The sequence below is a fragment of the Streptomyces sp. AC512_CC834 genome (genome assembly GCF_019049325.1).
Taxonomy (GTDB): Bacteria; Actinomycetota; Actinomycetes; order Streptomycetales; family Streptomycetaceae; genus Streptomyces.
Window position 1 is genome coordinate 562,329 of the sequence record NZ_JAGMUO010000097.1, and the last position, 56,846, is coordinate 619,174.

Genomic DNA, 56,846 nt, shown 5'->3' on the forward strand with positions numbered 1-56,846 from the left:
CTCCAGAGCGGCACGGCGCAGGCACCCGGGTCACCGCCGTCGTCTCCGCCGCCGTCGCCACCACCGTCGTCGCCGCCGCCGCCGATGTTGACGTCGACGCAGGAGTAGAAGGCGTTGGCGGTGTCCGCCACGTTCCAGACCGCCAGCACCTTCTGGCGTCCGGTGAAGCCGCCGAAGTCCACCTGGTGGCTGACGTCCGCGGGCGGCTGAGCGCCGTGGCCGTCGAACTCGGCGATCTTCTGGTTGCCGATGAAGTACTGCCAGTTGGCGGTGGCGTGCCGGGCCGTGTGGTGCCAGGTGAAGGTGTGCGTCGTGCCGACCGGTGTGACCCGCCAGCCCTTGCTGTCGTCGTCGAGTTCGGCGAACTGACTGTTGCCGCCGCTACAGCTCTTCAGGCCCTTCGGGCCCTCGACGCTCTGCGGCTCGTACTTGATCTGGCCGCAGTCGACGATCCCCGCGGCGCACTGGTCCTGCCGGCTGCCGGGCGAGGTCACCCAGCCGTGGGCGTTGGCCGTGCTCGCCGGAAGGCTGACGGCGAGCAGCGGAGCGAGCAGCGCCCCGACCGCGCAGGCCACCCGTCTCTTGGTGCGCATGTCTTACCCCTTCCCATGCAGGTCTAGACCTGACGACTTCAGGTCTAGACCATAGCGGCGAAACGGATGCGGTCAAGAGTCCGCGCAACACCAACCGGCGGCCCGCGGTGCGCACTTGGCGCAATGGGCCTCGGATGCAAACCCGTCGCGCTATTGGTCTAGACAAGGACTGCCGTGGTGGTTAAAAGTCGAATGGGTCGCCCGGCCCCCGCGGTCGCTGCGCAACGCAAGGAAGGAGCACCACCGTTGGAAGCGCTGGAAAAACGCAGGGAACACGTGATCGCGCTCTTCCGCATCGTCGTAGGCCTGCTGTTCGCCTGCCACGGAGCGGCCACTCTGTTCGGTGTCCTGGGCGGTCCGCACGGAGCCGCACCCGGCTTCGCCGCGTGGCCCGGCTGGTGGGCCGCCGTGGTGCAACTCGCCGGCGGCACACTGGTGCTGTGCGGCCTCGCCACCCGCGCCGCGGCGGTCCTGTGCTCCGGGTCCATGGCGTACGCCTACTTCGTCGAGCATCAGCCCGACGGACTCTTCCCCATCGAGAACGGAGGCGAGTCGGCGGTCATGTTCTGCTGGTCCTTCCTCCTCGTCGCCGCCCTCGGCCCCGGCCGCTGGAGCCTGGCCGCCCGCCTCCGCCCCCGGCGCAGGGACGGCAGCCGGCCGGTCGCCAGGACTCTGTAGCCGGTCCGCGTGCCGGTCACCGGGGTCACTCGGAGGCTGTGAACATGTCGATCAGGCCGTGGGGCGCGTCGTCACCGAACATCAGCTCGTGGAGCTGTACGGCGTCGGCGGCCTCCCCGGCGCTGCGGGGGAACAGGTCCCGCTCGTACGCGGCGAGCGCGCCCTCCGGGTCACCGGGGTGCGCGGCGAGGGCCGTGCCGAGTTCGGCGCCGTCGTACATGGCGAGGTTGGCACCCTCGCCGGACGGGGGCATGAGGTGGGCGGCGTCGCCGAGCAGGGTCACGCCCGGCACGCGCTCCCACCGGTGCGCGGCGGGGAGGGTGTGGAGAGGGCGCACTACAGGCGCGGTGTCGGCGTCGGTGATCAGTGCGGTCAGCTCCGGCGCCCATCCGGCGAACTCCCCCGCGGTGCGCGCGGTGGCCGCCGGATCGGCGAGACCGATGCCGGCGAACCAATCCTGCGGCTTGCGCAGCGCCACGTAGGTGTGGAGCGTCCCGCCGTTCTCCCGGTGGGCCTGGATCGCCTTGCCCGGCACGAGCGCGAACATCGCACCGGCGCCGACCGCCTTCGCGGTGGCCGGGTGCCGGGTGTCGGCGTCGAACAGGTAGGTCTCGACGAACGACATGCCCACGTACTCGGGTGTGGCGTCGGAGAGCAGCGGCCGGACCCGCGACCACGCGCCGTCCGCGCCGACCAGCAGGCTGGTGACGACGGAGGTGCCGTCGGCGAAGGCCACCTCGTGGCGGCCCTCGCCGAGGGCGCGGACGGTACGGACCTTGTGGCCCCAGCGGACGGTGCCGGCCGGGAGTGAGTCGAGCAGCGTCCGCCGCAGTTCGCCGCGCATCACCTCGGGGCGCCCGCCCGTGCCGTCGTCGCCCTCCTCGAACAGGACCGTCCCGTCCGGGGCGAGGGCCCGCGACGCCTGACGGCCCTCCAGGACGAGGCCGCGGAACTCCTCGGTCAGACCCGCGGCCCGCAGCGCGGGCTGGCCGTTGTGGTCGTGGATGTCGAGCATCCCGCCCTGCGCGCGTGCCGCCGGGGAGGATTCGGCCTCGTAGACGGTGGCCGGGATTCCGTGGACGTGCAGGACGCGGGCGAGCGTGAGGCCGCCGAGTCCGGCGCCGACGATCGTGACGTGCGTGGTCATGGCACTGCCTTCCTGGTCGCGGACCGCCGAGGAAGTCCGGCGGAACAGGACTGGAACACCGTTCCAGTACACATCCAGAGTGGAACGCCGTTCCACTACCTGTCAAGCTGGAACGGCATTCCAGACGGTCTACGCTGAAGCCATGACACCCAGGTCGCGCCGTCCGGAACGGCGGCAGGAACCCCTCTCACGGGAGCGCATCGTCGGCGCCGCCGTCGAACTCCTCGACACGGTGGGAGAGCGCGGTCTCACCTTCCGCGCGCTGGCCGAGCGTCTCGCGACCGGCCCCGGGGCGATCTACTGGCACATCACGGGGAAGGCCGAACTCCTCACCGCTGCCACGGACGCCGTCGTCGCCACCGCCGTGACCGTCGAGCCCACCGGCTCCACGGACTCACCGCAGGACGCGATCCGTGCCGTCGCGCTCGGCCTGTTCGACGCGACCGAGACACACCCGTGGCTGGCCACACAGCTCGCGACGCAGCTTTCCCGCACCCCCTGGGGGTCGGTGACGCCGCGGATCTTCGAGAGCCTCGGCCGGCAGGTCCGCGCGCTGGGCGTGCCCGAGGACAGTTGGTTCACGGCGTCCTCGGCACTGATGCACTACATCCTCGGCGCCTCCGGTCAGAACGCCGCGAACACGGCGGGCGCCGACGCCCTGGGGCCGGACGTGGACCGCGCCGAGTTCCTGGACACCGTGTCGACGGCATGGGAAGGCCTCGACCCCGACGACTACCCGTTCACCCGGGCCGTCGCAGACCAGGCACGCGACCATGACGACCGCGAGCAGTTCCTGGCCGGCATCGCTCTCGTCCTCGCCGGCATCACCGCACTCCACCCACCGGGGCGGTAGAACGGGCGGGGCGGGGAGAACGGCCCGAAGAGCGGAACAGGCCCGGCGGGCAGAACAGGCTCGGCGAGGGACCGACCCGGCGAGGGGGAACAGGCCCGGTGAGGGGGAACCGGCCCGGCGGGGGGACCGACTCTGTGGGGCGAACCGGCCCGGTGGGGGGGACCGGCCCGTTGGAGGGAACTGGTCCGTTGGGGCGAACGGTGCCGGTTCGTTGGGGGTTGGCGCTCGCCGAGCCTCGTCGTGACGGGCGCGGGCGGTTACGGTGACCGGATGACCACGGTCAACGCCAACGGGGTCGCCCTGGGCATCGAGTCCTTCGGCGACGACGACGCACCCCTCGTCCTGCTCGCGGGCGGGACGACCATGCTGTCCTGGCCCGACGCGCTCTGCGAGCGCCTCGCCGCCGAGGGGCGGCGGGTGGTGCGCTACGACCTGCGCGACAGCGGCGAGTCGACCACGGCGGACCCGCAGGCACAGGCGCAGGCGCCCGCCTACACCCTGCGCGACCTCGCCGCCGACGCGGCGGCCCTGGCCGGCGCGCTCGGCGGCGCTCCCGCACACCTCGCGGGGATCGGCGTCGGCGGGATGGTCGCCCAGGTGGCCGCGCTCGACCATCCGGACGCGTTCTCCGCGCTCACCCTGGCCGGCACCCGCGCGGTCGCCCCCGGCCCGCCGGACGAGGACCTCCCCGATCACGACCGGGCGACGATGGACCGGCTGTTCGCGCATCCGATGCCCGACTGGAGCGACCGCGAGGCGGTGGCCGGGTTCGCCGCCGCGGGCGCGGAGATCCTCGGCGACGACCCCGTCACCGCGCGCTCGGTCGCCGCCCGCGTCTGGGACCGCACGCCCGGCACCGCGCCCGAGGTCCAGGTGGCCAACCAGCTAGGCATGGTGTTCTCCCGGCTCGACTGCGCGCCCCGCTGGCGCGAGCGACTGCCCGGGATCGGACTGCCCACGCTCGTCGTCCACGGCCGCCGCGACATGTTCTTCCCCGTCGGCAACGGCGAGGCGATCGCGCGCGAGATCCCCGGGGCACGACTGCTCATCCTCGACGCGGCCGCCGGCGCGATCCCGGACACGGCGGCCGGTGAGGTCGCCGAGGCGATGCTCGCGCTCGGTTAGTTCTCCGGCGGTGTGCGCCGTCTCACGCATCCCGAGGCTGCCCAAGTTGCCTGGGTCACAGCGGAAATGCCCCTTTCGCGTCCATGCTCGAAACGAGAGCCGCCGCCCGAAGTAGCGCGTGCCGGCATCGATTTGGTCGCGAAGTGCTGAAGTGAGCCATGCCACAGCACTGGTGACGTCTCCCCCGCCCGCCTTGGAAAGGTGCCGATTGTGGCCGCATACCTGTGCCCGCCTGCCGTGATACACGGTGAGCACTCCGTGAAGACCCAAGAGATCGTGGCGGAAGTGCAGGGCCGGCATCCACACGCGGCCTGGGCACCCCGGGTCGACGGCATCGCGGCCAGTACGGGCATCGAGACCCGCGGATGGATGCTGCCCCTGGAGACCGCCGTCGCGCCCGGCACCGGGGGCGGCCTGCCGGCCGCCGGCACCGGGCCCGCCCGGGAAGCGCTGGCCCGCGACGGGTTCACCGAGCAGGACGTGGACCGCGCGGTCGCCGCCCTCGAGGCGATACCCGCGCCGCAGACCGTCCAGGAGCGCACCGCCCCGGCCTGGGAGGCCGTGCAGTCCTACGGGGAGCGTGCGGCACGCGGAGCACTGCAGATCGCCGGGCTGGACGCCTCGGACGTCGACTGCTTGATCACCAGTAACTCCACCACCCCGGCGCTGCCGGGACTGGACGTCGCCCTGGCCAACAGGCTTCCGCTGCGCGGCGACACGATGCTGCTGCCTGCCGCGCAGTGGGCCTGCGTGGCCGGGACCCGCTCCCTGGCGCTGGCGGCGGACCTCGTGGCGGCGGACCCCGACCGGGTGGTCCTGGTCGTGATCTCCGAGGCGCTGAGTACGACCTACCAGCCCGGGGACGACACCCTGGAGTCCCTGATCGTGCGGCTGCTGTTCGCGGACACCGCGGTCGCCGCGGTGGTCACGGGCCGGCCGCGACCCGAGTCGGTGCTGCGGCTGGACTCCGCCTGGCACCACACCCTGCCCGGCACCCAGGACCTGCACCGCCTGGAGACGCGGGCGGACGGCACCCACTTCGTGATGGACCGGCGCGGGCCGCGCGCCGTGCAGGAGACGGTCACGGCGATGTGGGAGTGGCTCCGCGTCCGCTTCGAGGACGACCCCGACGCGTGGCACCCCGACGTACTGCTCGCGCACCCCGGCGGGACCCGGGTGCTGGAGTACATGGAGCAGACGATGCCCCAGGAGTGGCCGTCGGGGCTGCTCGAGTTCAGCCGGGACAGCTATACGAGCGGCAACCGCGGCGGCGCCGCCGTGTTCGACATCCTGCGCAGGGCGCACGACGCCGGGCAGCCGGCGGGCAGCCGGGCCGTCCTGTACGCGGCGGCGCCGGGCCTCACGGCCACCGCCCTGGAAGGGGAGTGGCTGTAGCGCGGGCTCCCGCCGCACCCGCCACACCCGTCGCGTCCGCCGCGCCGTCCGCGTGAGACGGCCGGCGGCCGCGTGAGACGGCCGGCGGCCGCGTCACGTCGCGACCGTGAGGTGGGCCGCCGGGCGGGGTGACAGCGGAGCTGTTCCTTTTCCCAGCGGCCTCCTCCCGAACCCGCCGTGCGACGTTAACCGCAGCGGGCTCTCCAGTGATCTTCGCCGTGTGAGGCAGTGGGTTGCCCGGTGTGGAGGTCCTCATGGCAACTTGCGCAGACCACGAGTGTCTTGCGGCGTCGCTTGATCATGAGGGCGGCCCAGCCGGGCTGTTGTTCTCCGGGTTTCCCGAGGTCGGCGAGCCTGCGGATCTGGTGGACCTGGACGTTGCCGGGTCGTCCGCACAGCTCGCACCACCGGGCGAGGAACCGTCCGATCAGTTCCTTGCGCCGGTGGGAGGCCCAGGAGGGTTCGCGGTCGAGGAGGACCGCTGTTTTCTGCCGTTGCAGTGGAATGCCGCCGAACCGTGCGACCAGTGGTTTCCTGCCGGGTCCTCGCTCTGTGCTGACCTGGAGGCATGTGCGCCGCCCGGCTGGTGTGTCGATGGTGGCCTTGTACTTGCGGGCCGTCTTCGACACGGTCGAGCGGTGCTTGTTCGCCAGGGTGTGCAGCAGGGAGGTCTGCATGACCCAGTGCAACCGGTTCAGTCGAAAGACGTCGCCGGCCAGCAGGTAGTACTGGACGATGCCGCGGTATCGGGCCCCGTAGAGGTTGACGATGGTGTGGTCGTCGGCGTGTGTCAGGTGGGGCTGGCGGGCGGGTTTGCCGCCCTTGAGATACGGCGTGCTGTGAGCCTTGATCACGTCTTTCGGCACGTGCAGGGCGATGGCTCCGTTCACTGTGCGGCGGTTGCGCCGGTCGGTGGCGGAGCGCTTCACTCTGCGGTTTTCGTGCTGCACCGTGATGTCGTAGCCGAGAAATCGCGCTTTGCCGGTTCGGGCGTGCGTGATCAGCGTCTTTTCTTGCGAGAGTTCGAGTTTGAGGTCGTCACGCAGGAACCCTGCAATACGCTGTTTGATCTGCTCGGCTTCGGCTCGTGGTCCTGCGAACCCGAGGAGGGTGTCGTCGGCGTAACGCACATACCGCAACCGCCTGTAGTCAGGGTCGTTCATGTCCTGACTGGGCAGGCGGTGCAGTTGCTGCCGCAGTTTCCGCGCTTGAGCGTGGTCCTTGCGGTTGCGTGCGCTTGTGAGCGCCCACAGCACCCGGTTGTACTCCAGGTTGCGTGCCCGGAGTTTTCCTCGGGTGTATTCCGGAATGAGAACTGTTTCGATGAACGTGTCCAGCCGGTGCAGGTAGATGTTGGGCAGGAGCGGAGAAAGAACCCCGCCCTGCGGTGCGCCGCTGAGCGTGGTGTTCCATTGCCAGTCCTCCAGGTATCCGGCGTTGAGCATGTTGCGCACCAGCCTCAAGAACCGGTTGTCGCGGATTTTCTCGCCCAGGGTGTCGAGCATGACCTGATGGTCGAGGCGGTCGAAACACTGGGCGATGTCTCCTTCGACGAACCAGGCTGTCCCGGTCCAGGTGCGGACCACTTCGCTGAGGGCGGTGTGGCAGCCCCGGCGGGAACGGAAACCGTGGGACCGGTCGGAGAAGGTCGGCTCGTAGTACGCCTCCAGCAGGAGCCGCATCACCTCGCCGACCAGCTTGTCCGGCCAGGAGGGCAGGCCCAGCGGGCGGGTCTTCCCGTTCTTCTTCGGGATGTGGACCCGTCGCACCGGATCGAACCGGTAGCGCTCGTGGCGCAGCGCATCAATGATGCGGCCGATCTTCTCCATGGACATTCTGTCGGCGGTTTCCCCTGTTGCCCCGGCCGTCATCGCTCCCTGGTTGGAGTAGATACGACCGTAGGCCATGAGATACAGCTGCGGGTTGAACAGTTGTCGATACAGTTTATTGCACGGCAGATTCCGTCTGCCTCGTTCACGGAGGACAGCAAGCACCGTTTCAGCGTTCTGCATTACGCATACCTCCCGGTCTCATCTCCATCCGGTCACCTGTGTCCGCAGGGTAGGCCGCCGGCGAGGTGTCCGTTGATGCAGACCCTTTTCCGACGGCCCCCCACCGAACCGGGCATGCGACTTATCACCGCACCCGGCTCTCCAGCGTCGATTCCATCGAGTCCTGCCGAACTGAGAGTCCGCTGTGGATTCCGTTGTGGCAGTCGCGGCAGACGATCAGGGTTTTGCGGCGGCGTGATGCCATCTGCTTTGCCCAGTCAGGCTGTTCGGCCTGACTCCCGGAACGGAGGTCACTCAGGCGCCGAATGTGGTGCACTTCGACTTCTGTTCGCGCCTTGCAGAGTTCGCAACGGCCGGACATGAGCCGGTCGATGAGTTCTGCGGGACGCTTCCTCCAAACCGCAGGAAGGTCGTCTTTGAGAGTCACCCTCGTGGTCCTTCGGGCCAGCGAGACCCCGCCCCAACGGGCGACCAGCGGCTTCTTTCCTTTGCCGCGTTCGACCTTGATCTGTAGACCCCTCCGGGGTCCAGCAGGTGTCTGCCAGGTGGCACGGTAGCGATTCCAGACCTTGTTGACGCTGATCTTGTTCTTATGTCCCAGCGTCTTGGCCAGGGATCGTTCCGTGATCCACCTCAGCAGGCCGAGGCGGTGCCGGTTGTAGGCCAACTGGTAATACTCCGCGAGGCCCCGGAACTCTGACTGAAACCGCGTGACGATCCGGAAATCCGAGTCGTGCACGCGCTCCAGCAGGGCGGCCGGTTTACCGCGGCGCATGTAGGGCTTGCATTTTCCGCGCACGACGTTCATTGGCACTTTCAGGCCGATCTGCCCGTTGATAGAGCGATGACCGTTCCGATCGCGCTTGGCGTCGTCGTGTAGGACCACGATTTCGTAGCCGAGGAAGCGAGCGGCCTGTGTCCGCCCGTGGGTAATCAAGGTCTTCGGTTCGGAGAGTTCCAGCTTCAACCGGTTCCGCAGGAACTTCCCGATCTTCTCCTTGACGTACTCGGCCTCCCGTCGCGTCCCGGAGAACCCCAGCAGCCAATCGTCCGCGTAGCGGACGTAGTGCAGTCGTCGAAAGCCAGGATCGTTTGGATCATGCGAGGGGAGCTGTTGCAGTTGACGGCGCAACTGTCGTGCTTCCTCGCGCTGTCCGCGCTTTTCCAGTTTCCAAGCCGCCTTGTGTATCCGCATGTACGGCAGATACGGCTTACGGCGAGCTCCCTGGTTGAAGACGGGTAAGAGCGTTGTCTCGACGTACTTGTCCAACCGGTCCAGGTAGATATTGGAGAGCAAGGGGCTCAGAACACCCCCTTGTGGCGCACCACTCAGTGTTTCGTGGTAGCGCCATTCCTCCAAGTATCCAGCCTGAAGTAGCCCATCGATCAGCCGCAGGAAGCGACTGTCGTGAATGTCTTCAGCCAGGATGGAGTGCAAGACTCCATGATCCAGCCGATCGAAGCACTGGGAGATGTCTCCCTCGATGAACCAGGTGACACTGCGCCACGTCTCAGAGACTTCCGTGAGCGCGGTGTGGCACCCCTTCCCCGGCCTGAAACCGTGGGAGCGGTCGGAGAGCTGCGGCTCATAATACGCTTCCAGTAGGGAGCGAATCACTTCTTGCAGCAGCTTGTCCGACCACGAAGGTAGACCTAGAGGCCGACGTTTCTGGGGTGATCCCTTCTTCTCGATATACACACGTCGAGCCGGGGTCCACCGATAGCGCTCATACCGCAGCGCATCGATGATCGCCTGAATCTTCTTCAGACTCATACCGTCTACGGTCTCCTGCGTGGAGCCGGGTGTCATAGAGCCGTCATTGCGGTAGATCTTCCCGTAGGCCCGCAAGTACAGCTCTGGGTTGAACAGGTGCCGATACAGCCTCTCCAGTGGCAATCCTCTCTTGCCGCGTTCATGGATGATCTCCATCAGGGCTTCGGCTCTCTGCATTACGCGTACCTTGCCTCTCCGGATATCGTGGACACCTGTGCCACTTGGCCCTGTAAGCGGCTCTCCCGCTCTCCCCGGTGGGGCGTTACTCCCACGACTACTACTGGCACTCCGTCACCGTAGGGCTCGCACCCCTTAGGTGATCCCGAATTCCTCTTGCATTGGACGTATCGAGCGTGACGTAGGCGGCCTGTCCGTTCCCTTGAGTGAGCTCGTTGCCCACCGTCCGCCAGCCGGAAGGGTTGGGGCGAAGCAAAGGGGATTCGCCTGATGCTGATGGCTCCGCTCCGGGCGTTGTATGTCGGAGGATGCACATTTCCATCCCTGGGAACTTGGCTTCAAACAGTCTGGTCTTCGCCATATCACGCGGACTTTGCGCGGCAGCGCTATAAACGCCTTCACAACGCTCCACGCTTTCCCGCCATGCTATTGTCCCCTCGCACTTTCGCGTCCAGGTAAGGCGGGTAGTCCAGAGGCTTCTCCTTCCGAACCTCTACTCTCTGAGAGAGTGATCCAACGCCGAGTTAGACGGCGCAACTTCGCCCTGTGGACGGCTTTCCCGTCCTCCTTGGCAGGCCGTTACCCCTGCGACTACTACGGGCACTCCGTCACCATGGGACTCGCGTCCTTTAGGTGATCCCTTGTTCGTCCTGGTCGTACGTGATAGCGCAACGTAGGCGTCCCACTCATCTCCTTGAATACCCTCATTGGGTATCGCTTCGCCGCCCGGAGGTGTGCCGATGGGCAGAAGACAGCGGCACAGGCGACGACACCGGTATCAATGCCATTCCGGTGGACTCGTCTTTTAGTCGACTGGAGATTGGGATTCAGGCAATCCAGCTTTCGCCATATTGCGCGGGTCCCGCTGGGCACCGTCTCAGGCACTTGAACCCGGCCCCGGCTTTCCTGACATGCTGTGGTCCCCTTCGCCTTTCGGCTCCAGGTAAGTCATCGGACCCAGGAATATCCTCCAAATCCCTCCCGGCTTTACCGGGGATACAAACAGGCGCTTACAAGGCGCACTCCGCCCAGACCACCTTGCCGGTGTCCGTCCAGCGCACCCCCCACCGGGCGGTGAGCCGGTGTACGACGTGCAGGCCTCGGCCACCGTCGTCCAGGAGCCCTCGCCGGCCCAGCCGCGGCCTGCCGTTGCCGGTGTCGCCCACCTCGCAGAGCAGGCCGTGACCGCTCCTGATCAGCCGTACCGTGATGGGTCCGCCCGCGAAGCGGACCGCGTTGGTGACCAGCTCGCTGACCAGGAGCAGCACGCGGTCCCGGGTGGCGTCCCTGATGCGCCACTGCCGCAGCAGCGCGGAGACCAGCGCGCGGGCGCGGGCCGCCGCGTCGTCGCGGGCGGGCAGCCGCCAGGTCGCGGTGTCCCCCTTGCGGTAGCCGATCATGCGCGCGAGCAGCAGCGTCACGTCGTCGCGCTGGCTGGCCGGCACCAGCGCGGAGACCACCCGCCGTGCGGCCTGCTGCAGCGTGTCCCAGGGGTGCACCGTGGACACGACGTCCGCCAGCCTGCCGATGCCCTCGTCGATCGACACGGCCGGATCCTCGACCAGGCCGTCGGTGTAGAGGGCGAGCAGGGAGCCCGGGGGTGCGGCGAACGTGTGCACGTCGAACGGTTCCCGCAGCGCGAACTCGGCACCCAGGCCGGGGTGCGGGCGGACCGCGAGGGGCCCGGCACGTCCGTCCGGGAACATCAGGATCGGCGGGAGGTGGCCCGCGCTGGACAGGGCCACGCGATGGCTGACCGGGTCGTAGACGGCGACGCAGCAGGTCGACCCGAGGGCGCTGTAGCCGGCCGCCAGCCCGGACTCCGCGTCGTCCAGCAGCGACACGGTCTCGTCCAGGTGCTCCAGCACCTCGTCGGGCGCCAGCCCCGCGGACAGCAGCGCGCGGGCCTCCATGCTCAGTTGTCCCATGGTCGCCGCGGCTCCCAGGCCGTGTCCCACGACATCACCGACCACGAGCGCGGTGCGGCCGTCCGGCAGCGGGAAGCTGTTCACCCAGTCACCGCCGACGCCCGCGCTGTCGGGGGTGGCGGGCTGGTAGACGCTGGCGGTCTGGATGGTGCCACCGCCGGACCGGGGAAGCAGCCGGCGCTGCAACGCCAGCACCTGTGTGTGCTCGCGCTGGTGCTGGCGGGCCAGGTCCACGTGATGAGAGGTCCTGGCCACCAGTTCCTGGAGGTCGAGCAGCTCGCTGTCGGCGAAGGGGCGGTCCGCGCGCCGCCAGACCTCCGCGACCCCCAGTACGACGGGCGGATCGCCCTCCAGGACGAGCGGTATGCACGCCACACCCGCCGACCGGTCCCCGGGCACCAGGGCGCGTACCAGCCGCGGACTTCCGAGGACCCGCTCGATCGCCTCGCGGTCGGGGATGACGATGGACTGCGGGGCGTCGGCACGCCGTATCGCCTGGGCCAGCAGGCGGCTCGCGTCGCCGGGCAGGTCGTCGCCCAGGGTCACGTAGCCCTCGGGCCACGCCCGCTCCGGCACCAGGGCGGCCCGCCGCAGCCGGATGCGGCCCTGCGCCCGCTCGGTGACCCCCTCGCCCGTCCACACGGCGAAGTCGAGGTCGATGGCGGCCACGTCTCCCCAGGCCAGCAGGGACTCCGCCAGCGACTGCGCGGTCTCGCCGATGTCCAGCGAGGTGCCGATCGCGGTCTCGGCGGCGTACAGGTGCAGCCTCCTGGCCATGGCGATCACGGAGACGACCAGGCCCTCCTGGGGCGCCGCGGCGGGCAGGATGCTCATCGAGACCACCAGCTCCGACCCGTCGCCGCGCCGCAGGCGCTGGACCCGGGCGACGTGTGCCTCACCGGTCTCCAGGACCTGCCGCAACCGCCGCATGACCGTCGGCACGTCCCCCTGCGGCAGAAGATCGACGAACGGACTCCCGGGCACGACGTCCAGCCCCACGAAGGCCGGGGCGTCGAGGTTGGAGCGGGTGATGTTCAGCTCCCGGTCCAGGTTGACCGCCCCGAGGATCTGCTCCTGACGGCCGTCCGTCGGGTCGTCGGCTGCCGGGTCGCCGGCTGCCGCCGTCTCCCCGCCACGCGGGATGTACTGCCCCAAGGCGCTGCTGACCAGGTCGAACGGCGACGAGGACGACGGGGAGGGTGTGGAGTCCATGCGGCTCCCTCAGCTCGCTCGCCAACCCCGGCACGGCGCCGGGGCCGTACCCGAACCCGTGCGGCAGAGCCCCGAGATTCCCGGCCGCACTCACTTCATTCAATAACACCCGGAGACGCTTCGCCCACATCAGCGGATCGCGCCCGCGGAAGAACCGGGTGATGTCGTCGGCCGGCGGGCCGGACTCCTCGCCGGTGAGTCGCTCAGACGGTGAGAAGATCGCCAATTGTGCAACAATATAAGAGGCAGCGAGAATCAGGAGTCACGAAAACGGAGGCCGCCGAGGGCTGCGAACCGTGCTCCGTTCGACCGACTGTCCCACACGGTAAGCACCGGCTTGTTCTACAATACGGGCGGCGCTCTCGACTGAGCAGAGAAGCGATACCGCGTCCGAGCTACGTTGGAGGTACTACACCATGGCGCTGGTTGCGGGCACGGGCCCGGGCAACGAGGGAGGTCCGGATTCAGGCGCCAGCCGGACCCTGCAGGCATACCAGGATCTTCGTGCGTTGATCCTCTCCGGTCACTACGAACCGGATTCACGCCTCACCGAGTCGGAGCTGACCACACAGCTCGGGATCTCCCGGGGGACGGTGCGTTCGGTGCTCGCGCGCCTCGCGCAGGAGGGGTATGTCACGGCCGCGGCGAACCGCAGCGCCCGCACCCGTTCGTTCTCCGTGAACGAGGCCGTGGAGATTCTGGAGACCCGCGAAGTCCTCGAATCGGCCCTCGCGGCGAACGCCGCCACCCGGGCCACCGAGGCGGACATCGCCGCGATGACCGGGACCTGCGAGCGCATGTGGGACGTCCAGACGCCGGGAGGGCGGGAGGAGTACTGGAAACTCAACCGCCGGTTTCACGAGCAGGTCCGTCAGGCGGCGCGGCAGGCCACCCTCTCCAGGTTCGTCGACAGCCTGCTCTACCCGCTCGTCATGCAGCAGTACCGCGACGCGGACCGGTCGCACCCCCGTACCGACTCCGTCAGGGAGCACGAGGCCATCCTCGCCGCGATCGTCACCCACAACCCGGAGGCCGCCGCGGCGGCGATGCGCCACCACCTGTCGGCGGCCCGGCGGGCTCTCCAGCTCAAGTTCACCACGCCGGCCGGCTCCTGAGGGGGCTACGCGTGGCCGGGTGCCCGGGGGAGAACAGGGCTTCTCCGGCTGCCCTCCCCCGGCTGCGGCTGCCGCTGCCGTGCCGTGTCATACGTCGGTCGGTCTGCTCGAAGACGTGCGCCTACGACACGGACGCTGACGGTGCGTCAGGACCACAGTGCGACCGTCCACGCCGGGTCCAGGACGACGGTCACCTCGTCGCCCGGACGAGCGTCGAGGTGGGCGTCGCCGTGCGCGCGCAGCGGGACGTCGCCCGCCATGACGACCACTTCCTGGCGGTCGCCGAGATACTCGGTGGCCGTGATGCGCGCCGCGAATCGATTGGGGGCCTCCGTCTTCGGGGTCCCGGTGACCACGCGAATGTTCTCGGGCCGGATGCACACGGACAACTCCTGGCCGGCGGTGGGCGGTGCGGGCGGGCTGGTGAACCGCTCGCACCGAATCACACCGAGGGAGGTCTTGGCGTCGACCACACGGTCACCCGAGCGCGTCGACGCGTCGACCACGCCGGGGATGAGGTTCGCGCTGCCGACGAAGTCGGCCACGAACCGTGACGCCGGCGAGTCGTAGATCTCGCCCGGCGAACCGATCTGCTCGATCCGGCCGCGGTTCATGACGACGATCGTGTCGGACATCGCGAGAGCCTCGCCCTGGTCGTGCGTCACGTAGATGGTGGTGACGCCGAACTTCTTCTGGAACGAGCGCAGTTCGGTGCGAAGCTGCGAGCGCAGCTTGGCGTCCAGGTTGGACAGGGGCTCGTCCAGCAGCAGGACTTCCGGTTCGCACAGCAGGGCCCGGGCCAGCGCCAGGCGCTGCTGCTGGCCGCCACTGAGTTGGGTCGCCCACCGGTCGGCGTAGTCCGACAGCCCCACCTGTTCGAGCATCGCGAGGACACGTGGCCGCGCCTCGGCGGCGGAGCAGGTCTTGCGGCCGTGCCGGAGCGGGAACGCGGCGTTGTCGAACACCTTCATGTGCGGCCAGATGCCGTAGGACTGCGGCACCATCGCGATCGGCCGGGCGTCGGGGGACACATCGCGGCGCGCCGACGCGGAGAACACCGACTCGCCGTTCATCGAGATCTCGCCGCGGTCGGCCGTCTCCAGTCCGGCGAGACAGCGCAAGGTGGTTGTCTTGCCGCAGCCGCTGGGCCCCAGCAGGGTGAAGAAGCTGCCTTGTGGCACGGTGAAGCTGACGTCGTCGATGGCACGGCTCGCCTCGGCGCCGTGCGGACGGTGGAATCCCTTCTCAAGGCCGGTGATCTCTACGGAAGGTTCGGAAGCAACAACGTTGTTCATGGTCACGACACCTCACATGTGTTGTTGGAAGCCACGCCGGTTGACCCACCAGACGGAGACGGCCGAGAGGGCGAGCAGGAGCACCGCGAGAGCGCTGGCCTCGGGGTAGTTCGCGCTCTCGCCGATCATGTCCCACAGCAGCACCACCAGCGTGCGGTTGTCGGAGCTGGACAGCAGCAGCGCGATGGGGAGCTCCCCCAGAGCGTTGGCGAACACGTACAGCCAGGTCCGCGACACCGAGGGAGCCAGGAGCGGGAAGACCACCCTGCGCAGGACGGTGCCGCTCGACGCCCCGGAGACGCGGGCCACCTCCTCCAGCCCGTGATCGAGCTGCAGCAACGCCGTCTCGATCATGCGTGAACTGCGCGGAATGTAGCGGGTGGTGAGCGCGATGATGATGATCCAGACCGTCCCGTAGACCGGGATGGGCAGGTACAGGTACAGGAACAGCACCGCCACACCCAGTACGACGCTGGGGATGGCGAAGACCAGGAAGGACAGGTCGAACAGTGCCCGGCCGATGCGGCCGCCGCGCGCCGAGGCCAGTGCCAGCCACAGGGCGAAGCCGGCGGTCAGGGTCGCCGTGAGCAGGCTGATCACCAGGGTGTTGACAAGTGCGTGGCTCAGACTCGGGTCGGTGAAGATCTCGCCGTAGTTGGCGAGGCTGAGCCCGCCCAGGCTGTCGAGGCTGATCGGTTGGAGGAAGGGGGTCAGGCTCGTCCAGATCAGGGTCAGGACGGGCACGACGATCGCGACGAACACATAGAGCGTCACGAGGGCGGCGACGGGGATACGCCATCGTCCCAGTTTCACCGGGGTGGCCCGGTAGCCTTTGCCGCTCACCACCCGGAACCGGTGCGACTCGCGGGTCTGGCGTCGGTAGACGGCGATCATGACGAGGGACAGCAGGACCAGCAGCACTCCGTAGGCGCTGGCCTGGCCGTAGTTGGGCAGTCCCGACGGCGGCTGCAGTGCGGCCTGGACGTAGCTGCTGAACACGAAGATCTGGTCCGGCATCCCGAGCATGGCCGGGATGGCGAACTCCTCGAGCGCGATGACCACCAGCAACATGCTGGCCGCGGTGATCCCCGGCAGCGTGAGCGGCAGTACCACCTTGCGCGTCCGCGTCAGCCAGTTGGCGCCCGCGGTGGCCGCCGCCTCCTCGAACTCGAGGTTGAGCCGGGCGAACATTGGCGCGAGCATCATGTACATGCCCGGCACACCGAAGATGCCGGCCACCAGGATCATGCCGGGCAGCGAGTAGATGTCGATCGAGTAGCCGAGGGTGCGCTCGATCGCGAGGGCGATCGGGCCGTTGGCGGGGTTGGCCGCCAGCACCCAGGCCACCGCCATGACCGTGGCCGGCACGGCCATGGGGGCCAGCGTGCTCGGCGCGAGGAAACGGCGTCCGGGGATGTCGGTCCGCTCGAACAGGTAGGCCAGACTGACGCTGACGACCAGGGCCACGGCCACCGTGCCGACCACGAAGATCAGCGAGTTGAGAGCGACCTCGAGCAGGCGCTCCGAGCTGAAGATCTCGACGAAGTTGTCGAGCGTGTACCCGGCTACCTGGAAGGGCAGTTTCAACTCGCTGTCCTTGAGGCTGCTGTAGACCAGCATCCCCAGGGGAAAGAGCACGAGATAGGCGAGGATGGCGCCGATGGCGATGTTGACGCCCGCCAGAACACGGTCTCGGCGCTGAGGGCGTACGCCGGCGGAGAGCTGAGTGCCAGACTGCATCGCTGAAGTCTCCAAGGGTGAGCGAAGAGTCCACTGCCCGCGGTGGCCCGACCGGGCGGCCGCGGGCAGTGGTGCGTCGGTGACGGCCGTCAGTTGACGTCGGTGCCCAAGGCCTCCTCGACCTTGGGGAAGAAGGCCGAGAACTTTTTGTACTGCTCGATGTCGGACTCGCTGAACCACTCGACACCGGCGTCGCACAAGGCGCCGATGACCGGGTTGGTGTCGGCGTTCGTACAGTCCGTCTTGGTGGGGATGACCGAGTTGTAGGTGTCGACCAGGGCGGCCTGGCCTTCTTCGGAAGCGAGGAAGGCGGTGAGCAGGCGGCCACCCGCCGGGTGCGGGGCGCCTTCGGGCACGAACAGGTAGCCCTTGTTGGCGTTGGTGGGACCCACCGGCGCGACGGCGACCGGCGCGCCCTTGGCCCGGGCCTCCAGTACCAGGTTGATCAGGTCGGTGCCGACCGGTGTCTGGCCGGAGACGATGTTGGTGTGGGACTGCGTCGTGTTCTCGGTGTAGTGGGGCCGCGCCTTCGACAGCCTGGAGGCGTAGTCGAGACCGGCGTCGGTGCCGCGGGAGGGGTCCTGGGCCCATACGGTCATGAAGGAGCCGCGCGACTCGACGCTGAGCTTGCCCCCGTCCCACCGCGGTCCCAGGAGGTCCTGCCAGCTCGCGGGTGCCTCCGACTCGGGCACGGCTTCGGTGTTGTACGCCCAGACCTTCGGTACGGCCCAGACGTAGACGAAGTCGTCGGCGAAGATCTGCTCGGACGGCACCTCGTAGTCCGCCCAGTTCACCTTCGCCGCCATGTCCTGCGAGGGCAGCACCGTGAGCCCGCCGGCGTTGGACACGTCGAAGCTGACGCGGTCCGCGGCCTGCTCCACATTGAGCTGTGTGACGAGGTCCGGAGCCTTCTTGTTGGTGTACTTGACCTCGATGCCGGGGTACTTCTTCTCGAAGGCGTCGATGGCCGGCCGCATCTGTGCCTCCGGTTTCGGTGCGAACCAGATCACCTCCCCCTCGCCCTTGGCCTCCTGGTACAGCGCGTCCAGGTCTTCGGCCTTCGGGGCGGGCGGCGGGCCGCCGCCGCACGCGGCCATGAAGAAGGTGATCACCAGGGCCAAGGCGGTCAGCAGGGCGGTACGGCTCCGACGCCCGGGGCGGGGCCGAACGCGGTTCACGGCGCTCACCGCCCCTCGGCGGCGGAACCGGCGGCCGAACTGCGGGAGAGTCCGTACAGTCGTCCGGCGGTGCCGCCGGCGATCAGTTCCCGTTGGGTGGCATCGAGGGACGGCAACTGTCCCCGGACGAGTTCGGCCAGCTCGGACAGCGACCCGGCCGAGGCGGGGAAGTTCGACCCCCACATCACGTGCCCCGCGCCGAACTGCTCGATCAGCGCACGGACCAGCGGTGCCGCCGATCCGGCCTCGCGCTGCGCACGCAGCACGGCCGGCGGCGTGAGCTTGACGAAGACCCGGCCCGTCTCGCTCAGCGCGGGCACCCCGGCCGCGCCCGGGGGGTACGGCTCCGCGTCGCCCAGTCGCGGCCGGCCGGCGTGGTCGAGGATCACGGTGAGTCCCGGGTACCGCTGGAGGAGCCCGGCGAGGACGGGCGCGTGCTGGGCATGCATCTGGATGCAGACCGGCACCCGGCGCTCGGACAGGAACCGCCAGACCGGGGCCATGCGCTCGTCGTCGAGCCCGCGGCCGGGTGTCGGAACGGCGGTCGTGCCGTCGGCGGCGCGGATACGCACACCCGAGAAGCCCCGCTCGTCGATCCAGTGGTGCAGTGCGTCGACCGCCTTCTCGGAGAGGAAGTCCACCGAGCAGACCCCGCTGATGCGGTCCGCGTGCCGGGCGAGCTGATCGGCCACGTAGGTGTTGTCGAAGCCGTAGACCGTGGAGGCCTGGACGACGACGAGGTGGTCGACTCCGGCGGCGTCGGCCTGGCGCAGCAGGCCGTCGATGTCGGTGGGCCGCTCCTGTGACCAGGTGGAGCGGTGGCCGCCGAGCGGAGCAGCGGGATAGGAATCGGTGTCGGGCGAGATGATGTGGGTGTGCGTGTCGACGCTGAACATGGGCACCTCATAACTGGTGGACGGCTCGGCGGGCGGGTGGGATCAGGCGACGCCGCCGATGTGCCGGGTGAAGTCGGCCAGGAGTTCGTCCACGGTGACCGGCGTACGGATGACGTTCTGCTGGAGGGCGTAGTCGATCGCGGTCTGCAGGCCGGCGACCAGCTCGTCGCTCACCCCGGCCCGCAGGGCGCGGACGCGGGTTCCGGGCGTGGCCTCGGCGGCCTTGCGGGCCTCGATCCGGGTGCCGAACGCCTGGTAGAGCGCCGAAACCGTCCCCGGCTCGGCCTCCAGGAAGTCCCGCCGGACCGTGAGCACGTGGTTGATCGGCACCGTCCCGTGCCGGGCGCCCCACGCCTCCTCGACCTCGCGCCAGTTCGGGATGATCGGCACCAGCGGCCCCTGGGCCCCGTCCAGTGCCGGCGGGCCCAGAACTGCGGCCACGGCGTCACCGCGCTCCAGCACGTCGAGGACCCGGCCCGTCGTGCGTTCGACGTTGTCCGGCTCCACGTAGCTCGCGACGTGCGGCTCCTCGGTGGTGACCCAGGTGACGTCCTTGGCGTCGACGCCGAACTCCTCGTGCAGGATGCCGCGGACCCACAGGCCGGTTGTCTGGCTGTAGGCCCGGACACCGACGCGTCGGCCTGTCAGGTCGGAAGGGCCGATCTCCGCCGAACCGGGCCAGCGGGTGAGTGAGTGGTGGTGGAAGTCGCCGCTCAGCGCCACCGGCAGCAGTGCGATCGGGGCTCCGGCCTCCCGGGCCTGGAGGAAGGTCGCGACCGCCAGCTCGCTGACGTCGTAGCGCAGCTCACGCACCATCGGGGCGAACGCCTTGTAGATCGGGTCGGCCGCCGCGAGTTCGACGTCGTGTCCCTCGACGCCGAAACCGGGGTCGGCGAGGAAGGCCGTGTGCGGGTAGGACTTCACAGCGACGGACAAGGTTCTGGGCATAAGACGACTCCTCTGTTGTGTCCGAACCCGGGGAGTGCTCTGGTGCCAGTCTCTGATGGCGCGACTCGACCAACGGGTTAACGCGAAGTGTCTGACAGTTTCGGCCACCGTACGCCCACGATTGGGCGCCTTCAAGGTTTCCTCGGTCAGATCGTCAAACAATCCGTTTCAAGGTAGAGACGAGTGCACGCATCGGCCGCCACCTTCCGGCCACGCTTGCACCTGGCGGCCCTCACAGTGACCCGGGTTGGCTGATTGTTATACAGAATCCTCGCGCTGGAAAGAGTCACACCCAAGAAGATGCTGTTCTCATGGATGTTCTTGCCGACCCCGCGAGTCGCTGCTAGCTTGACGAGGAAAGTTGTCTAACAATCTCGGCCCACTGACCGAGTCTCGCGAGTCCCCCGCTCTACGACGCGTGCGGAGCCATTTCAAGATCATCTAGCGAGGAACGAAGCTGTGATAGAGATCAACGAAGAGATCGCCGTACCGGCACCCCCGGGACGGGTGTGGGAGGTCATCTCCGACCCTGCCGAAGTGGTGTCGTGCATCTACGGCGCCGAGCTCGGCGCGTCGCACGACGACGGCTCCTTCGACGGCACACTGGTCGTGAAGTTCGGCGCGGTGCGGGTGCGGTTCGGTGCCCGTGTCTCCCTCGACCTGGACGAAGACGCCCGGGAGGGGCGGCTCTCCGCGCGCGGCCGGGACGGTCAGGGGGCGACCCGCTTCAACGCCCAGGCGACCTTCCGGGTCGTCGAGGACCGGCCCGGCACGACACGCGTGCACGTGGCGGGGGAAGTGAAACTCGCGGGCAGGCTGGCATCGGTGATCGAAGCGGGCGCCGGCGCCGTGGTCGGCCGGATGACCAAGGACTTCACGGACGAGCTGGTGCGGCGCTGTGCCGGGGACACGGCGGTCGCGGCGGCGCCCGGCAAGCCGTCCCCGTGGGCACGCGTGCGTGCCTGGTGGCGACGGATCCTTCGCAGGCCGCAGCCGGGCGGGACTCCTGGTGCCCGCGCCGAATAGCGGCCGTCTCCCGGCCCGGCCACGGACCGCACTCCCGGCGCTCATGTGGTCCGACCCGGTCACCGCGCTGGAGTACGCGACGACCGACTACGACGGGCTGGTGTTCGAGGCCGAGCACAAACCGTGGCACACCACGACGCCACGGGAGTCGCCCCTCCCCCTCACTCTCGTCCGCCTCACACCCGTCCGTCTCACGCCCGTCCGCCACGCCACGGAGGCGGAGCCCACCACGTTGTCCGGCAGGCCGTCCCTGTGGACACGTGTGCGCGGCCGGTGGCGGACCACCCACCTGCGAACAGAGCGGAGCCCCCAGTGGCACGACTGAACAGCATCATCAACGCGTTGGACGCGGGGCAGCACGCCTTCGCGGCATTCGCGTCGCCCGACCCGGCCACCGCACTCGAGTTCGCCAGGACCGACTACGACGGGCTGGTGTTCGAGGCCGAGCACAAACCGTGGGACGCCACGACGCTGCGGGACAGCCTGCAGTACCTGCTCGACCGACGACGGATCTTCGAGGCCGGCACGCTCGCCCCGTCGCCCACCCCCCTCGTCCGCGTCCCCGTCAACGGCGCGGAGCAGGGCCAGTGGCACGCGAAGCAGGCCCTCGACCTCGGCGCGTACGGGATCGTGTGGCCGCACATCAGCCGAGTCGAGGAAGCGCGCAACGCCGTCGCGGCATGCCGCTATCCACGGCTGCCCGGCAGTGACCGGTTCGAGCCGGCGGGCCTGCGCGGCGACGCGCCGACGGCGGCGGCCCGTTACTGGGGCGTCTCGAACCAGGAGTACTACACCAGGGCCGACGTGTGGCCACTCGCCCCCCACGGCGAGATCCTCGTCGTGATCCAGATCGAGGACCAGCTCGGGATCGAGAACCTTCCGGCGGTCCTCGACGAGGTGCCAGGCATCGGTCTGGTGCTCATCGGCGAAGGCGACCTCAGCCAGGAGCTCGGCGTGCCGCGTCAGCTCGACCACCCGCTGATGGTCGAGGCCAGGCGCCGCATCGTACGGATCTGCCACGAACACGGTGTCGTGGTCGGCCATCCGCACGTCACCCCGGACAACGTCCACCAGGTGCTGGACGAGGGCTATCGCTTCCTCATGTCGGCACCCGTGCGCACCTACCCCGGTCTGGAAGCGGGCCGCAAGCTCACCCGCCGCCCCTGACCCGGAACATGTGGAGGACATTTCATGATCATTGACTGCCACGGTCACTTCACGACCGCGCCGCCGGCCCTGGGACAGTGGCGCGCGCGCCAGATCCAGGCGTTCGAGGACTCTGGCGCGCGCGTCCGGCCCGAGGAGTTGGACATCGGTGACGACGAGATCAGGGCCGCCATCGAGCAGGGCCAACTGAAGCTGCAGCGGGAACGGGGCACCGATCTCACCCTCTTCTCCCCCGGCGCGGGAAAGATGGCCCACCACTACGGTGACGAACGGACCAGCCTGGACTGGTCGCGCGTCAGCAACGACCTCGTCTCCCGGGTGTGCGGCCTGTTCCCGGACCGCTTCGCCGGCGTGTGCCAGCTCCCGCAGTCGCCCGGTGACGCGCTGGCCCCGTCCGTCCGCAGGTCGGCCGAGGAACTCGAGCGCTGCGTCACCGACCTCGGGTTCGTCGGCTGCCTGCTCAACCCGGACCCGTCCGACGGGTACTGGCACGCGCCGCCGCTGACCGACCGGATCTACTACCCGCTCTACGAGAAGTTGGTGGAGCTGGACGTGCCCGCGATGGTCCACGTCGCGATGTCACGCAACCCGGCCGTCCAGGGCACCTGCGCCCACTATCTCAACGGCGACACCGCCGTCTTCATGCAACTGTGCGAGTCGGACCTGTTCAAGGACTTCCCGACGCTGCGGCTGATCCTCCCGCACGGCGGCGGCGCGGTGCCCTACCACTGGGGCCGCTACCGCGGAGTGATGCAGGACCGGGGCCGGCCACCGCTCGAAGAGGCCCTGCTGGGCAACGTCTTCTTCGACACCTGCGTGTACCACAGGCGCGGCCTCGAACTGCTGACGGACATCATTCCCGCCAAGAACGTGCTGTTCGCCTCGGAGATGATCGGCGCGGTTCGCGGCATAGACCCGGAGACCGGACACCGGTTCGACGACGTCAAGGCACTGCTGGACTCCGTCGACTCCATCGGCGACGACGACCGGCAGGCCATCTACGGAGGCAACGCCCTGCGGGTCTTCCCGCGCCTGACGAACCGTGTCCCGGGGCTCCTCGACCAGCACAAGGAGGCCACACAGTGAAGGTCTACGAAGCACTCGCGGCGGCGTTCGCGGCCGAAGGCACCACAGACGTGTTCGGCATGATGGGCGACGCCAACATGCACTGGATGAACGCGCTGGCCGGTCGCGGAACGCGGCTGTACGAGGTGCGCCACGAGGGGGCGGGACTGAGCATGGCGCACGGGTTCGCCCGCGCCTCCGGCCGTCCCGGCGTCGTGACGACCACCAGCGGCCCCGGCACCGCGCAGCTCGCCACCTCCATGATCGTGGCGAGCCGGGCGCGCACTCCGCTGGTCGCCTTCTGCGGCGAAACGGCACTGGGCGACGAGAGCGCCGTGCAGTACCTCGACCAGCGCCGGTTCGCCGCCGCGCTCGAATGCGAGTTCCTCCAGGTGACCAGGGCGGACGCGGCCCAGGAGGTGGTGCGGCGCGCCTTCTACCTGGCCCGCTCCGAGTCCCGGCCGGTGATGATCAGTGCTCCGTTCGACGTGCAGTTGCAGGAGTTCGAGGACGACCTGCCCTATGTGCCGTCCACCGAGCTGCTGAAGACTCCGAGGCTGCTGCCGCACCCGGCGCAGATCGAGCAGGCGTGCGAGATCATCGAGTCGAGCAAGCGTGTCGTGATCGTCGCCGGCCGGGGTGCGCGCAAGGCGGAGGCGGGCGAGCAGATCCTCGCGCTCCAGCACCGGACGGGCGCCATGCTCGCCACCACACTGCAGGCCAAGAACTGGCTGTGCGACAAGAGCGACTACCACGTGGGCATCGCGGGCCTGTTCGGCAGCAAGCTGGCGATGGAGCTGCTGCAGGAGGCGGACTGTGTGGTGGCGGTGGGCGCGAGCCTCAACCACTACACCATCGAGAGCGGATACCTCTTCCCCGAAGCCAGGTACGTCCAGATCGACACCGCGGCGCACGTGGTGATGGGCAACGGCAAGGTGGCCGACACCTACGTCCAGGCCGACGCCGTCACCGGCCTCGCCGCCCTCACCGACGCGCTCACGGAACGCGGCGTCGCGCTGGAGGGCTTCCACACCGCCGAGGTGCGCCGCCGGCTCGAGGCCCCGCTGATCGACCCCGCCGAGTACCACCGGGAGCCGGGTCTACTCGACCCCCGTGAGGCGATCGCGGTCCTCGACGCCGAACTGCCCGGCGACATGGGGCTCGTGCTGGGCAGCGGGCACCAGACGGACTTCGGCACGATGCTCTTCCAGCGCTCGCGCGAGGTCACCTCGAACTACGGCATGTTCGGCGCCATCGGCCAGGCCCCCCTGCTGACCATCGGCGCCGTCGTCGCGGACGGCGGCAAGCCGACGTTCGTGGTCGAGGGCGACGCCAGCTTCCTGATGCACCTGTCCGAATTCGAGACCGCCTGCCGCTACGAGCTGCCGGTCCTGGTCGTGGTCATGAACGACGAGGGTCTCGGCGCGGAGTTCCACAAGGCGAAGGCCAAGGGCCTCAACGCGGAGCTGGCCGTGATCCCCACACCTGAACTGGGCACGGTGGCGCGGTCCCTGGGCGGCGGCGGCGCGACGGTCCGCAGCACCGGCGAACTGCGCGCCGCGCTGGCCGAGTACGTCCGCGACCCGCGGCCCACCGTGATCGACGTCCGGATCACCCGCGACGTGCTCAGCGTGCCCTACCGGCGCATCCAGTACGGCGAGGACGTGTGAGGGAGCCGGGCATGAGGATCGTGCTGGGAAGGGACGACTACGCGGCCTCGGCCGTGAAGGCGGCCTCGGCCGTCGGCGCCGAACCCGAGCGAGTCGATGTGCGCCCCGTGCACAAGGCGTCGCGCGGTTTCGTGAACAACGCCTCGACGGACATCTGCGAACTGGCCGTCGTGACCCTGCTGCAGGCGGCCGCCTACGACAGGCCGGTGCTGCTGCTGCCGGTGACCGTGCTGGGCCGCCACCAGCATCAGACCCTGGTGACTCTGGGCGAGCAGGGCGTCGACGGTGTGCGGGGCCGCAGCGTCGGGGTGCGCTCGTGGAGCCAGACCACCGGAGTGTGGCTGCGCGGGTTCCTGACCGAGCAGTACGGAATCGACCTGTCGGAGGTGGACTGGCGCACGTACGAGGACGGGCACGTCGACTCCTGCACCGACCCGGCGTGGGTCGGGCGGGCGCCCGAGGGCGCCAAGCTGCCCACGGACTTCCTCGACGGGAAACTCGACTACGGGATCATGGGCAACGAGCTGCCGTCCGACGACCGGATCCGCACGGCCATCCCCAACGCGCCGCAGGTGGCGGCCGAATGGGCCCGGCGCAAGGGCTTCGCTCCCATCAACCACGTGGTCGCGGCCGGCGAGTTCGCGGCGCACGCGAACCCCAAGGCCGTACTCGCGGTCTACGACGCGCTGGCCGACGCCGCCGCCTCCTCCGCCTCCGCCGCCGCCTCCGCCGCCGACCGACAGACGGCGGGGCCGGTGTCCCTGAGCCCCGTCGGGTTCGCGGCCCTTCGCGGTCCCGTAACGGCGGCTTCCCGCTACGCGTACGAGCAGGAAGTGCTGCCGCGCCGGGTCGAGTTCGACGAACTGGTCGACCGCACGTGCTCCGCGCTCGGAGTGAACCCGGCGCGGCTCGGCGGCTGACCCACGTATCCCTCCCCGAACGAAGAACAGGACAGAACGGAACAGACATGAACAAGCTCACGGTGGTCCTGGGGGACTATCCGCACGTGCGGGGTCTGCTGAGCGGCGACGTGCCGGTGGACGGATACGAGGTGGAGCCGGTCGAGGTCAAGCCGGTCATCGGCGCGTACCGACGGATGATCCGCGACCTCGAGTTCGACGTGTGTGAACTCGCTCCGACCACCTACCTGATGGCGCTGCGCAGCGGCATCCCGCTCACCGGGATCCCCGTTTTCCTCAACCGCCGTTTTCACCACGCCGACGTGCAGTGCGGCGCGGACTCGGGCATACGCTTCCCCGCCGATCTCGCGGGCAGGCGGATCGGCGTCCGCGCCTACACCGTCACCACCGGGGTGTGGGTGCGCGGCATCCTGCGCGGCGAGTACGGCCTCGACACCGACTCGGTGACATGGGTCGTGGACGACGAGGACCACATCGAGGGGCACGCACCGGCGAACATCGAGCGCGTCACGGACGGCAGTTCCCTCTCCGAGCTACTGCGGGCCAAGGACATCGACGCGGCACTGAGCGGAAACGCCGGTACCGGACGTGCGGGCGCGCCGCGGGCGGGCTGGGCCGCGCCGGCCGACCGGCCCAGGGGCGACGAAGGACCGTACCCGCTCTTTCCCGACCACGAGGTACTCGCCACCGACTGGTACCTGCGGACCGGCGTCTACCCCCTCCACTCGGTGATCGCCGTCCGCAAGTCGCTCGTCGACGCCGACGCCTCGTTGCCCACCAGGCTGTACGCCGCCTTCGCCGCCAGTAAGCGGCGCCAGGTGGAGGGCGACCCGGAGTGGACGGCACTGCCACGGCTCGGCAAGCAGGCCGAGCAGCTCGGCAGCGACCCGGTTCCCTACGGCCTGGACGTCAACGACGCGAGCATCCGCGCGCTGGTGGAGTTCTCGCGGGACCAGGGACTGCTCGACGCGGACTTCCCCGGCGAGCCCCGGAAGCTGTTCGCCGAGGGCGACTACCCGGACGCCTGACCCGACCCGCGGCACAAGGACACGACACACAAGAGACGACACACGACACACGACATGACGTAAGAGAGGAGCAGATCATGGACATCGTCGACACCCACTGTCACATCATCTCCGACGACGTGACCCGCTATCCCCGGGCCCCGATCGGCGGGAAGCAGTCGGGCTGGGCCACCACCCGGCCCGTCGGTGCGGACGGCATGGCCGAGCGCATGGACAAGGCCGGGATCGCGCAGGCCGTGCTGGTACAGGCCACCACCGCCTACGGTTACGACAACTCCTACGTACTCGACAGCCGGGCGCGCCGGCCGGACCGGTTCATCGCGGTGGGCACCGTGGACCCGTTGCGCCCCGACGCCGCCGGCAATCTGGAGGCGGTGACGGGCAAGGGCGGCCTGTCGGGGGTGCGGCTGTTCACCAGCGGCAGCACCGTCCCCACCCAGGGCGAATGGTTCGCCGCACCGGAGACCCACCCCTTCTGGGAGAAGGCCGCCGAACTCGGCGTCACAGTGTGCCTGCAGATGCGGCTCGGCCCGGCGACCGAGCAGTTGCACGCCTTGCTGCGGCGCTTCCCCTCGGTCCCGGTCCTGCTCGACCACATGGGTTATCCCGACATCGCGGCCTCGCCCGCCGACGCCGGAGCCGAGGTGGCGCGGCTGGCCGTCCATCCGGGCCTGAATCTGAAGCTGACTCACCGCAACCTCGAACGCCTTCACGACGTGGGCGCGAAGGCGGGCCAGTTCCTCGAGCCGGTGCTCGCGGCCTTCGGTGCAAACCGGATCGCATGGGGTTCCAATCTCCCCGCCGCCGAGCAGTCGCTGCCCGAGCTCGTGACCCTCGCCCAGGAGGTGCTGGCGGACGTTTCCGAGCCGGCCCGCCGGGAGATCTTCGCCGGCACGGCGAGGCGGCTGTACCCGGGCCTCGTCTAGCGCTCGGGAACGCCGGGAGCGGCGCCCTGGTCCGGCACCGTCGGGTGTGCCTGACCAGGGCGTCCTCGTTGTACACAGGTAGATAATAGGATTCAAGAGGACAAACCACCGCGTTCTCTCTTCCAGGGCGGACAGGAGGGACGAACAGCGTGAGATCCCTCGCGAGCGCGCGCAGTGTGGTCGGCCGGATGTTCCTGTTGCAGGTGGCGATCGTGCTGGCACTGACCGCGGCCGCCGTCGCGTGGATGATGCTGATGTTCCGTCGTGACGCCACCGAAGACGCGGCCGATCACTCACTCGGCGTGGCGACGAGCTTTGCCCACGCACCCGGCATGGTGACCGCACTGCGGTCCTCCGATCCGGCGGCGGTCCTGCAACCGCGAGTCGACTCCGTCGAGAAGAGTGCCGACGTCGACTTCATCTCCGTCTACGACGAACGCGGGATCCGCCGAACGGCCCCTTCGCCCGGCGTCACCACAGAGCGGTTGTCCCCCCAGAGCCTGGCGTCGCTGCTCGCCGGAGACACGGTGCAGGGGGAGCACTCCGGTCCCCGCGGCGAGGTGGTGCGCACCGCCGTACCGGTCAGGGACGGCGGTGGCACCGTCATCGGTGCGGTCAATGTGGGCGTACTCGAGCGGAACGTCGGCGACCAGGTGGCTCGGCACCTTCCGGCCTTCCTTGGAGCCGCGGCCGCCGCCGTGGTCGCCACCACCGCGGGCGCCACACTCGTCAGCAGGCGGTTGCTGCGCAGCACCCGCGGCCTCGGCCCGGCCGAGATCATGCGCCTGTACGAGCACCATGACGCGGTGCTGCACGCGGCGCGGGAAGGTGTCGTCATTGTCGATGACCGACGTCGCCTGCTGCTCGTCAACGACGAGGCGCAGCGGCTGCTCGGCCTTCCCGGAGACCTTCAGGGCCGCCCGGTGCGCGAGCTGCCCCTCGCTCCGCCGATCGCCGAGCTGCTGGGTACGGGGCGTGAGGCCTCCGACGAGGTGCATCTGGTCGGCAGCCGGGTCCTGTCCGTCAACCAGAGGTCACTCGACCGTTACGGCGTCCCGTCCGGAACGGTCACGACGCTGAGGGACTCCACCGAGCTCCAGGAGGTGTCCGGCCGGGCCGAAGCGGCGGCCGGACGTCTGGGGATGCTCTATGAGGCGAGTGTGGCCATCGGCACCACCCTGGATGTGACCCGGACGGCCGAGGAACTGGCCGAGGTGGCGGTTCCGCGCTTCGCCGACCATGTCACGGTCGATCTCGCCGAGCCGGTTCTGCGCGGCAACGAGCCACCGGCCGCGATGCCGCGTCTGCGCCGCGTCGCGGCCACCCCTGCCCCTCCGGGTTCCGGGGTCCGTCCCGTCGGGGAGTCGATCAGCTATCAGCCGTCCGGCCCCCAGGCCACGGGGATGGCGAGTCATCAGGCGGTCCTCGCATCCGATCTGCGCGGCACACCCGGAGTGTGGGCGCGGAACCAGGAGGACGCCCGGCGCATGCTGGACCACGGATTCCGCTCACTCGTCACCGCTCCCCTGTGTACCGGTGGTGCGGTGCTCGGTGTGGCGGACTTCTGGCGCTGGGAAGGCACCCAGGCCTTCGACCACGACGATCTGGCCCTGGTGGGGGAACTGGCAGCCCGCACCGCGATCTGCATCGACAACGCCCGGCGCTACACCCGCGAGCATGCCCTGGCGGAGACGCTGCAGCGCAGCCTCCTGCCCCACTCCCTGCCGGACCAGCCGCTCGTCGAAACCGCCTACCGCTACCTGCCCGCGCGGGACGGGGTGGGCGGCGACTGGTTCGACGTCATCCCGCTGCCCGGCGCACGGGTCGCGCTGGTCGTCGGCGACGTGGTGGGCCACGGCCTGCATGCCGCGGCCACCATGGGACGGCTGCGCACGGCTGTACACAACTTCTCCGCCCTGGACCTGCCGCCGGAGGAACTGCTCGGGCACCTGGACGAGCTGGCCTCCCGGATCGACGGCGCGGAGAGCGCCGAGGGCGACAGCGAAGGCTTCACGGGAGCCACCTGCCTCTACGCGATCTACGACGCGACGTCCGGAGTGTGCGCGCTGGCCCGGTCGGGGCATCCGGAGCCGGCGCTGGTGTACCCGGACGGGACCGTGGAGTACCTGAACGTGCCGGTCTCCCCGCCGCTCGGCCTGAGTGGCGGTCTGCCGTTCGAGACCGCCGAACTCACCCTGCCCGAGGGCTCCCGGCTCGTCCTGTACACCGACGGCCTCGTGGAGGACCGGGTCCGGGGCATCGACGCCGGCCTGGAAGCGCTGCGAAGGGCCGTGGCACGCCCGGGCCGGACCCCGGAGGAGACGTGCCAGGACGTCTTCGGCTCCCTGCTTCCGGTGCGGCCGAGCGACGATGTCGCACTGCTCGTCGCCCGCACCCGCCTGCTGGATCCGTCCCAGGTGGCCGAGTGGGACGTACCCGAGGATCCCTCGGCCGTCGCCGGCATCCGGGCGCAGGTCACCCGCCGGCTGGATGCCTGGGGGCTGGAAGAGACGCTGGCCTTCAACACCGAGCTGATGATCAGCGAGTTGGTCACCAACGCCATCCGCTACGCCACCGGCCCGATTCGGCTGCGGGTTCTGACCTACCACGACAGCTTGATCTGCGAGGTCGCCGACGGCAGCAGCACCTCACCACACCTGCGACGCGCGGCGACCACCGACGAAGGCGGACGGGGACTGTTCCTCGTCGCCCGGTTCGCGCAGCGGTGGGGCACCCGCTACACGGCTCGCGGCAAGGTGATCTGGACGGAACAGTCCCTTCGTCCCCTCGCGACCGACACCCAGGAAGCAACGGCGGACGACCTGCTGGACCAGTGGAACGACACAGACTGGTGACTGATCGGCACGCCGTGTACGGGCGGGCTCATGTCGGGCGGCAAGCCGCTGCGGTTCGGACTTCGCTCGGGGAGACGCCGTAGGTCTCCCGGAAGGTGCGGCTGAAGGTGGCGGGGTTGCGGAAACCCCAACGTCCGGCGATGTCACCTATCGTCCGGTGCCGTAGGCGCGGGTCGCCGAGATCGGTCCTGCTGCGTTCGAGTCTGCGCCGACGGATCGTGGCGCCGACCGTTTCGGGCTCCTCCTGGAAGACGGCGTGCAGGAGTCGGACCGAGATGTGGTGGTGCGCGGCTATCGCCGCCGGGGTGAGGTCCGGCTCGGACAGGTGGTGATCGATGAAGGCGTTGATACGGGCGAGGAGCACCCGCCGGCGGCTTTCGACCGGGAACGCGGGGGAACTGTCGGTACGCGCGGCGAGAAAGGTGACCGCGAGTTCGAGCGCCATGGCACCCAGGCGTCGCAGCTCCGTCGGATTGCAGTGTGCGGCGTTCTCGCGCAGACCCGCCAGGTAGGAGGTGAGCAGTGCGCCCGAACCGGTGCGTGCGGGCAGCGGCGTGGCCACCAGGCGGTCCGTTGTGCGACTGGGTAACGACACAGCGGTTCGGGGCAGCCGCAGCATGGTCACCCTCGAGGAACGGCCATGGTCCTGGAACTCGCAGGCAAGGGGTTGTGAGGTGCCGAAGAGGGCGATGTCTCCTGCTTGGAGGAGGGTGTTGTTGCGGCTCTGCTCCAGACCGATGGGGCTGCCCTGGACGAGGAACAGGTAGTAGTTCTCCGCGTCGGCTCTTCGGATGTGTTCCGGTGTCCGCCGAGCCGACATCGGCGAGAAGGAGAAGGCCGAGATCTCGGTGTGCACGAGTTCCAGCGTCGTCGCCCTGCCCTTGAAGTGGTCGGAGTGTTCGCTGGCCAACGAAACCGGCATCACCGCCCGGCCGACCATGTCCCCCCACCAGCCGAATCCCTCGGGGCCGCTGACACTGTCCGTGGAAACGACCACCGGGGCCGCCCTGCCGGTCTTCTCCACTGCCGTCTCCCCCTCCATGTGCTCCACCCCCACCACAGCCGAAGTCACGCGTCTCGACATTGTCCGCTGCCGTCGGTGTCCCTTGGAAGCACTCGGCCGGTCGGTTCGCGCAGCAGTGCACGGAGCGTCAAAGAAGTCTGCGCGCCGGGCGAAGGACAGAGGTGATCGCGTAGAGGTCGGCCATGGGGAGCCCGGGGCCGGGGCGCGCCCACATCCATCTCGCGCGTGACCTTCGCCGCCGCAAGGCAGATACTGCCGACAACACAGGTCAAGGACCTGCTTGCTGTCCTTCCGAGGAGGTACCCGTGAAGATGCTGATCAACGTCCCCGAGACCGTGGTGACCGACGCGCTGCGTGGTATGGCGGCCGCCCACCCCGAGTTGACCGTGGACGTCGAGAACAGGGTGATCGTGCGGCGGGACGCTCCCGTGGCCGGGCAGGTGGCCCTGGTGTCGGGGGGTGGTTCCGGGCACGAGCCGCTGCACGGCGGTTTCGTGGGCCCGGGGATGCTGTCGGCCGCCTGTCCGGGTGAGGTGTTCACCTCGCCGGTGCCGGACCAGATGGTGCGGGCGGCCGCGGCCGTGGACAGCGGGGCCGGGGTGCTGTTCGTCGTCAAGAACTACACGGGTGACGTGCTCAACTTCGACATGGCAGCGGAGCTGGCCGAGGATGAGGGCATCCGGATCGCGAAGGTGCTGGTCAACGACGATGTGGCGGTGACGGACAGCCTCTACACGGCCGGTCGTCGCGGCACGGGCGCGACGCTGTTCGTGGAGAAGATCGCCGGGGCCGCGGCGCAGGAGGGTCGCCCGCTGGAGCAGGTGGAGGCAATCGCCCGCCGGGTCAATGACAGCTCCCGCAGTTTCGGCGTGGCCCTCAGCGCGGTCACCACGCCGGCCAAGGGCAGCCCCACCTTCGACCTCCCCACCGGTGAGCTGGAACTGGGCATCGGCATCCACGGGGAGCCCGGCCGGGAGCGGCGCCCGATGATGACCTCGGGCGAGATCGCCGAGGCCGCCGTGGACGCGGTCCTGACCGACCTCGGCCCGCGCAACCCCGTCCTGGTCCTGGTCAACGGTATGGGCGCGACACCGCTCCTCGAGCTGTACGGCTTCAACGCCGAGGTGCAGCGTGTGCTCGGCGAGCGGGGTGTCGCCGTCGCCCGCACCCTCGTCGGCAACTACGTCACCTCGCTGGACATGGCCGGGGCCTCGGTCACCCTGTGCGAGATCGACGAGGAACTGCTCGGACTGTGGGACGCGCCGGTCAGTACCCCGGGTCTGAGGTGGGGCATGTGACGGTTGACGGGGAAGGGATCGCAACGTACCTACCAGGCAAGGAGATCCTGTGCTCGACGCCGACTTCTTCCGCCGTTGGATGACGGCGAGCGCCGCGTTGGTGGACCGTGAGGCGGAACGGCTCACCGCCCTCGACTCACCCATCGGCGACGCCGACCACGGCAGCAATCTCCAGCGCGGTTTCACGGCCGTGGCGGCCACGCTGGAGAAGGAGGCGCCCGACACGCCCGGCGCGGTTCTGATCCTCGCCGGACGGCAGCTCATCTCCACGGTCGGCGGTGCCTCGGGTCCGCTGTACGGGACGCTGCTGCGCCGTACCGGCAAGGCGCTCGGAGACTCCCCCGAGGTGAGCGCGGAGCAACTGGCCGAGGCGTTGCGGACGGGAGTGGACGCCGTCCGGACGCTCGGCGGTGCCGCGCCGGGCGACAAGACCATGATCGACGCCCTGGTGCCCGCCGTGGACGCGCTGGGCGACTCGTTCGCCGCGGCCCGTACGGCGGCCGAGGAGGGGGCCGAGGCGACCACGCCGTTGCAGGCCCGCAAGGGCAGGGCGAGCTATCTCGGCGAACGCAGCATCGGGCACCAGGACCCGGGGGCGACATCGTCCGCGCTGCTCTTCGAGGCACTGAAGGAGACGGCCGGTGAGTGACGAGAAGCTGGTGGGGATTGTGCTGGTGTCGCACAGCGCCGAGGTCGCCGCGTCGGTGGCGGAGCTGGCGAAGGCCCTCTCGGGCGGTGCCGGGGCAGTGGCCATCGCTCCGGCGGGCGGTACCGCGTCCGGCGAGTTCGGCACCAGCTCCGAACTGGTCGCGGCCGCCGCGGCGTCCGTGGACCGGGGCGCGGGGGTCGCCGTCCTCACCGACCTCGGCAGTGCGGTGCTCACCATCAAGGCGCTGCTCGCCGAGGGCGACGAACTCCCGGACAACACCCGCCTGGTGGACGCGCCCTTCGTCGAGGGCGCGGTGGCGGCCGTCGTCACGGCCTCGACCGGCGCCGACCTCGCGGCCGTCGAGGCGGCGGCCGCGGAGGCGTACTCCTACCGGAAGGTCTGACCGGAAAGGGCTGACCGGATGGTCTGACCGGCGCGGCGGTCCGGACCCGCGCGAGGTCCGGCCGCCGGCGCTCGGACGAGCCCCGGCACCGGTGTCCTGAGGACGGTGCGCCAGGGCACGGCCGGTTCCGCCCGCGCCGTCCGCTGCGTACCCCGGGTCGGCAGCCGCGTAGGCCGGCCCCTTCGTCGGGGGAGCCCGGTTCGTGCGGGGGCAGGCGTCGCCCACCGGCCGACGCGCGCTGCTCGAGTCAAAGACCTCGCCGAGCGACGCGAACCTGCCCGGACGGCACCGTGTCATCAGCGCGGCCGGCCGGCCGAGTCAGTGCCCGCCCACGAACTCCCGTGCCAGCCGCTCCCCCGCCTTCTCGGCGGCGGCCGTGTCCTCGATGGGCTCGATCTCGCTGTGCTTGAAGACGATGTACGTCACGCCGGAGGCTACGCCGCCGCCCTGCGGATCGGCGGGGATGCCGAGGGACCGTGCGGCGGCGTAGGAGGCCTCGCCGATGAGGTCGCGCGGGCCGACGTCGCCGACGACCGCGTACCGCACCCGGTCCCCGTGGACGAGGGCCGCGAGCGATCCACCCCGGACGTCGTCCTCGCGGTGGTCCCAGGTGTCGCTGGGCTCGGGCACGACGACGTAGGGCAGGTGTTCGGCGTCCAGCGGGCGGCCGTCGGACCCGGTGTACGCGGTGGCCGGGCTGAACTGCGGGTCGGTGCGGCTGTTGCACCGGTCGCCGGGCCGGCCGTCGCAGTCGATGTCCAGGTCGGCCTTCCAGTACACGGCGTCCCGTGTGCCGCAGACCGGGATGTCCGCCGGCGTGCCGGCGTCGCCGCGGTAGCGCCCGCGCGACACGGGTTCGCAGTCCCGCACCTTGGCCAGCAGGTCGGCGGCGCTGACGGGTCCCTCACCCGCGCTCCGCCTCGGCCTGGCCCGTGAGGGGCGTACCGGACCGGGCGGGGAGTGCGGAACGGGGCCGACCCGGACTCCGGCCCGGTCCGCGCGCGGAAGCCCGGACCGGTCCCCGTCCCCCTCCCCCTCCCGGTGCCGGTCCCGGGCACCGGTCAGGACCGGTGCCGGGGGGCCGGGGGGCGGCGCGGGTGGAGCGGCGGGGAACGTCGTGGGAGCGAGCAGGGCGGCGCTGGCCGCGACCAGTGTCAGCGACTGGACACGCACGATGTGGCCTCTCCTGGGGGACATGGGCGGACACTCGGCCCCATCTGTCCCCGAAACGCTCGCGTGACCACCCTTCGCAGGGCCAGACGGTGCACATGACGGTGCGCAACACGTGCCCGCGCCGTGCGTCGGGGCGCGCGACCGGGGGCGGGCGGGCCGGAGCCTGATCCGGCTCCGGCCCGCCCGGCCGCCCGCGCCGGCGCGGGATCTGCGACGACAGCGGTCCGCGCCACCGGCCCGAACGCCCCGGGAAACCCGGGGACTTCGGCCGTGAGGTGACTCAGCATACGTAACCCTTCCGGGTGACCGTCGCCTGCGGCCCTCTTGATGTGGCCGCGTCACCGGCGTCATATTGGTCCGGACCATTGCCGTCGAAGTCGGCGCCGTACTGGAGGCAGAGTCGTGCGCGACGATCCCGTTCCCGCTGTCCCCCAGCCGACCTCCGCCCCTCTCCCGCGTCGGTGTCGGTACCGGTGTGCGCTGCTGCTCTTCGGTGCGCTCCTCCTGCTCACGTCCTGCGGCTGGGGCGCGGGCGGGAACGGTGAGAAGGGCGGGCTGCCCGGGGTGCCCACGGGCGTCACCGCGCGGGCGGGCAGCGCGACGACCGTGCACGTGATGTGGCACGCGGTCGACGGCGTCGGGACGTACGAGGTGTACCGCGGGCGCACGCTGGTGAAGGAGGTCCCGGCGTCCGAGCGCATGGTGGACGTCACCCGGCTGCGCCCCTCGACGGCGTACGCGTTCACCGTGCGGGCGCGTGCCGCCGACGGGCGGCTCGGGCCGCGCAGCCGGGAGGTGCGGGCGACCACTCCCGCCGCGGTGGCCGACGGCTCCGCGCCCACGAGCCCCGGTGACGTCAGCGGCCGGGCGGCGGGCAGCCGGGCGGTCCAGCTCACCTGGTCCGCCGCGAAGGACGACCACGGGGTGGTGTCGTACGACGTCTACCAGGGCGACACGAAGGTCCACAGTGTCGGTGGCAACCAGACGGCGGCCGTGGTCACGGGGCTGCGGGCGGGCACCCGCTACTCCTTCACGGTCCGGGCGCGGGACGCGGCCGACAACGTCTCCCCCGCCGGCGCCGCCGTCCGGCTCACCACCCCGGGCTCCGACGACGGTCGTGCCACCGCGCCCACCGGCCTGCGCGCCGCCTCCCACCTGGCCGACGGCGCGTACTACCTCGACCTGACGTGGATCCCGCCCCGCACCGAGGGCCCGGTCACCGAGTACCAGATCCACCTGGACGGCCGTGCGGCGACCTCGCTGGTCTACGGCGCCGACGCGCCGCGCGACCGTGCCGAGTACAGCTTCTACGCGGGACGCGAGGCCGGTGTCACGCACCGGGTGCGGATCCGGGCGAGGCTCGCCGACGGAACCTGGGGCGGCTTCTCGGCGGAGCGGAAGGTGACGACGGGCGCGGGGGGATGACTCCGGCGCGGAGGGCGCGTCACCTGGGCGGTCGCGCTCCGCATGCGGGTGCGGCCAGCGCCCTGTTGGCTGCCAGAGGGGGCACGGGCGTTCCCGATCCCGGCGGCGCAAGGGATGTACCGCCGACCGTGCCGCCGGAGGGCAGTCCACATGCGCATCTCATCGCCACTTCTCCGCTCCGGCCCGACCGTGGCAGCGGCCGTCGCGCTGCCCGTCGCCCTGGCCGCCGGACCGGCTTCCGCGGGGCCGGGGATCTCCGTGAGCACCACCGGGACCACGGTGTCGGTCACGACCACGGCCTGCGCGCAGCTCAACGGCGCCTGGGGCACCGCCTCGCTGCTCACCAGCAGCCAGCGGGACTTCGCCGAGGGGCGTCAAGTGGCGCTGTCCGGCACCGCTTCGGGCCAGTCCGCGGCCTGGTCGGGAATCGCGCCGGGCACGTACACGGTGATCGTCATGTGCTCGAACAACAGCACCGCCGGCACCCAGACGGTCATCGTCTCCTCGGCGCCCTCGCCCTCCCCCTCGCCCAGCCGCTCCGCCACTCCCTCGCCGTCCGCGTCGCCGGGTGGTGTCATGGGCGGTCTCGGCGGGGCGGTCCAGGACTACGGCACGGTCACCCTGGTGGCGGGCGGCGCGCTGGTGGGCACCGGTGTCATCGCCGCGGCCTGGTTCCTGCGCCGCCGGTCGAAGCCTTACCGCTTCTGAGCGGGTCCCCGATGAGACAGGCCGCCACGGTCAGGTCCGTTCGTCGCCGGGCAGCTCGGCGAACTCCGCCAGCGCGTGCCTGAGCCACTGGGTCCAGAACGTCTCCAGGTCGATGCCGGCCCGCAGCACCAGGTGCCGCAGCCGGTCCTCGGCGCTGTCCCGGCCAGGCGGGAAGTCCCGCTCCTCGATCTCCTCGTACTCGGCCAACTGCCGTTCGTGCAACTCCAGATGGCGTCGCAGGTCCGTCTCGACACCGGCGGTGCCGACCACGGCGGCGGCGCGCAGCCGCAGCAGCATCGTGTCCCGCAGGGGCTTGGGGTCGTGTGCGGCGGAGGTCCAGCGGGCCAGTTCGGCGCGGCCCGCCGGCAGGACCTCGTAGGACTTCTTCTGTCCGCGGGCCGGCTGCTGGCCGGGCAGCGCGCGGATCAGGCCATCGGCCTCCAGTTTTCCCAGTTCGCGATAGATCTGCTGGTGCGTCGCCGACCAGAAGTAGCCGATCGACCTGTCGAACCGGCGGGTCAGCTCCAGCCCCGACGACGGCTTTTCGACCAGGGCGGTGAGGATCGCGTGCGGGAGTGACATGCGCTCATCCTAGGGACGCCCGCGTATCGCCCGGACGGTCCGCTACAGCGCCGCCGCCAGCTCGGTGCCCTGCTTGATGGCACGCTTGGCGTCCAGCTCGGCGGCCACGTCGGCGCCGCCGATGAGGTGTGCGGCGCGCCCGGCGGCGACCAGCTCGTCGTACAGGCCGCGGCGCGGCTCCTGGCCCGTGCACAGGACGATCGTGTCGACCTCCAGCACGGTGGACTCGTCGCCGATCGTGATGTGCAGTCCGGCGTCGTCGATCCGGTCGTAGCTCACGCCGGGGACCATAGTGACGCCGCGGTGCTTCAGCTCGGCGCGGTGGATCCAGCCGGTGGTCTTCCCGAGTCCGGCGCCGACCTTGGACGTCTTGCGCTGCAGCAGGTGGACGGTGCGCGGCGGTGCGGGGCGTTCGGGCGCGGCCAGGCCGCCGGGCGCGCGGTACTCGGTGTCGACGCCCCAGAGGCGGAAGTACGTCTGCGGGTCCTCGTGCGCCTTGTCGCCGCCGTCGGTGAGGTACTCGGCGACGTCGAAGCCGATGCCGCCAGCGCCGAGGATCGCGACCCGGTCGCCGACGGGCGCGCCGTGGCGGAGTACGTCGAGGTAGCCGACGACGCTCGGGTGGTCGGCGCCGGGGATGTCCGGGGTGCGCGGGGTGACGCCGGTGGCCACGACGACCTCGTCGTGGTCGGCGAGGTCCTCGGCCGCGACCCGGGTGTTCAGGCGTATGTCGACGCCGTGCGCCGCCAGTCGGTTACGGAAGTAGCGCAGCGTCTCGTCGAACTCCTGCTTGCCGGGGACCTTGCGGGCGACGTTGAGCTGGCCGCCGATCTCGCTCGCGGCGTCGTAGAGGGTGACCTCGTGGCCGCGTTCGGCGGCGCTGACCGCGCAGGCGAGTCCGGCCGGTCCGGCGCCGACGACCGCGACGCGCTTGCGCCGCCGGGTCGGGGTCAGGACCAGCTCGGTCTCGTGGCAGGCGCGCGGATTGACCAGGCAGGAGGTGATCTGCCCGCTGAAGGTGTGGTCCAGGCAGGCCTGGTTGCAGCCGATGCAGGTGTTGATGGCCTCGGGCCGGCCGGCGGCGGCCTTGGCGACGAAGTCGGGGTCGGCGAGCATCGGGCGGGCCATCGACACCATGTCGGCGGCGCCCTCGGCGAGCAATCCCTCGGCGACCTCCGGGGTGTTGATCCGGTTGGTGGTGACCAGCGGGACGCTCACCTCACCCATCAGCCGCCTGGTCACCCAGGTGTAGGCGCCGCGGGGCACGGAGGTGGCGATGGTGGGGATGCGGGCCTCGTGCCAGCCGATGCCGGTGTTGATGATGGTCGCGCCGGCGGTCTCGACGGCCCTGGCGAGGGTGATCACCTCGTCCAGGGTGGAGCCGCCGGGCACCAGATCGAGCATCGACAGGCGGTAGACGAGGATGAAGTCCTCGCCGACCGCCTCGCGCACCCGGCGGACGATCTCGACGGGGAAGCGCGTGCGGTTCTCGTAGGAGCCGCCCCAGCGGTCCGTGCGGTGGTTGGTCCGGGCGGTGATGAACTCGTTGATCAGGTAGCCCTCGGAGCCCATGATCTCGACGCCGTCGTACCCGGCCTCGCGGGCGAGCCGGGCGGTGCGGACGTAGTCGTCGATCGTGCGCTCGACCTCGGCGTCGGTCAGCTCACGCGGCACGTGCGGGCTGATCGGGGCCTGGAGCGCGCTCGGGGCGACCAGGGCGGCGTGGTAGGCGTAGCGGCCGAAGTGCAGGATCTGCAGGGCGATGCGGCCGCCCTCGCGGTGCACGGCGTCGGTAACGACGCGGTGCCGCTCCGCCTCCGTCGCGGTGGTGAGCTTGGCACCGCCCTCGTACGGCCGGCCCTCGTCGTTGGGGGCGATGCCGCCGGTGACGATCAGGCCCACTCCCCCGCGGGCGCGGGCGGCGTAGAAGGCGGCCATGCGCTCGAAGCCGCGCTCGGCCTCTTCCAGGCCGACGTGCATGGAGCCCATCAGGACCCGGTTGGGGAGCGTGGTGAAGCCCAGGTCGAGCGGGCTCAGCAGGTGGGGGTAGCGGCTCATCGGGTCCTCCGTGCGCGGTGACGTGCCTCTGTTGTAGAGGACGGCCGCCCTTTTTTGCAACTAGTTGCACAAGAGGGCGGCGTACGCCACACGGCCGCGCCCGGCGGGCCTCGTCAGCGGCTCTCGAGCCGCACGTGCAGTTCCCGCTCCTGGTCTCCGGAGGCCATGCTCAGGTCCTGCACGGTGAACAGGGAGTCCAGGGTGGTGCGGAACCTCTCGATCGCCCAGTAGCCGCCCTGCACGTCGGCCTCCACGGACGCCCCGAGCCCGGCCGGGTCGCACTCGCCCCGGTGCACGTCGGCCACGTCGAAGGTGCCGAGCCACACCGTCGGGCGCACCTCGTCGTACTCCCGGGTCACGTCGCCGGCGTGCCGGTCGGAGGAGAAGCACGCGCACAGGGCGTCGAACACGGTCCGGGCGTCCTCCTTGCTGCACCCGCTCAGCTCCACCGAGACGGACTCGGGATGCAGTCGCTCACCGTCCATCGTGATCGCTCCCTCTCGTGGTCATGCCCGCTCGTGGTCATGCCCGCTCGTGGTCATGGCCCGTACCACCAGAAAAGCACCACCCGCGGTCCGGCGCGAAGGGGCCGGTTCAGTTCCGGGTGAAGCGGTAGGTCTTGCTGTCCGTCAGCACGCAGAAGCCGGGCGACACGACGATCACGCGCAGGGTGCCGCTGCGGCGGTCGTAGTCGATGCCCTCCGCCTCGAAGCCGCCGGAGCAGGCGCTGCGCAGGGGGAGCTGCCGCAGGGCGGTGACGTGGCCGGTCACGTCGGCGGTGCCGCTCGGCGCCGCCGACAGGTCGATCCTCAGCAGCGGCTTGGTGATCCCGAAGAGAGCGCCCTCCGGGTCGTCGGAGGAGCACAGCAGCGTGGTCGCGTCGAGGAAGTCGCAGCCCTGGACGTCGCGCACGGCGTGGTCCAGGTGCACGGTGGCCGCCTGCGGGAGGTTCGCCGAGGGTGAGGTGCCGGGGTTGACGCCGGGGGTCGGGAAGACCAGCAGCCGGTTCATGGTGCCCCACTCGCCCGCCAGCATCCACTGGCCGTCCGGCGAGATGGCGGACCAGGAGTTGTTCAGCGCCTCGCCTGCGCTCAGCGTGTGCACGTACTCCGACCAGCTTCCGTCCGGCGCCTGCACGCGGAACATCTTCGTGTTCCCGTCGTCCCGCTGGTACGGCTCGACGTAGTGGCCGTCGTACGAGGCGTCGGGGTCGCCGACGTGGTTCCAGCCGCGGGTGGCGAGGCCGAGCGGGATGGTGCCGATCCCGGTGTAGCGGTTGGGGCTGCCCGCCGGAACCTCGACCGAGGCCAGGCCCTGGCTCTCGGTCAGCGGGTCGGCACGGTCGGAGCCGACCTCGGTCCAGGTGTCGGCGGCGGGAGCGGCCGCTGCCGCCGGACCGGCGAGGCCGATGGACAGGGCGAGGGCGGCGAGTCCGGTCAGGGCTGCGTGACAACGTTGCCGGGCGCGCAGGGGCATGGGGGGCTCCTCGGTGGGGGTGGCCGGGCGGCACGGGCGGGCGTGGGGCACTCGGCGCACAGTCTGGACTGCCCATGGGGTCATGTACAGACCAACTCCGGACGTACTTCGTGCGGCGGTCGCCGTCCTGCGGGGAGATGCTGGAAGAAGACGGCAGAGCCTCGGAGAATCGGCCCTGTGCGCGGTGGAACGCGGTAGAACAAAGGAGTCGGCATCAAAAGGGCGTGCCGCGTCGAACGGTGAAGGCGGGGCGTGGAATGAGTACAGCCGGGGCTGCCGGGTTCGAGGGCGACGCGTCGCCGCGCGGACCCGTGGGGCCCAGTGGGCTGCTCGACCTGCTGAACGTGGCCTCGATCGTGCTGGACGCCAAGGGCCGGATCGTCCTGTGGAGTCCGCAGGCCGAGGAGTTGTTCGGGTACTCCGCGCCGGAGGCGCTGGGGCGGTACGCCGCCCGCATCATGGTCGACGAACGCCATCTCGACCTGGTCGTGGGGCTCTTCGAGGACGTCATGAAGACCGGCCGGAGCTGGGCCGGTGCCTTCCCCGTCCGGCACAAGGACGGCGGGACCCGGCTGGTGGAGTTCCGCAACATGCGCCTGCTGGACGACCGCGGGGACGTCTACGCCCTGGGGCTCGCCGCCGACCAGTCGACGGTGCGCCGGCTGGAGCGGGACGTGGCCCTGTCCACGAGGATGATCACGCAGTCCCCGATCGGCCTGGCCGTCCTGGACACCGAGCTGCGGTACGTCTCGGTCAACCCGGCCCTGGAGCGTCTCAACGGCATCCCCGCCGGCGATCATCTCGGCCGGACGGTCCCCGAGCTGCTGCCGCAACTGCACGCCGGCCCGCTGGAGGCGGCGGCACGCGAGGTGCTGGAGACCGGGCGGCCCGTGCTCGACCGGCCCGCGACCGGGCGGACCCCCGCGGATCCGGACGAGGAGCACGCCTGGTCGGTCTCCCTGTACCGGCTGGAGGACGCGCTGGGTGCCGTACTGGGCGTGGCCGTCTCGGTCACGGACGTCACCGAGCAGCACCGGGCGAGCGCCGAGGCCGAGGCCGCGCGACGCCGGCTGGCCGCCGTGGCGGACGCCTCCGCGCGGATCGGCACCACGCTGCGACTGGACCGCACCGCCTACGAGCTGGCCGACGTGGCCGTGCCGGGCCTCGCCGACCTGGCGGCCGTGGATCTCCTGGACGCCGTGGTGGAGGGCAGGCGCAGCACCCTGGGCCCGGCCGAGTCCGCGGTGATCAGGGCGCTGGCCGTGCGGGCGGACGACGCCCGGGACGCGCTGCGGGCGGCCGACCGGCCCGGCCAGGTCGCCCGGTACGGGCCCGACCGCCTGGTCACCGAGTGCGTGCGCACCGGCCGGCCGGTGATGGTGGCGCGGGTGACGGAGGAGGACCTGTGGCGCATCGCCCGCTCGCCGGAGGCGGCCGAGCTGCTGCGCCGGGCGGGCGTGCACTCGTACCTGGCCGTACCGCTGATCGCGCGCGGCGAGGTGCTCGGCGCCCTGGACCTGAAGCGGGTCACCAACCCCCTGCCGTTCGACGAGGACGACCTGTTGCTGGCCCGGGAGCTGGCGGCGCGGGCCGCGCTCCAGATCGACAACGCCCGCTGGTACCAGAACGCCCGCGACACCGCCCTCACTCTCCAGCGCAGCCTGCTGCCGAGCCATCCGCCGGTGACGGGCGGTCTTGAGGTCGCCTCCCGCTATCAGCCGGCCGGGGCCACCAGCGAGGTCGGCGGCGACTGGTTCGACGTGATCGAGCTGGAGGGCCGCAAGACCGCCCTCGTGGTGGGCGACGTGATGGGCAGCGGCATCGCGGCGGCGGCCTCCATGGGACGGCTGCGGACCGCGACGAACACCCTGGCCGCCCTGGAACTGGACCCGGCGCTGCTGCTGGAGCACCTGGAGCGGACCACCGCGGGCCTGGACCAGGCCATCGCCACCTGCCTCTACGCCGTCCACGACCCGCACCGGCGGCAGTGCCTGATCGCCAACGCGGGGCACCTGCCACCGGTCCGCCTGCGCGCCGGCCGGCCACCCGAGCTGCTCGACCTGCCCACCGGGGTGCCGCTCGGGGTGGGCGGCGTCGCCTTCTCCACCACGGCCGTCGACCTGGAGCCGGGCGACCGGCTGGTGTTCTACACCGACGGTCTGGTCGAGACGCGCCGGCATCCGCTGGACGAGCGGCTGGACGCGCTCCTCGCCCTGCTGGAGGGGCCGGACCGCCCGCTGGAGGAGGTCTGCGACCTGCTGCTGCGCACCCTGCACGAGCCGGAGAACTCCGACGACGTGGCCCTGCTGATCGCCCGGGTCACCCCGCCGTAGGGCCGTAGGGCACGGTGGACGCGGTCAGTCCCCGACGCCGATCACCACATGCGCGTACAGCTCCTCACAGACCGCGAGGCGGGTCGTCAGGCCGGCCCGGCGGAAGGCGTCCACGGCCGCGGGGGCCTGGCGTTCGCTCGTCTCGACCAGCAGACAGCCGCCGGGCACGAGCCAGCCGGGCGCCTCGGCCGCGACCCTGCGCAGTACGTCGAGGCCGTCGGCGCCGCCGTCGAGGGCGACCAGCGGTTCGTGGTCGCGGGCCTCGGCGGGCAACAGGGCGACCTCGCCGGTGGGGACGTAGGGCACGTTGGCGGCGAGGATGTCCACCCGGCCGCGCAGCGCGCCGGGCAGCGCGTCGAACAGGTCACCGGCGTACACCCGGCCGCCCGCGCCCGCGAGATTGCCGCGGGCGCAGCGCACGGCGACCGGGTCGACGTCGGCGGCATGCACCTCGGGCCGGTCGAGCGCGGCGGCCAGGCCGGCGCCGACGGCACCGGAGCCGCAGCACAGGTCCACGACGACGGCCGCGTGCGGCGCGTGGGCCAGGGCCTCGGACACCAGGAACTCGGTGCGGCGCCGGGGGACGAAGACACCGGGGGCGACGGCGATGCGCAGGCCGCGGAACTCGGCCCAGCCCAGGACGAGTTCGAGGGGCAGCCCGGTGACGCGGCGGTCCACCAGCGCGGTGAGTTCCGCGGCGGTGCCGGCGGCGGTCAGGATGAGCCGCGCCTCGTCCTCGGCGAAGACGCAGCCGGCGGCGCGGAGCGCGGCCACGACGGAGTCGCGCGACGGGAGGGAGGCGGAGAAGAGGGAAAGGGAAGGAGAGGACGCGGGGGACGCGGGAAACGTGGGAGGCATGGAAGCCGAGAGCCTTTCGGGAACCGAAGGGCGCTCTCGCGGTCACCCGATGCCGGTGACCGCACTGCCGTGAGGTGAGAGCACCCGGACCGACACAGCGGTAATGGGTCTCACCTCCCTGACGTCCGGCGGCCGGGGCTGTCCGCGGCCGCCGGTCACACTACCTCAGGCGATCAGTCGCCGTCGGCCTTCCTTTCCAAGTTGTACTGTGCAACTAGCGAGGTGGAGGAGGAGGGAGGACCCGTGACGGCTGGCGAGGTGCCGGATCCGGACGAGAGGACGGTCACCCCGGCGGAGCGCCCGGCGGAGCCCTCGGCGGAGGCGGCCGTGGAGACCATCCAGCGCGAGATGACGGCCTTCGCCCGACGGGCCCGCGCCTCGGCGGGGCGCATGCATCCCGAGCTGTCGCTGGTGTCGTACACGCTGCTCGGGCATCTGGAGGAGCGGGACGGCCGCCGGGCCACCGACCTGGCCGCCCACTACGCCCTGGACAAGTCCACCGTCAGCCGCCAGGTGGCCGCGCTGGAACGCGCGGGGCTGATCGAGCGGCGCGTCGACCCGGACGACCACCGCGTCCAGGTCCTGCACCTGTCGGAGGCCGGGCGGCGCATCCTGGGCCGGGTCACCGAGAGCCGGCGGACGGCCGTACAGGAGCGGCTCGCGGACTGGTCCGAGGAGGACCTGGTCCGCTTCGCGGCGTATCTGGAGAGGTACAACGCGTGGCAGGGCGCGGCGCCGGGCGACGACGAGGCCCGAGCAGCGCTCCGGGACACGTACGGTTGACCGGGTACGCACAGATCACGCCAGGCCGGGGGCGGCCCGTCCCCACGGCCCGAAAGGCCCCACCGCATGAACACCACCCGAGGCTTCACCGGCCGCCCGCGCGCCGCCCGGCCGGGGCTGCCGCCCGGCCAGTACGACGCGGGCGAGGACTGGCCCGTGCTGTCCGCCGAGGTCACGCCCGACCTCGCGCCCGCCGACTGGACCTTCCGCGTGGGCGGTCTAGTGACCGAGCCCCGCACCTGGGACCTGGCCGGGGCCCGTCTGCTGCCGGCGTCCGGGTACGCGGGCGACATCCACTGCGTGACCGGCTGGTCGAAGTTCGGGGTGCGGTTCGGGGGCGTGTCCCTGGACGCCTTCCTGGACGCCGCGGGTCCGCTGCCGTCCGCCACGCACGCCGTCGCCCGCGCGCACACCGGCTACACCGCGGGCCTGCCGCTCGCGGACCTGACCGGTGGGCGGGCCTGGATCGTGTGGGAGTACGACGGGCGGCCGCTCGCCGCCGAGCACGGCGGCCCGGCGCGGCTGGTGGTGCCGCACCTGTACTTCTGGAAGAGCGTCAAGTGGATCGCGGGTCTGGAACTCCTCGACCACGACGAGCCGGGCTTCTGGGAGCAGAACGGCTACCACGCACGCGGCAACCCCTGGGAGGAGCAGCGGTACTCCGGTGACTGAGACATTGACTGAGACGCTGGCTGAGACGTTGACTGAGACACCGTTCGCCGTGCCCGGACGCATCGAGGTGAACGGCCTGGTGGCCGGGGTGTGGCAGCCGGCCACGCTCACGGAGATCCGCCGCGAGACGCCCCACGCGTCGACCTTCCGCCTCGCCGTGCCCGGCTGGGCGGGCCACCTGCCCGGCCAGCACCTGATGCTGCGGCTGACCGCCGAGGACGGCTACCGGGCCCAGCGCCACTACTCGCTGGCGTCCGCACCGGACGACTCCGGGCACATCGAGCTGACCCTCGACCGCGTGCCCGACGGAGAGGTGTCGGGCTGGTTCCACACGGTGGCGCGGCCCGGCGACCGGATCGAGGTGCGCGGCCCGCTCAGCGGCTTCTTCGCCTGGCCCGGCGACCGGCCCGCCCTGCTGCTGGGCGCCGGTTCCGGTGTGGTCCCGCTGATGTCGATGGTCCGGCACCACCGGGCGCTGGGACTGACGGTGCCGCTGCGGCTGCTGGTGTCCGCGCGCGGGCCCGAGGATTTGATCTACGCCCGCGAGTTCGGCGCGGAGACGACACCCGTGTTCACCCGGAGCGCGCCGGCCGGGACGCCGGTGGGCCGGTTGACGGCCGCGCACCTGGCGCCGCCCCTGTCCGAGCCGCCCGCCGGCGGCTGGGAGGCCTACGTGTGCGGATCGAACTCCTTCGCCGAGCACGCGTCACGGCTGCTGGTGGCGGCCGGACAGCCGGTGGACCGGATCCGGATCGAACGCTTCGGCTGACTCGGGGGCCGGGAGCCCGCGCCGGATGGTGAGCGAGGCACGCCGGACTGGGTACCAGAAGAGTGCGGGCACTCGCACACGTGGCGCGACACGGAGACGCGGCGGCCCCCGCGCTCTGACGGCCGTCCGTCCGCTTCTCCGGTCGCGGTGATCGCGGGGAGGTCGACATGCGAACCCGGGTACGCGGCTGGCGCTGGCGGCGCAATCCGCTGCGGCGCCGGTCGGACGTCGTCGAGGCGTGGACCGTGGTGGTGGTCGCCCTCCTGCTGTGCGTGGGCGCACCGCTGCTCGGGGCCGCCACCGCATGGTGGGGCTACGGGCAGGCCCATGCGATCGTCGCGGAGCAGCGGGCGGAGCGGCACCACGTCCGTGCCGCGGTGGTGGACAAGGAGTCCGGCACCCTGTCGTCGAACCAGCTCGGCGGTCAGCACTCGTACCGCGCGACCGTGCGCTGGAGCGCGCCGGACGGTACGGAGAAGAGCACGACGGCGCGGGTGCCGTCCGGCAGCCGGCACGGTGACACGGTCGACGTGTGGCTGGACTCCCGCGGCAAGAGTGTGCCGCCGCCTTCGGACGGTGCCCAGATCTGGCAGCACAGCGCCACCATCGGCTCGTTCACCGTCATCGGGACGGCGCTCACGGTGCTCCTCGCGCACCGCGCCGTACGGGCGGTGGCCCTGCGGCACCGCATGACGGAGTGGGACCGCGACTGGGCCCTCACCGAGCCGGAGTGGACGCGCCGCCGGGCCTGACCTGGTGGGTCGGCGGGGCGCTCACGTACGGTGGATCACCCGTACGGTTCGGTGGATCACCAGTACGGTCCGGCATGTCTCCTCGCAAAGGCGGCTCTCGATGGCCCTGTTCGACCTTCCGCTCGACGAACTGCGCGCCTACCGCAGCGCGTCGGCCGAGCCCGAGGACTTCGACGCGTTCTGGACCAGGACGCTCGATGCGGCACGCGAGCACGACCTGGACGCCCGCTTCGAACCGGTCGACACGGGACTGTCCACGGTGCGGGTGTACGACGTGACGTTCGCCGGCTTCGGCGGCCACCCGGTGAAGGGCTGGCTGACCCTGCCGGCCGCGGCGGCCCAGCCGTTGCCGCTGGTCGTGGAGTTCGTCGGGTACGGCGGCGGGCGCGGACTGCCGCACGAGCACCTGCTGTGGGCGTCCACGGGCCGGGCGCACTTCGTGATGGACACCCGCGGCCAGGGCAGCGCCTGGGGCGGCGGTGGCGGGACCGCGGACCCCGTCGGCGGCGCCCCCGCCTACCCGGGCTTCATGACCCGCGGCCTGGACGCCCCCGAGAACTACTACTACCGCCGGGTCTTCACCGACGCCGTGCGCGCGGTCGAGGCGGCCCGGTCCCACCCGCTGACCGACCCGGCCCGCACGGTCGCGCTGGGCGCCAGCCAGGGCGGCGGCATCAGCATCGCGGTGGGCGGTCTGGTGCCGGACCTGACGGCCGTCGCGCCCGACGTGCCGTTCCTGTGCGACTTCCCGCGCGCGACCACGCTCACCGACCGGCACCCCTACCGCGAGGTCGGCCTGTACCTGAAGACGCACCGCGGCCGGGCCGAGGACGCGCGGCGGACGCTGTCCTACTTCGACGGCGTGCACTTCGCGGCGCGGGGCCGGGCGCCCGCACTGTTCTCGGCCGCTCTGGAGGACCAGACCTGCCCGCCGTCGACCGTCTTCGCCGCGTTCAACGCCTGGCCGCATCAGGACAAGGCGATCGAGGTGTACGACTTCAACGACCACGAGGGCGGCGGCCCCTTCCAGGAGGCCGCCAAGCTGCGCTGGCTGCGCTCGTACGCCTGACGTCCTTGGTGGTGCGTGGGCGGTGCGCGGGCGGTGCGTGGGTGGTGTTTCGGCCGAACCGGCGGACCGGGCTTCCCTGTTGGTTTAGACCAATGATACTTGTGGTGGCGCACCGAGCCCGAGCGGCTACCGTACGTCACCACCAGGAGGGCGCGGCATGGCCCGCTCCACCCCGCACGACCACTCCCCCGCCGACGTCCGGCCCCTGTACCGGCGGGTGGCGGACCAACTGCTGGACGAGCTGCGCGACGACGCCGTACCACCGGGCGAACGGCTGCCGGGCGAACGCCTGCTGGCCGGGCACTTCGGGGTGAGCCGGGAGACCGTGCGCCAGGCCCTTGAGGTGCTGCGCCGGGACGGTCTGCTCACCACCGACCGGCGGGGCAGTCACACCACCCTGCCCGGGCCGCCGGCCGGCAGTCCGGCGCCCCTCGTCTTCCCGGTCGGCGCCCGGGCGGCGGAGCCCCGCACCGGCGACCGGGCCACCGTCGCCTGGGAGGCGCCGCCGCCGGAGCACGCGGCGGCGCTGGGGCTGGTGCCGGGCCGGCCGACCCTGATGCACCGCTACACGTCGGCGACCGCCGGCGGCAGCGGCCGGCGGACGGCCGTCACCTCGTTCTCGGCCGTGGCGCTCACCGAGGTCGAGGAACTGGCCCGCTACCGCGACCGCGCCGACGGCGTCGCCTCGGCACAGCTACGGCGGACCTACGACTGGATGCGCAGGGCGGGCCTGACGCTGTATCACCGCGACACCATCACCCACCTCACGGACACCGCCTCGGTGCGGGTGGTGCGGCGGGTGCACGACCAGTACGAGCGGCCGCTGGAGATCACGGATCTCCTGGTGGACACCCGACAGGACGCGCTGGTCTACGAGTTCACGCTGCCGGCGGCCGGATGACGCCGCGCGCTACGGCAGTCGCCGGGCCACGACCAGCCTGACGCGCGGACTGCCGTCGGGCCGACGCCCGAACCCCGGCAGGGCGTGCAGCTCGGCCCGGAAGCCCGCGCGCGACAGCTCGCGGCCCACGTCCCCGAGCCGGAACGTCCGGTAGTACATGACGAACGGCGGCCGCCACAGCGCGTTGCGCACCCGCATCGCCGCGTCGAAGCCCAGCAGCGTCCAGTATCCCGGGGAGCCGGGCCGGGGCGGGGCCACGACGGGGAAGGCGAAGCGGCCGCCCGGCCGGAGCACGGAGCGCACCTGGCCGAACAGGCCCGGCAGTTCGCGGGGCAGGAAGTGCCCGAACGCACCGAAGCTCACCACGAGGTCGAACGCGGCGCTGAACGGCAGGTCGCGGGCGTCCGCGCGCACCCAGGAGACGGCCGGGCCCGGCGGCAGAGCGCGCTTGCGCGCGACCTCCAGCATCCCCGCGCTGAAGTCGACCCCCGTCACGCTCTCCCGGCACACCCGGGCCAGTACGTCCACGCCCGCGCCGGTGCCGCAGCACAGGTCGAGTCCGGCGGTGAACGGCCCCATCGGCGCCAGCGCGGAGGCCACCGCCTCCAGTACCCGGTCCGGCGTCCGGTACGGGGTGTGGTCGAACTTCGGCGCGAGCAGGTCGTAGCCGCGCTCGACCGACGACAGTGCCTGGACGGCGAGTTCGCGCAGGGTGGGGCCTTCGGGGCTGAACATCCGGTCAGCCTAGGGGCTGTCCGGCGGGCCCGGCCGGGGCACGCCGGTGCCTCAGGACGGTGAGCACATGCTCGCACCAGCGGGCGTTCTCCCGCTCGAAGGTGATGCCTGCGAGCAGCGTGAGGTAGGGGCCGACGCGGTCGGCGTCCCGGAGGTGTTCCTCCTCGGTGCGGCCGTCCAGGAGGCGTTCACGCACGCGTTCGTAGCGGGCGAGCTTGCCCAGGGCCCAGGCCCTGCGCTCCTCGACCAGCGCGCGGACGGCCTCCGGGTCGACGCCGTCCATGGCCTGCATCTTGATCAGGAACTCGTCGCGGATGGCGGTGGGTCGCCGGGTCGGCTCGGCGGCGAAGGCGCCCAGTTGTTCCCGGCCCGCCCCGGTGAGCGAGAACAGCCGCTTGGTGGGCCTGCGTTCCTGCGGCACCGTCCGGGCCTCGATCAGCCCGTCGCCCGCGAGGCGCTCCAGCTCCCGGTAGAGCTGCTGCGGCGTGGCGGGCCAGAAGTTGGCGAGCGACACGTCGAACACCTTGGACAGCTCGTATCCCGAGGCCTCGCCCTCCAGCAGGGCGGCCAGGACGGCGTACTTGAGAGACATGTCGACACGCTAGCAAGCACAGACTACTCTACTCCACACCTATTCAAATAGTTTAGTATGAGGGAGTTGCGATGCGGGCATTCCGCGCGGCCGTCGAGGCACACGACCTGGACGCCGTCGAAGCGCTGCTGGCCGATGACGTGGTCTTCACCAGCCCCGTCGTCTTCAAGCCCTACCGGGGCAAGGCGATCACGGTGGCGATCCTGGGCGCGGTCGAGCGCGTCTTCGAGGACTTCCGCTACGAGCGCGTCATCGGCGAGGCCGACGGCCGCGACCACGCACTGGTCTTCGCGGCGCGGGTGGGCGACCGGGAGATCAGTGGCTGCGACTTCCTGCACCTCGACGAGTCCGGGCGCATCGACGAACTGACGGTGATGGTGCGTCCGCTGTCGGGCGCGCAGGCCCTCCAGGCGGCCATGGCCGCGCAGTTCGAGCGGATCGCGGGGGAGGCGCGGGAAAACCAGGCACGTTCGGCCGACTGAGCCCGGCCCGGCACATGCGGAAACGGAAAGGAAGACGGAAGGGAAGACGGAAAGCAAGAGGGAATAGGCAGCGCACCGGCCGCGTTGACGGGGGTGGGACACTAGCAATGTCCCACCCCACCGCCACGGCATCCCTTCCCGTGGTACGGTGCGATCAGCACTTGTGTACGCCCTCCATTGGGCGCCGGTGCCAGTTTCCCTTCGGTTCGCGGATCCGCCCGTCCTGGTGCGACCGGCGCGTCCGCTTCTCAGCCCAACCTCGTGAGCAGGGTTTTCGCACCCGCTGTACCCGAGGTGCTGTTCCCGCCGTCCGGAGGCGTGTCGTCCGACCCCTCGCGCGGCTTCCCCCTTCCTTCCTTCCGCATGTCCCATGCCGTGTCCTCGAAAGGACCGACCACCATGACCACCACACTCGAACACCCCCCTGTACAGCAGTCCCCGACCGAGATCGCCGGCGGTGTCCTCGACGTCGAAACGGGCGGGAAGGGCCGCCTGCGGGGCAAGAGCCTCCAGCCCGAGCCCACCGACCTCGCCCTCTCCCCCGCGCTGATCCGACGGCACGGGCTGCGCAAGGGCGACCTCGTCGAGGGCGTGCGCGGCGACCGGCGCACGCTGACCGACGTCGTCCGCGTCAACGGCCGTACACCCGACCGGCGGGGCGGCAGGCGGCACTTCTCCGACCTGACCCCGCTGCACCCGTACGAGCGGCTGCGGCTCGAACACCCGGCGGCCGGTCTGACCGGGCGCGTCGTCGATCTGCTCGCCCCCGTCGGCCGGGGTCAGCGCGGCCTGATCGTCGCTCCGCCGAAGACCGGCAAGACGGTCCTCCTCCAGCAGATCGCCGCCGCGGTGGCCGGCAACCACCCCGAGTCCCGGCTGATGGTAGTGCTGCTCGACGAACGCCCCGAGGAGGTCACCGACATGCGGCGCTCGGTGCGCGGAGAGGTGTACTCCTCGACCTTCGACCAGAGCGCCAAGCAGCACATCGCGCTCGCCGACCTGGTGATCGAGCGGGCCAAGCGGCTCGTCGAGGCCGGTGAGGACGTCGTCATCCTCCTGGACTCCCTCACCCGGCTGTGCAGGGCGCACAACAACGCCGCCTCGTCCGGCGGCCGCACCCTCAGCGGCGGCGTCGACGCCGGGGCGCTGCTTGGCCCCAAGCGCTTCTTCGGCGCGGCCCGCAAGGCCGAGGAGGGCGGCTCCCTCACCATCCTCGCCACCGCCCTGGTGGAGACCGGCTCGCGTGCCGACGACTTCTACTTCGAGGAACTCAAGAGCACCGGCAACATGGAGCTGCGGCTCAGCCGGGAGCCGGCCTCCCGCCGGGTCTTCCCGGCCGTGGAGATGACCGGCTCCGGCACCCGGCGCGAGGAGCTCCTGCTGTCCTCCGCCGAGGCGAGTGCCGTGCGCGGGCTGCGGCGTGCCCTGGGGCCCCGGGACGGGCTCTCCGGCCTGGAGACGCTCCTGGAGCGGCTGCGCAGGACGCCGGACAACGCCACCTTCCTGCGGCAGGTGGTGCCGACCCTGCCCGTCGGCGGCTGACACCGCGCGTCTGCCTCCTTCTGCGGCCTTTACGGCATCCGGGTGCCTGTGCGCGCGAGTCGGGCCCGGTCAGCGTGGCGGTTCGGGGGTCCGTTCCTACGTTTGCGGTATGACTATCGGATTCTCATCCCGGTCGGCTCGATCCACCTGCGTGCTCTGCGTGGCAGGGCTGCTGACGCTCATGCCCGCCGCCGCGGCCGCCCGTGCGGAGCGGCCGGACCCCGGTCCGCCCGGCGGGCCCCGGGCCGCGGCGCAGCAGTCGGCGCTGTACCGCTCCGGCACCCAGGTCCGGCCGCACCCCGGGGTGCCCCGGGTCCCCGAAGTCTCCGCGCTGTCCTGGGTCGTGGCCGACGCCGGCAGCGGCGATGTGCTCGCGGCGAACGACGCGCACCGCGAGCTGCCCCCGGCCAGCACCCTCAAGACACTGTTCGCCCTCACGGTGCTGCCGGTCCTGCCGGGCGGCATCCGGCACGAGGTCAGCACCGAGGACCTGTCCGGCATCGGTCCGGGCAGCAGTCTGGTCGGTGTCGTCGAGGGCCAGACGTACCGGGTCTCCGATCTGTGGAACGGCGTCTTCCTCAACTCCGGCAACGACGCCGTGCACGTCCTGGCCTCGCTCACCGGCGGCTGGAGTGCCACGGCCGAGCGGATGCAGGCCGAGGCCCGTGCGCTCGGCGCCCGCGACACCCACGTACGCTCGCCCGACGGGTACGACGCGCCGGGCCAGGTCTCGTCGGCGTACGACCTGGCGGTCTTCGGCCGGGCGGGGCTGCGGCGTCCGGACTTCGCGCGGTACTGCGGCAAGGTCGACGCGATGTTCCCGGGCCGGGACGGGAGCTCGTACGGGATCATGAACACCAACCGGCTGCTCACCGGGGCGGACGGCGTGGAGCCGTATCCCGGGCTGATCGGCGTCAAGAACGGCTACACCAGCAACGCCGGCAACACGCTGATCGCCGCCGCCCGCCGCGACGGACGCACCCTGGTGGTGACCGTGATGAACCCTCAGGAGGGCGGCGGCTATGCGGTGTACGAGGAGGCCCGCTCGCTGCTCGACTGGGGGTTCGAGGCGGCCGGGCGGGTCGAGCCGGTGGGCTCGCTGGCCCCCGGGGACGCCCCGCCCGACGGACAGGGGCCGCAGGCGGTACCCGCGGCGGTGACCGCGGCGAAGCCGGCCGAGGACGACCCGGGCTGGCCGGAGACCGGCGCGATCCTGGGCGTCGCGGGGCTCGGCGCCGGGGCCATGGCGCTCGCCCTGCGGCTCAAGCTCGTGCGGGACGACGGAAGTTGACAGTCAGAACACGGACAGTCCCGTGAGCGTCGTGAAGCGGTCCAGGGCAGCCACCCCGGCCACCGAGTTGCCCCGCTCGTCCAGGCCGGGGCTCCACACGCACAGCGTGCAGTGGCCGGGCACGACCGCGATGATGCCGCCGCCGACCCCGCTCTTGCCGGGCAGGCCCACCCGGTGGGCGAAGTCGCCGGCCGCGTCGTACGTCCCGCAGGTCAGCATCACCGCGTTGACCTGCTTGGCCCGGCTGCGGCCGAGCAGCCGGGTGCCGTCGGCGCGGACACCGTGCCGGGCCAGGAACCCGGTCGCCAGCGCGAGGTCGGCGCAGGACGCGGCGACGGAGCACTGGCGGACGTACTGCTCGATGAGCACCGGGACGGGATTGTCGATGTTGCCGTACGACGCCATGAAGTGCCCGAGGGCGGCGTTCCGGTCGCCGTGCGCGGCCTCGGAGGCGGCCACCTCCTCGTCGTAGGTCAGGTCCGGGTTGCCGCTCTCCGCCCGCAGGAAGGCCAGTAGTTCGCCGGCCGCGTCGCCGGTACGGGTGTGCAGCCGGTCGGTGACGACGAGGGCGCCCGCGTTGATGAACGGGTTGCGCGGGATGCCGTTCTCGTACTCCAACTGCACCAGGGAGTTGAACGGGTTGCCGGACGGCTCGCGGCCCACGTGCTCCCACAGGGCGTCGCCCTCCCTGGCCAGGTCGAGGGCGAGGGTGAAGACCTTGGTGATCGACTGCGTGGAGAACGGTTCGCGCCAGTCCCCCACCCCGTACACCGTGCCGTCCGGCTCGGCGACGGCCATGCCGAAGCGGCGTGGGTCGCGAGCGGCGAGCGCCGGGATGTAGTCGGCGGGGCGGCCGCTGCCCGGGGTCCGCTCGATCTCCTCGGCGATGCGCTCCAGGACCGGCCGGAAGGTCGTCCGTGTGCTCATGATCGCCATTCTCCCCCCCGGCCAGGCCGCACGGCGGAAGGCATGCGGGGCGGCCCCCCGGACCGGGGTGGTGCTGGCCACACCCCCGCTTCGGGGGTAGCCGCCATCCCCCCAGCGGGAAACACCCCACATACTGTGCCGCATGGCCAATCCAACGGTGACCATCGAGAGCTTGCCCGCGCGCGAACTCGAACCCGACAAGGTACGCGAAAAGGGAAGCGACTTTGCCGAACTCTCACGGCGTATAGCCGACGCGGAGCTGCTCCGGCGCCGCCCGTTCTACTACACGGTGCGTTTCGGCGCCGTCGCCCTCGCTCTCGCGGGCGGCGTCGCCGCCTTCGTCGCCCTGGGGGACAACTGGAGTCAGTTGTTCGTCGCGGTGGCGCTCGCCGTCGTCTTCGGCCAGCTCGGACTGGCGGCACACGACCTCGCCCACCGGCAGGTCTTCTCACGCCGGCGCGCCAGCGAGACGGGCGGTCTGCTGGCGGCCAACCTGCTGCTCGGCATGAGCTACGGCTGGTGGATGAACAAGCACACCCGCCACCACGCCAACCCCAACCACGAGGAGAAGGACCCGGACGTCGCCCCCGACATCCTGGTGTGGTCGCGGGGTCAGGCGAGCAGGGCGACAGGGCTTCCGCGTTTCATCGGCAAGCACCAGGCCGCCCTGTTCTTCCCGCTGCTGACGCTGGAGGGCCTCAATCTGAGCTTCAACAGCTTCAAGGCGCTGGGCAGCCGGGCCGTGAAGCGGCCGGTCCTGGAGGGCACCCTGCTCGTCGTCCACTTCGTCGTGTACTTCGGCGGCCTGTTCGCGGTGCTGTCGCCGGGCAAGGCGCTCGCCTTCATCGCCCTGCACCAGAGCCTGTTCGGGATCTACCTGGGCTCGGTCTTCGCGCCCAACCACAAGGGCATGCCGATGATCGAGGAGGGCACGCGGCTGGACTTCCTGCGCCGCCAGGTCCTCACCTCCCGCAACGTGCGGGGCGGCGCGTTCGTCGACGCCTTCATGGGCGGCCTCAACTACCAGATCGAGCACCACCTCTTCCCCAGCATGCCCACTCCCGCCCTCGGCCGGGCCCAGGCCATCACCGAGGCGTACTGCGCCGAGCTGGGCGTCCCGTACCACCAGACGGGGCTGCTGGCCTCCCACCGCGAGGCACTGCGGCACTTGAGGAGCGTCGGGGAGCCGCTGCGCGAAGCCCACTGAGCGGGGTACTCGGGAGCGAGTCGGCGTGCGGCGGCGGTCAGCCGTGCAGCACGCCGCCGCCGAGCAGCCCGAACAGCAGGACGCCCACCACGATCCGGTAGATCACGAACGCGTTGAAGGAGTGCTTGGCGACGAACTTCAGCAGCCAGGCGATGGAGGCGTAGGCCACCACGAAGGAGACGAGGGTGCCGACCGCCAGGGGCGCGGCACCCGCCCCCGTACCCAGGGCGTCCTTCAGCTCGTACAGGCCGGCGCCGGTCAGGGCCGGGATGCCGAGGAAGAAGGACAGCCGGGTGGCGGCGACCCGGTCGAGGTCGAGCAGCAGGGCGGTGGACATGGTGGCGCCGGAGCGGGAGAAGCCCGGGAAGAGCAGGGCCAGGATCTGGGAACCGCCGACCAGCATCGCGTCCTTGA

Annotated in this window: 51 protein-coding genes (2 of these 51 cut by a window edge); 30 read left to right on the plus strand and 21 right to left on the minus strand. The window is 71.0% G+C overall.

Annotation, left to right across the window (positions count from 1 at the left end):
* A protein-coding gene (locus tag KUM40_RS30100) for a lytic polysaccharide monooxygenase (RefSeq protein ID WP_217169351.1) crosses the window boundary here: on the minus strand, nt 1-593 show its 5' portion. It extends 145 nt beyond the left edge of the window; only the first 593 of its 738 coding nucleotides appear in the window; the start codon lies at nt 591-593; its stop codon lies off the left edge, out of view.
* Nucleotides 594-839: 246 nt separating this feature from the next.
* Between KUM40_RS30100 and KUM40_RS30105 the strand changes: the two genes are divergently transcribed.
* Entirely contained in the window at nt 840-1,271 is a 432-nt protein-coding gene (locus KUM40_RS30105) for a DoxX family protein (RefSeq protein ID WP_217169352.1), read from the plus strand.
* 25 nt (nt 1,272-1,296) lie between these two features.
* Here KUM40_RS30105 and KUM40_RS30110 read toward each other — a convergent pair whose 3' ends face one another.
* Entirely contained in the window at nt 1,297-2,418 is a 1,122-nt protein-coding gene (locus KUM40_RS30110; RefSeq protein WP_217169353.1) for an NAD(P)/FAD-dependent oxidoreductase, read from the minus strand.
* Nucleotides 2,419-2,560: 142 nt separating this feature from the next.
* Here KUM40_RS30110 and KUM40_RS30115 point away from each other — a divergent pair, with 142 nt between their 5' ends.
* The 3 genes from KUM40_RS30115 (at nt 2,561) to KUM40_RS30125 (ending at nt 5,791) form a co-directional block, all read left to right on the plus strand.
* A complete protein-coding gene (locus KUM40_RS30115; protein ID WP_217169354.1) occupies nt 2,561-3,271 on the plus strand; it encodes a TetR/AcrR family transcriptional regulator in 711 nt (236 codons plus the stop codon).
* A gap of 270 nt (nt 3,272-3,541) precedes the next feature.
* The gene (locus KUM40_RS30120; RefSeq protein ID WP_217169355.1) at nt 3,542-4,396 is read left to right on the plus strand and encodes an alpha/beta fold hydrolase; all 855 of its coding nucleotides are present in this window, start codon (nt 3,542-3,544) and stop codon (nt 4,394-4,396) included.
* 210 nt (nt 4,397-4,606) lie between these two features.
* Nucleotides 4,607-5,791 carry a type III polyketide synthase gene (locus tag KUM40_RS30125; RefSeq protein ID WP_217169356.1) on the plus strand — a complete coding sequence of 395 codons (1,185 nt, stop codon included), beginning with the start codon at nt 4,607-4,609 and terminating at the stop codon, nt 5,789-5,791.
* A gap of 185 nt (nt 5,792-5,976) precedes the next feature.
* Here KUM40_RS30125 and KUM40_RS30130 read toward each other — a convergent pair whose 3' ends face one another.
* From KUM40_RS30130 to KUM40_RS30140, 3 genes are all read right to left on the minus strand, one after another.
* The gene (locus tag KUM40_RS30130; RefSeq protein WP_217169357.1) at nt 5,977-7,803 is read right to left on the minus strand and encodes a reverse transcriptase/maturase family protein; all 1,827 of its coding nucleotides are present in this window, start codon (nt 7,801-7,803) and stop codon (nt 5,977-5,979) included.
* Nucleotides 7,804-7,927: 124 nt separating this feature from the next.
* Nucleotides 7,928-9,754 carry a reverse transcriptase/maturase family protein gene (locus KUM40_RS30135; RefSeq protein ID WP_217169358.1) on the minus strand — a complete coding sequence of 609 codons (1,827 nt, stop codon included), beginning with the start codon at nt 9,752-9,754 and terminating at the stop codon, nt 7,928-7,930.
* 1,010 nt (nt 9,755-10,764) lie between these two features.
* The gene (locus KUM40_RS30140; protein ID WP_217169359.1) at nt 10,765-12,894 is read right to left on the minus strand and encodes a SpoIIE family protein phosphatase; all 2,130 of its coding nucleotides are present in this window, start codon (nt 12,892-12,894) and stop codon (nt 10,765-10,767) included.
* A gap of 416 nt (nt 12,895-13,310) precedes the next feature.
* On the opposite strand from KUM40_RS30140, the gene KUM40_RS30145 reads away from it, so the two are divergent.
* Nucleotides 13,311-14,009: a GntR family transcriptional regulator gene (locus KUM40_RS30145; RefSeq protein WP_217169360.1), complete on the plus strand. Its 699-nt coding sequence runs from the start codon at nt 13,311-13,313 to the stop codon at nt 14,007-14,009.
* 146 nt (nt 14,010-14,155) lie between these two features.
* Here KUM40_RS30145 and KUM40_RS30150 read toward each other — a convergent pair whose 3' ends face one another.
* The 5 genes from KUM40_RS30150 to KUM40_RS30170 form a co-directional block, all read right to left on the minus strand.
* Entirely contained in the window at nt 14,156-15,304 is a 1,149-nt protein-coding gene (locus tag KUM40_RS30150) for an ABC transporter ATP-binding protein (RefSeq protein ID WP_217169361.1), read from the minus strand.
* 12 nt (nt 15,305-15,316) lie between these two features.
* Nucleotides 15,317-17,044: an iron ABC transporter permease gene (locus KUM40_RS30155; RefSeq protein ID WP_217169362.1), complete on the minus strand. Its 1,728-nt coding sequence runs from the start codon at nt 17,042-17,044 to the stop codon at nt 15,317-15,319.
* A gap of 89 nt (nt 17,045-17,133) precedes the next feature.
* A complete protein-coding gene (locus KUM40_RS30160) occupies nt 17,134-18,222 on the minus strand; it encodes an ABC transporter substrate-binding protein (RefSeq protein WP_217169363.1) in 1,089 nt (362 codons plus the stop codon).
* Nucleotides 18,223-18,227: 5 nt separating this feature from the next.
* Nucleotides 18,228-19,118 carry an amidohydrolase gene (locus KUM40_RS30165; protein ID WP_217169364.1) on the minus strand — a complete coding sequence of 297 codons (891 nt, stop codon included), beginning with the start codon at nt 19,116-19,118 and terminating at the stop codon, nt 18,228-18,230.
* A gap of 42 nt (nt 19,119-19,160) precedes the next feature.
* Nucleotides 19,161-20,066, minus strand: a complete 906-nt coding sequence (locus KUM40_RS30170; protein ID WP_217169365.1) for a hypothetical protein — start codon at nt 20,064-20,066, stop codon at nt 19,161-19,163.
* A gap of 459 nt (nt 20,067-20,525) precedes the next feature.
* On the opposite strand from KUM40_RS30170, the gene KUM40_RS30175 reads away from it, so the two are divergent.
* From KUM40_RS30175 to KUM40_RS30215, 9 genes are all read left to right on the plus strand, one after another.
* Entirely contained in the window at nt 20,526-21,092 is a 567-nt protein-coding gene (locus tag KUM40_RS30175) for an SRPBCC family protein (RefSeq protein ID WP_217169366.1), read from the plus strand.
* A 43-nt stretch (nt 21,093-21,135) separates the two neighbouring features.
* Complete coding sequence (locus KUM40_RS30180; protein WP_217169367.1) at nt 21,136-21,417, plus strand: hypothetical protein; 282 nt, start codon at nt 21,136-21,138, stop codon at nt 21,415-21,417.
* The gene (locus KUM40_RS30185) at nt 21,405-22,259 is read left to right on the plus strand and encodes an HpcH/HpaI aldolase/citrate lyase family protein (protein ID WP_217169368.1); all 855 of its coding nucleotides are present in this window, start codon (nt 21,405-21,407) and stop codon (nt 22,257-22,259) included. Before KUM40_RS30180 ends, KUM40_RS30185 begins: the two co-directional genes overlap by 13 nt.
* 24 nt (nt 22,260-22,283) lie before the next feature.
* On the plus strand, nt 22,284-23,345 hold the full coding sequence (locus tag KUM40_RS30190) for an amidohydrolase family protein (RefSeq protein WP_217169369.1): 1,062 nt from the start codon (nt 22,284-22,286) through the stop codon (nt 23,343-23,345).
* Nucleotides 23,342-24,994 (plus strand): thiamine pyrophosphate-binding protein, encoded by a 1,653-nt coding sequence (locus KUM40_RS42505; RefSeq protein WP_217169370.1) that lies wholly within the window; start codon nt 23,342-23,344, stop codon nt 24,992-24,994. Before KUM40_RS30190 ends, KUM40_RS42505 begins: the two co-directional genes overlap by 4 nt.
* A gap of 11 nt (nt 24,995-25,005) precedes the next feature.
* A complete protein-coding gene (locus KUM40_RS30200; protein ID WP_217169371.1) occupies nt 25,006-25,914 on the plus strand; it encodes a hypothetical protein in 909 nt (302 codons plus the stop codon).
* 47 nt (nt 25,915-25,961) lie between these two features.
* A complete protein-coding gene (locus tag KUM40_RS30205; RefSeq protein ID WP_217169372.1) occupies nt 25,962-26,942 on the plus strand; it encodes a 4,5-dihydroxyphthalate decarboxylase in 981 nt (326 codons plus the stop codon).
* 77 nt (nt 26,943-27,019) lie between these two features.
* Complete coding sequence (locus KUM40_RS30210) at nt 27,020-27,868, plus strand: amidohydrolase (protein WP_217169373.1); 849 nt, start codon at nt 27,020-27,022, stop codon at nt 27,866-27,868.
* A 188-nt stretch (nt 27,869-28,056) separates the two neighbouring features.
* Nucleotides 28,057-30,723 carry a SpoIIE family protein phosphatase gene (locus KUM40_RS30215; RefSeq protein ID WP_217169818.1) on the plus strand — a complete coding sequence of 889 codons (2,667 nt, stop codon included), beginning with the start codon at nt 28,057-28,059 and terminating at the stop codon, nt 30,721-30,723.
* A gap of 28 nt (nt 30,724-30,751) precedes the next feature.
* Here the strand turns inward: KUM40_RS30215 and KUM40_RS30220 are convergent, their stop codons facing one another.
* Complete coding sequence (locus tag KUM40_RS30220) at nt 30,752-31,795, minus strand: helix-turn-helix domain-containing protein (protein ID WP_308401271.1); 1,044 nt, start codon at nt 31,793-31,795, stop codon at nt 30,752-30,754.
* A 257-nt stretch (nt 31,796-32,052) separates the two neighbouring features.
* On the opposite strand from KUM40_RS30220, the gene dhaK reads away from it, so the two are divergent.
* Genes dhaK through KUM40_RS30235 form a run of 3 tightly spaced genes read left to right on the plus strand, consistent with a single transcriptional unit; the run spans nt 32,053 to nt 34,097 of the window.
* Nucleotides 32,053-33,045 (plus strand): dihydroxyacetone kinase subunit DhaK, encoded by a 993-nt coding sequence (dhaK, locus tag KUM40_RS30225; RefSeq protein WP_217169374.1) that lies wholly within the window; start codon nt 32,053-32,055, stop codon nt 33,043-33,045.
* A 49-nt stretch (nt 33,046-33,094) separates the two neighbouring features.
* Entirely contained in the window at nt 33,095-33,694 is a 600-nt protein-coding gene (dhaL, locus tag KUM40_RS30230; protein WP_217169375.1) for a dihydroxyacetone kinase subunit DhaL, read from the plus strand.
* Nucleotides 33,687-34,097: a PTS-dependent dihydroxyacetone kinase phosphotransferase subunit DhaM gene (locus KUM40_RS30235; RefSeq protein ID WP_217169376.1), complete on the plus strand. Its 411-nt coding sequence runs from the start codon at nt 33,687-33,689 to the stop codon at nt 34,095-34,097. Before dhaL ends, KUM40_RS30235 begins: the two co-directional genes overlap by 8 nt.
* A gap of 318 nt (nt 34,098-34,415) precedes the next feature.
* Here KUM40_RS30235 and KUM40_RS30240 read toward each other — a convergent pair whose 3' ends face one another.
* Nucleotides 34,416-35,270, minus strand: coding sequence for a glycoside hydrolase family 75 protein (locus tag KUM40_RS30240; protein ID WP_217169820.1), 855 nt, complete (start codon nt 35,268-35,270; stop codon nt 34,416-34,418).
* Between the two features lie 402 nt (nt 35,271-35,672).
* On the opposite strand from KUM40_RS30240, the gene KUM40_RS30245 reads away from it, so the two are divergent.
* On the plus strand, nt 35,673-36,695 hold the full coding sequence (locus KUM40_RS30245) for a fibronectin type III domain-containing protein (protein ID WP_374227438.1): 1,023 nt from the start codon (nt 35,673-35,675) through the stop codon (nt 36,693-36,695).
* Nucleotides 36,696-36,845: 150 nt separating this feature from the next.
* Complete coding sequence (locus tag KUM40_RS30250) at nt 36,846-37,403, plus strand: hypothetical protein (RefSeq protein WP_217169378.1); 558 nt, start codon at nt 36,846-36,848, stop codon at nt 37,401-37,403.
* Between the two features lie 30 nt (nt 37,404-37,433).
* On the opposite strand, the gene KUM40_RS30255 is transcribed toward KUM40_RS30250, so the two are convergent.
* The 4 genes from KUM40_RS30255 to KUM40_RS30270 all read right to left on the minus strand — a co-directional run bounded on the left by KUM40_RS30255 (nt 37,434) and on the right by KUM40_RS30270 (nt 41,519).
* Nucleotides 37,434-37,985 carry a PadR family transcriptional regulator gene (locus tag KUM40_RS30255; protein WP_217169379.1) on the minus strand — a complete coding sequence of 184 codons (552 nt, stop codon included), beginning with the start codon at nt 37,983-37,985 and terminating at the stop codon, nt 37,434-37,436.
* A gap of 42 nt (nt 37,986-38,027) precedes the next feature.
* On the minus strand, nt 38,028-40,043 hold the full coding sequence (locus KUM40_RS30260) for an NADPH-dependent 2,4-dienoyl-CoA reductase (protein WP_217169380.1): 2,016 nt from the start codon (nt 40,041-40,043) through the stop codon (nt 38,028-38,030).
* A gap of 113 nt (nt 40,044-40,156) precedes the next feature.
* Nucleotides 40,157-40,528: a hypothetical protein gene (locus KUM40_RS30265; RefSeq protein WP_217169381.1), complete on the minus strand. Its 372-nt coding sequence runs from the start codon at nt 40,526-40,528 to the stop codon at nt 40,157-40,159.
* 109 nt (nt 40,529-40,637) lie between these two features.
* Nucleotides 40,638-41,519, minus strand: coding sequence for a hypothetical protein (locus tag KUM40_RS30270; RefSeq protein ID WP_217169382.1), 882 nt, complete (start codon nt 41,517-41,519; stop codon nt 40,638-40,640).
* 257 nt (nt 41,520-41,776) lie between these two features.
* Here KUM40_RS30270 and KUM40_RS30275 point away from each other — a divergent pair, with 257 nt between their 5' ends.
* Nucleotides 41,777-43,852 carry a SpoIIE family protein phosphatase gene (locus tag KUM40_RS30275; RefSeq protein ID WP_217169383.1) on the plus strand — a complete coding sequence of 692 codons (2,076 nt, stop codon included), beginning with the start codon at nt 41,777-41,779 and terminating at the stop codon, nt 43,850-43,852.
* A 24-nt stretch (nt 43,853-43,876) separates the two neighbouring features.
* Here the strand turns inward: KUM40_RS30275 and KUM40_RS30280 are convergent, their stop codons facing one another.
* Entirely contained in the window at nt 43,877-44,710 is an 834-nt protein-coding gene (locus KUM40_RS30280) for a putative protein N(5)-glutamine methyltransferase (RefSeq protein WP_217169384.1), read from the minus strand.
* A gap of 243 nt (nt 44,711-44,953) precedes the next feature.
* On the opposite strand from KUM40_RS30280, the gene KUM40_RS30285 reads away from it, so the two are divergent.
* From KUM40_RS30285 to KUM40_RS30310, 6 genes are all read left to right on the plus strand, one after another.
* Nucleotides 44,954-45,493 (plus strand): MarR family winged helix-turn-helix transcriptional regulator, encoded by a 540-nt coding sequence (locus KUM40_RS30285; RefSeq protein WP_374227439.1) that lies wholly within the window; start codon nt 44,954-44,956, stop codon nt 45,491-45,493.
* 66 nt (nt 45,494-45,559) lie between these two features.
* Nucleotides 45,560-46,165, plus strand: coding sequence for a sulfite oxidase-like oxidoreductase (locus tag KUM40_RS30290; RefSeq protein ID WP_217169385.1), 606 nt, complete (start codon nt 45,560-45,562; stop codon nt 46,163-46,165).
* A gap of 16 nt (nt 46,166-46,181) precedes the next feature.
* Nucleotides 46,182-46,934, plus strand: a complete 753-nt coding sequence (locus KUM40_RS30295; RefSeq protein WP_217169822.1) for a ferredoxin reductase — start codon at nt 46,182-46,184, stop codon at nt 46,932-46,934.
* A gap of 167 nt (nt 46,935-47,101) precedes the next feature.
* Nucleotides 47,102-47,686: a hypothetical protein gene (locus KUM40_RS30300; protein ID WP_217169386.1), complete on the plus strand. Its 585-nt coding sequence runs from the start codon at nt 47,102-47,104 to the stop codon at nt 47,684-47,686.
* Nucleotides 47,687-47,786: 100 nt separating this feature from the next.
* On the plus strand, nt 47,787-48,755 hold the full coding sequence (locus KUM40_RS30305) for an acetylxylan esterase (protein WP_217169387.1): 969 nt from the start codon (nt 47,787-47,789) through the stop codon (nt 48,753-48,755).
* 157 nt (nt 48,756-48,912) lie between these two features.
* Nucleotides 48,913-49,656, plus strand: a complete 744-nt coding sequence (locus tag KUM40_RS30310) for a winged helix-turn-helix domain-containing protein (protein WP_217169388.1) — start codon at nt 48,913-48,915, stop codon at nt 49,654-49,656.
* Between the two features lie 9 nt (nt 49,657-49,665).
* Here KUM40_RS30310 and KUM40_RS30315 read toward each other — a convergent pair whose 3' ends face one another.
* The gene (locus KUM40_RS30315; protein ID WP_217169389.1) at nt 49,666-50,391 is read right to left on the minus strand and encodes a class I SAM-dependent methyltransferase; all 726 of its coding nucleotides are present in this window, start codon (nt 50,389-50,391) and stop codon (nt 49,666-49,668) included.
* 4 nt (nt 50,392-50,395) lie between these two features.
* Nucleotides 50,396-50,983: a PadR family transcriptional regulator gene (locus tag KUM40_RS30320; protein WP_217169390.1), complete on the minus strand. Its 588-nt coding sequence runs from the start codon at nt 50,981-50,983 to the stop codon at nt 50,396-50,398.
* A 71-nt stretch (nt 50,984-51,054) separates the two neighbouring features.
* On the opposite strand from KUM40_RS30320, the gene KUM40_RS30325 reads away from it, so the two are divergent.
* The 3 genes from KUM40_RS30325 (at nt 51,055) to KUM40_RS30335 (ending at nt 54,298) form a co-directional block, all read left to right on the plus strand.
* Nucleotides 51,055-51,465 (plus strand): nuclear transport factor 2 family protein, encoded by a 411-nt coding sequence (locus KUM40_RS30325; RefSeq protein WP_217169391.1) that lies wholly within the window; start codon nt 51,055-51,057, stop codon nt 51,463-51,465.
* A gap of 399 nt (nt 51,466-51,864) precedes the next feature.
* A complete protein-coding gene (rho, locus tag KUM40_RS30330) occupies nt 51,865-53,007 on the plus strand; it encodes a transcription termination factor Rho (RefSeq protein ID WP_217169392.1) in 1,143 nt (380 codons plus the stop codon).
* Between the two features lie 109 nt (nt 53,008-53,116).
* Nucleotides 53,117-54,298, plus strand: coding sequence for a D-alanyl-D-alanine carboxypeptidase family protein (locus KUM40_RS30335; RefSeq protein ID WP_217169393.1), 1,182 nt, complete (start codon nt 53,117-53,119; stop codon nt 54,296-54,298).
* 3 nt (nt 54,299-54,301) lie between these two features.
* On the opposite strand, the gene KUM40_RS30340 is transcribed toward KUM40_RS30335, so the two are convergent.
* Nucleotides 54,302-55,234, minus strand: coding sequence for a glutaminase (locus tag KUM40_RS30340; RefSeq protein ID WP_217169394.1), 933 nt, complete (start codon nt 55,232-55,234; stop codon nt 54,302-54,304).
* 133 nt (nt 55,235-55,367) lie between these two features.
* Here KUM40_RS30340 and KUM40_RS30345 point away from each other — a divergent pair, with 133 nt between their 5' ends.
* The gene (locus KUM40_RS30345) at nt 55,368-56,432 is read left to right on the plus strand and encodes an acyl-CoA desaturase (RefSeq protein ID WP_217169395.1); all 1,065 of its coding nucleotides are present in this window, start codon (nt 55,368-55,370) and stop codon (nt 56,430-56,432) included.
* A 37-nt stretch (nt 56,433-56,469) separates the two neighbouring features.
* On the opposite strand, the gene KUM40_RS30350 is transcribed toward KUM40_RS30345, so the two are convergent.
* On the minus strand, nt 56,470-56,846 hold the end of the coding sequence (locus tag KUM40_RS30350) for an undecaprenyl-diphosphate phosphatase (RefSeq protein ID WP_217169396.1). Its footprint extends 460 nt past the window's final position; 377 of the gene's 837 nt are visible here — the last part of the coding sequence; its start codon lies off the right edge, out of view — the gene reads right to left on this strand; it ends in the stop codon at nt 56,470-56,472.

Bases quoted from the DNA above. Each gene is read 5' to 3' on its own strand.
- KUM40_RS30205 (WP_217169372.1), top strand. From the start codon at position 25,962: ATGAACAAGCTCACGGTGGTCCTGGGGGACTATCCGCACGTGCGGGGT.
- KUM40_RS30200 (WP_217169371.1), top strand. From the start codon at position 25,006: ATGAGGATCGTGCTGGGAAGGGACGACTACGCGGCCTCGGCCGTGAAG.
- KUM40_RS30265 (WP_217169381.1), bottom strand. From the start codon at position 40,528: ATGGACGGTGAGCGACTGCATCCCGAGTCCGTCTCGGTGGAGCTGAGC.
- KUM40_RS30315 (WP_217169389.1), bottom strand. From the start codon at position 50,391: ATGTTCAGCCCCGAAGGCCCCACCCTGCGCGAACTCGCCGTCCAGGCA.
- KUM40_RS30115 (WP_217169354.1), top strand. From the start codon at position 2,561: ATGACACCCAGGTCGCGCCGTCCGGAACGGCGGCAGGAACCCCTCTCA.
- KUM40_RS30215 (WP_217169818.1), top strand. From the start codon at position 28,057: ATGTTCCTGTTGCAGGTGGCGATCGTGCTGGCACTGACCGCGGCCGCC.
- KUM40_RS30155 (WP_217169362.1), bottom strand. From the start codon at position 17,044: ATGCAGTCTGGCACTCAGCTCTCCGCCGGCGTACGCCCTCAGCGCCGA.
- KUM40_RS30165 (WP_217169364.1), bottom strand. From the start codon at position 19,118: ATGTTCAGCGTCGACACGCACACCCACATCATCTCGCCCGACACCGAT.
- KUM40_RS30345 (WP_217169395.1), top strand. From the start codon at position 55,368: ATGGCCAATCCAACGGTGACCATCGAGAGCTTGCCCGCGCGCGAACTC.
- KUM40_RS30210 (WP_217169373.1), top strand. From the start codon at position 27,020: ATGGACATCGTCGACACCCACTGTCACATCATCTCCGACGACGTGACC.
- KUM40_RS30150 (WP_217169361.1), bottom strand. From the start codon at position 15,304: ATGAACAACGTTGTTGCTTCCGAACCTTCCGTAGAGATCACCGGCCTT.
- KUM40_RS30120 (WP_217169355.1), top strand. From the start codon at position 3,542: ATGACCACGGTCAACGCCAACGGGGTCGCCCTGGGCATCGAGTCCTTC.
- KUM40_RS30340 (WP_217169394.1), bottom strand. From the start codon at position 55,234: ATGGCGATCATGAGCACACGGACGACCTTCCGGCCGGTCCTGGAGCGC.
- KUM40_RS30250 (WP_217169378.1), top strand. From the start codon at position 36,846: ATGCGCATCTCATCGCCACTTCTCCGCTCCGGCCCGACCGTGGCAGCG.
- KUM40_RS30260 (WP_217169380.1), bottom strand. From the start codon at position 40,043: ATGAGCCGCTACCCCCACCTGCTGAGCCCGCTCGACCTGGGCTTCACC.
- KUM40_RS30280 (WP_217169384.1), bottom strand. From the start codon at position 44,710: ATGCCTCCCACGTTTCCCGCGTCCCCCGCGTCCTCTCCTTCCCTTTCC.
- KUM40_RS30180 (WP_217169367.1), top strand. From the start codon at position 21,136: ATGTGGTCCGACCCGGTCACCGCGCTGGAGTACGCGACGACCGACTAC.
- KUM40_RS30325 (WP_217169391.1), top strand. From the start codon at position 51,055: ATGCGGGCATTCCGCGCGGCCGTCGAGGCACACGACCTGGACGCCGTC.
- rho (WP_217169392.1), top strand. From the start codon at position 51,865: ATGACCACCACACTCGAACACCCCCCTGTACAGCAGTCCCCGACCGAG.
- KUM40_RS30135 (WP_217169358.1), bottom strand. From the start codon at position 9,754: ATGCAGAGAGCCGAAGCCCTGATGGAGATCATCCATGAACGCGGCAAG.
- KUM40_RS30110 (WP_217169353.1), bottom strand. From the start codon at position 2,418: ATGACCACGCACGTCACGATCGTCGGCGCCGGACTCGGCGGCCTCACG.
- KUM40_RS30320 (WP_217169390.1), bottom strand. From the start codon at position 50,983: ATGTCTCTCAAGTACGCCGTCCTGGCCGCCCTGCTGGAGGGCGAGGCC.
- KUM40_RS30275 (WP_217169383.1), top strand. From the start codon at position 41,777: ATGAGTACAGCCGGGGCTGCCGGGTTCGAGGGCGACGCGTCGCCGCGC.
- KUM40_RS30140 (WP_217169359.1), bottom strand. From the start codon at position 12,894: ATGGACTCCACACCCTCCCCGTCGTCCTCGTCGCCGTTCGACCTGGTC.
- KUM40_RS30335 (WP_217169393.1), top strand. From the start codon at position 53,117: ATGACTATCGGATTCTCATCCCGGTCGGCTCGATCCACCTGCGTGCTC.
- KUM40_RS30190 (WP_217169369.1), top strand. From the start codon at position 22,284: ATGATCATTGACTGCCACGGTCACTTCACGACCGCGCCGCCGGCCCTG.
- KUM40_RS30300 (WP_217169386.1), top strand. From the start codon at position 47,102: ATGCGAACCCGGGTACGCGGCTGGCGCTGGCGGCGCAATCCGCTGCGG.
- KUM40_RS30290 (WP_217169385.1), top strand. From the start codon at position 45,560: ATGAACACCACCCGAGGCTTCACCGGCCGCCCGCGCGCCGCCCGGCCG.
- KUM40_RS30310 (WP_217169388.1), top strand. From the start codon at position 48,913: ATGGCCCGCTCCACCCCGCACGACCACTCCCCCGCCGACGTCCGGCCC.
- KUM40_RS30170 (WP_217169365.1), bottom strand. From the start codon at position 20,066: ATGCCCAGAACCTTGTCCGTCGCTGTGAAGTCCTACCCGCACACGGCC.
- KUM40_RS30145 (WP_217169360.1), top strand. From the start codon at position 13,311: ATGGCGCTGGTTGCGGGCACGGGCCCGGGCAACGAGGGAGGTCCGGAT.
- KUM40_RS30130 (WP_217169357.1), bottom strand. From the start codon at position 7,803: ATGCAGAACGCTGAAACGGTGCTTGCTGTCCTCCGTGAACGAGGCAGA.
- KUM40_RS30270 (WP_217169382.1), bottom strand. From the start codon at position 41,519: ATGCCCCTGCGCGCCCGGCAACGTTGTCACGCAGCCCTGACCGGACTC.
- KUM40_RS30305 (WP_217169387.1), top strand. From the start codon at position 47,787: ATGGCCCTGTTCGACCTTCCGCTCGACGAACTGCGCGCCTACCGCAGC.
- KUM40_RS30255 (WP_217169379.1), bottom strand. From the start codon at position 37,985: ATGTCACTCCCGCACGCGATCCTCACCGCCCTGGTCGAAAAGCCGTCG.